The organism is Micromonospora sp. CPCC 205539, assembly GCF_036906815.1.
Lineage (GTDB): Bacteria > Actinomycetota > Actinomycetes > Mycobacteriales > Micromonosporaceae > Micromonospora.
In genome coordinates, this window is sequence record NZ_JBAKHW010000014.1 from 1 (window position 1) to 57,671 (window position 57,671).

The window sequence follows — 57,671 nt, forward strand, 5'->3', positions numbered from 1 at the left end:
TCACCCGCACCCCGCACCCCGCACCACGCCCGCCCGGCTCACCCGCACCCCGCACCCCGCATCCCGCACCCCGCACCCCGCACCCCGCACCCCGCACCCACGATCGACGCGAAGCCGCACCCGCATCTGAGGCGAAGCCGCCCGTGCGACCCCTCGCGCCGCGCAGGACCCCGCGCACGCATCGCGAGACGTGCCTCCTCGCCGTGCGCCGGAACTGCGCAACCACCCCGCTGGTGCCGCGCCCCGCGAGGCGCGCGCCCAGGAGGCTCGACGCCCACGAGGATCGCGCCCACGAGGCTCGACGCCCACGAGGATCGCGCCCACGAGGCTCGACGCCCACGAGGATCGCGCCCACGAGGATCGCGCCCGATCCAGGATCGAGCGGCCTCGCACTCGCCGCGAGACCACTACATCCAGGATCGAGCGGCCTCGCACTCGCCGCGAGACCACTACATCCAGGATCGAGCCGCCTCGCACTCGCCGCGAGACCACTACATCCAGGACTGCGCGCGATCTGACCCCGGAACCGTTATTACTACGTCCCGTCGTAGACTGGTCTACGACGGGACGTAGTAGAATACATGTAGCGAGACTACGTGTAGGGTGGCTACGACAAGGCAGCCAACGCTAACGGAGAGCCGGCCATGGACACCCTGCTCCTCGCCCGCCTGCAATTCGCCACCACCACCTCGATCCATTTCCTGTTCGTGGTCGTCACGCTCGGGCTGGTCACCCTGCTGGTCGGGATGCAGACCGCCTGGGTGCTCACCGGCAACCCGAAGTGGGAGCGGCTGACGCGGTTCTGGGGCCAGCTCTATGTGATCAACTACGTGCTCGGCATCGCCACGGGCATCGTGATGGAGTTCCAGTTCGGGCTGAACTGGAGTGGCCTGTCGCGCTACGTCGGCAACGTCTTCGGCGCACCGCTGGCCATCGAGACGCTGGTGGCGTTCTTCCTGGAATCCACCTTCCTCGGAATGTGGATCTTCGGCTGGCACCGGCTCCGCAAGGGCGTTCACCTGGCGCTGCTCTGGGGTGTGGCGCTCACCGCGTACGCCTCGGCGTTCTGGATCATGGTGGCCAACTCCTGGCTGCAGAACCCGGTCGGGTACGAGGTACGCGACGGGATCGCCCACCTCACCGACTTCGGCGCGCTGCTCACCAATCCCAGCCTCGGCATGGCGTTCGGGCACGTGGTCGGCGCCGGGCTGCTGGTCGGCGGGGTGCTGATGGCGGCCGTCAGCGCCTGGCACCTGATCCGGCGGACGCCCGACTTCGCGCTCTTCCGCACCTCGTTGCGGATCGGCCTGGTCACCGCGGCCCTGGCGATCAGCCTGGTGCAGGGCTTCGGTTTCGCTCAATTCCCGAAGGTCGGGCAGGTGCAGCCGACCAAGTTCGGCGGCGAGGGGCCCGAGGCCCAGGCGCTGATCGCCGAGTGGACCACCCGGTTCGGCCCCGGCGACTACACCCCGCCGGTGCTGGCCAGCGTCGGGCTCGGCTTCATGATCCTGATCGGCTTCACCCTCGGGTGCGTCTGGTTTCTCCTCCCGCTGCTCTTCCGGGACTGGATCATCCGGCTGCGCTTCCCGCTCTGGCTGATCCTGCTCGCCCTGCCGCTGCCCTTCGTCGGGGTGATCCTCGGCTGGATCGCCCGGGAGGTCGGCCGACAACCCTGGGTGGCGTACGGGCTGCTCCCCACCGAACAGGCGGTCTCACCGGTCGGCGCCCCGGTGATGCTCGCCAGCCTGATCGGCTTCAGCCTGCTGCTGGGCACCCTCGCCGTCACCAACTGGGTGCTGCTCGCCCGGCACGCCGCCCGTGGCGCGGCCGATCCCGCCCTCGGCCGCCCGCCGGCACCGCCGAACGAACCGACCCACCCCGAACCCGCCTTCGCCTGAGGGAGATCACCGTGGACCTCGCCTGGTACGCCCTACTCGGCCTCTTCTTCAGCGGCTACCTGGTGCTCGCCGGCTACGACTACGGAGTCGGGCTCCTGCTCGCCCGCAGCGGTGGGCCGGGCGGGCGGCGGGCCGCACTCACCGCGCTCGGCCCGTTCTTCCTCGGCAACGAGGTCTGGCTGGTGGCCGCCATGGGCATCCTCTTCGGCGCCTTTCCGGTGCTCGAGGGCGAGTTGCTCTCCGGCTGCTACCCGGCGGTCGCCGGCGCGCTGGCCGGGGTGGTCCTGGTCACCGCCGGGGTACAACTGCGCAGCCGACCGACCGACGCGCGGACGCGGGCCCGCTGGGACCGCGTCGTGGTGGTCGGCAGCGCGCTCGCCGCAGTGGGCTGGGGCGTCCTGCTGGCCGCGCTACTACAGGGCGTGCCCCGGCAGGCCGACGGGCATGTCGCCGGGGTGTCGCACCTGGCCACCCCGTTCGCGGCCGCCGCCGGGCTGGCCATGGTCGCCCTGGTCGCGGTGCACGGTGCGACCTTCCTCACCCTCCGACTGCCCGCTGGCGACGCCGCCGCGGTCGACCGGGCGGCCCGCAGGCTCGTGCCGGTGGCGCTCACCGCGGTCGCCCTGGCCACCGTCGTGGGCCTGCTCTCCGAGCGGGTACGCGACGCGGTCCAGCGGCCGGCGATGGCCGTACTCCTGCCGGTGTTGCTGGCGGCGGCGCTGCTGGCGGCCCGCGCGGCGCTGGCCCGGCGACGGCCGGGGTGGGCTCTGCTCGGCACCGGCGCGGCGCTGGCGCTGCCGGTGGTGCTGGTCGGCGCGGCCCTCTGGCCCTACGTGCTGGTGTCCACGACCGAGCCGGGCGCCTCGCTGACGGTGGCTGATGCCGCCGCGAGCGCACCGACGCTGCGGCTCCTGGGCTGGGTGGCGCTGCCCCTTCTGCCGGTCCTACTAGGCTTTCAGGCGATGTGCTGGTGGGTTTTCCGAGGACGGACCGACGGCAGGGCACCGGTGTACTGGTGAGACGCCGTCCGTTCGACCCGCGTCTGCTGCGCCGGGTCCCTGCGGCCCGGCGCGATCTCGCCGTGCTCGCCCTGCTCGGCGTGCTCGCCGCTGTCCTGATCGTGGCGCAGGCCACCGCGCTGGCGGCGCTGCTGGCCACCGCCGTCGACGGCCGGCTGGACCGACCGGCGCTGGCCGGGTTCGTCGTCGCGGTCGCCGCCCGTTCCGCACTGGTCTGGGCGCAGGGCACGGTCTCGGCGCGGGTCGCCGCCACGGTCAAGGCCGCTCTGCGGGCCGACCTTCTCGGCGCGGTGGGCCGGCACGGGCCGGGCTGGGTGGCCGGGCAGCGGGCCGGTCAGCTCGCCACCCTCACCGGGCGCGGGCTGGACGCGCTGGACGCGTACTTCACCGGGTATCTGCCGCAGTTGGTGCTCAGCGTGACGGTGCCCCTGGCGGTGCTGGCCCGGATCGTGCTCGCCGACTGGAGTTCGGCGGTGATCATCGCGGTGACCCTGCCGCTGATCCCGATCTTCGGCGCGCTGCTCGGCTGGCAGGCGCAGGCCGCCACCGAACGGCAGTGGCGTCGGCTCTCCATGCTGGGTGGGCACTTCCTGGACATGGTCGCCGGGCTGCCCACGCTGCGCGCGTTCGGCCGGGCCCGGGCACAGACCGAGGTGGTCCGTCGAATGGCCGACGGGCACCGGGTCGCCACCATGAAGACGCTGCGGATCGCGTTCCTCTCCGCGCTGGTGCTGGAGCTGGTCGCCACCCTTTCGGTGGCGCTCGTCGCGGTGCCGGTCGGCCTTCGGCTGCTCGGCGGTGGCCTGGCCCTGCAGACCGCGCTGCTGGTGCTACTGCTCACCCCGGAGGCGTACCTGCCGCTGCGGACCGCCGGCAGCCGCTTCCACGCCAGCCAGGAGGGCCTCACCGCACTGGACGAGGCACTCACCGTCTCCGCCGCGCCCGCCACACCCCGGGCCGCCGAGGGTGCGGCCACCCCGGACGGGCGCGGTGAGATCCGCTTCGAGTCGGTGACCGTGGCCTACGAGCGGACCACCGCGCTGCGCGACGTGACCCTGACCGTGCGGCCCGGCGAGCGGATCGCGATCATCGGGCCCAGCGGCGCGGGCAAGAGCACCCTGCTCGGCCTGCTGCTCGGCTTCGTGACCCCGACCAGCGGCCGGGTCACCGTGGACGGCGTCGACCTCGCCGCCGCCGACCCGGACGCCTGGCGCCGGCAGGTCGCCTGGGTGCCACAACGGGCGCACCTCTTCGCCGCCTCGCTGGCCGACAACATCCGGCTCGGCGCGCCGGACACCCCGGCGCACGCGCTCGCCGCCGCGGTACGCGCCGCCGCCCTGGACGACGTGGTGGCCGGGCTGCCCGACGGCCTCGAGACGATGCTCGGTGAGCGCGGCCACGGGCTGTCCAGCGGTCAGCGGCAACGGGTGGCGCTGGCCCGGGCGTTCCTCCGGGACGCCCCGGTGGTGCTGCTCGACGAGCCCACCGCCCGGCTCGACACCGCCGCCGAGACGGTGGTGCTCGACGCTACCCGCCGGTTGGTCGCCGGCCGGACCGCGCTGCTGGTCGCGCACCGGCCGGCGCTGCTCACCGACGCGGACCGGATCCTGCGGGTCGAGGACGGCCGGGTCACCGAGCTGACGCCCGAGCCGACCGGAAAGGCGGCCCGATGAGTACGACACCGGAGCCACTGGCCGACGGGGCGGGTCCGCTGGGCACGGCACCGGGTCCGCCGGCCGCCGGTGTGGGCCCGCTGGGCACGGCACCGGAGTCGGTGACCGGGCGGACGGCTGCCGAGCGGGCCGTGTTGCGGCTGGCTCGGCCGTACCTGGGCCGGCTGGTCGGTGCGGGGTTGCTCACCGCCGCCACCGAGTTCGCCGGGCTCGCCCTGATGGCCACCGCGACCTGGCTGCTGATGAGCGCCGCCGGCCGGCCGCCGTTGGACCGGCTCACCGTGGCGATCGTCGCGGTACGGGCCCTCGCGATCAGCCGGGGTGTGTTCCGCTACACCGAACGGCTCGCCGGCCACGACGCGGTGCTCCGCATGATCACCGACGTCCGGGCCCGGGTCTTCGCCACCCTCGCCGCCCGCCGCAGCGCCGGGCACCGCTCGGGGGACGTGCTGAGCCGGCTGGTCTCCGACGTCGAGGCCGTCCAGGACCTGCTGCTGCGGGTGCTGGTGCCGGGCTCGGCGGCGGCCCTGGTCGGTGTGCTGGCGGTGGCGGGGGCCGCGCTGATCGCACCGCCGGCCGCCGGCGCTCTCGCCCTCGGTCTCCTGGTCGCCGGGGTGGCCCTGCCCGCGCTGGCCGTCACGGTCACCCGGCGCAGCGCGGCCGAGGTGGCCCCGCTGCGTGGCGCGCTGGCCACCGACGCGGTCGACCTCACCCACGGCGCCGCCGACCTGGCCGCGTTCGGTGCCACCGACGCCGCGCTGCGCGCCGCCGAGCAACGGGCCCGCGCGCTGGCTCGCCTGGAACGCCGACTCGCCGCCACCGGCTTCGCGGTGGACGCGGCCGGGGTGCTGGTGGCCGGGCTGACCGCCGGCGCGGTGACGTTGGCCGCGCTGGCCGCGGACGTGCCGGGGGTGCTGGTCGGAGTGCTGGCGGTCGGCACGCTGGCCGCCGTCGAGGTAGCGCTGGCCCTGGTCGCGGCGGCCCGCCAGTGGACCCAGCTGCGGCCCGGCCTGGCCCGGGTGGCCGACCTGCTCGACACCGACCCGACGACACCCCCGGTGACCGCCGCAGCGCCCGCAGCGGGCCCCTACGACCTGCGCTTCGTCGACGTGACCGTGCGATACCGCGCTGGCGCGGCACCCGCCTTGGACCGGGTGAGCATCGACCTGCCCGCCGGGCGGCGGATCGCGGTGGTCGGCCCCAGCGGCGCCGGCAAGAGCACCCTGGCCGCCGTCCTGACCGGCGCGGTCCAACCCGTCTCCGGCCGGGTCACCCTCAACGACCACGACCTGTCGGCGTACGCCGAGCAGGAGTTGCCCGGGATCGTCGGTGGGCTGCTCGCCGAGGCGTACGTGTTCCACGCCAGCGTGCGGGAGAACCTGCTGCTCGGCCGGGCCGGGGCGGGCGAGGAGGAGCTGGCCGCGGCCACCGCCGCGGCGGGCCTGCTCGACTGGGTACGCGACCAGCCGTCCGGCTGGGAGACGCTGGTCGGCGAGGAGGGCGGTCAGCTCTCCGGCGGCCAGCGACAGCGGCTCGCGCTGGCCCGGGCCCTGCTCGCCGCACCGGCGGTGCTGGTGCTCGACGAGCCCACCGAGGGTCTGGACCCGGCCGCCGCGGACGCGGTGCTCGCCTCCGCCCTCGCCGCCACCCCGGCCGGGCACTCGGTGTTGCTGATCAGCCACCGGCTCAGCGGTCTGGCCGAGTTGGACGAGGTCGTCGTGCTCGACGGCGGCCGGGTGATCCAGCGCGGTCGGCACGCCGAGTTGGTGCAGACACCCGGCTGGTACCGGGACCAGTGGCTACTCCAGGCAGCGGCCGAACGCGGGTACCTGGCACTCGCTCCCTGACCGGTCTCCGGGTCGGACCAGGGTTCTCCCGGACGTCGGCACGTCGGCCGCCGTGGCAATGTGGTGCCATGCCGCGCTGTGAGGACGTCTTGGTGGAGGAGCACCTGCGGGAGCTGGCCGCCCGCTTGCAGGGGCCGGCACGGCTCAAGTCCGACCTGCTGACCGAGGCCCGGCACGGGCTGCTGGACGCCGTCGAGGCGTACCGCGAGGGTGGCGCACCGCCCACGGAGGCGCAGCGGCGGGCGGTGGCCGAGTTCGGCTCTCCGGCGCAGCTGCTCCCGTCCTGGCAGGCCGAGATGGCGGTGGGCGCGCTGCGGGGTCTTTCGCTGCGGATGCTGGCGGTGGCCGGGGTGCTGGTGGTGGCCGGTGACCTGACCTGGCGCGGAGCCAGCTGGAGCGCCGGCCCTCCGCCGCCGGCCGCCTACATGTTGCTCTCCTCCTCGGTCGACTGGATCTGGATCGGCGCGCTGGTGCTCGCGGTGGCCGGCCTGCTGCTGGTGGCGGTGGGAAATCGCTCACCACGCCCCGGCCTGGCCGCCCTGCAACGTGCGGTGGGCACCGGCCTGACCGGCATGCTGGTTCTCGGCATGATGGCCGGCGGAGCCCTCTTCGCCTGGTCGCTCGGTATCTGGGACGCGGCGTTGAGCTGGCCACCGATGATCATCGGGGCAGTGGTGGTGGGTGCCGCCTACTTCTCGCTGGCCCGCGCGGCGCGCGGCTGGCTGCTGGCTACCGCCCACTGAGTCACCGACCGTGGCCACGGCGGGCGGGCGGCCTGAGGCCAGCCGGCCGCGGCTCAGGCCGGGGTGGCGGGTGAGCTGCCGGGGTCGAGAAAACGCCCGACCGTGGTGCGAAACTCCTGCCAGCCGGCGCGTTCGCCGGCCAGCGCTCCCCGGCCGGCGTCGGTGAGCTGGTACGTCCGTCGTTCGCGACCGCTGACCGTGCTCCAGGTGCTCGCCACGTACCCGGCCCGTTCCAGCCGGCGCAGTGCCGGATAGATGGTGCCGGTGGGCAGGTCGAGGCCACCGTCGCTGCGCGCTCGCAGCGCCTCGATGATGGCGTAGCCGTGCAGCGCGCCCTGCTCGAGCACGGCGAGCAACAGGGCGTCGAGATGGCCGTGCAGCGCCTGGGCCTTCATGCGTAGCTACGCTACTTGTCGGACGGCCGGTTCGCCACTGGCAGACACGGGCAGGTAGACCCCGGTGCACCGCCACGCCACCGGGGTGCGGGCACCGACCGTCCAGGACCGCCGACTAGGGTATGTGCCCAGAGTCACCCGCCGGTAGGAGACGCTGGCGGGTGGGCAACCCGAAGCACACGGAGGTCAGCGTGGCCCGCCAGTCGCCCCAACGGCCCGACGCCGACGAGCCTGAGCTCGACGACACCACCGGCGCGGCCGAGCCAGATGAGGCAGACGAGACCGACCGCGTGTCGGCGTCGGTCGACCGCTCACTCTGGGACGAGGTGCGGATCGATCCGGTGGAGATCGCCCTGCCCGCCGGCACCGGCTTCACGCTGCGGGCCTACCGGGCGGCGGGGGAATTGACCCCGACCGACGTGACCGAGCGCGACCAGGACGACCCGTTCCTCGCCCGCCGTCAGGTGATCGAGGAGGACGAGGACGACGAGACCGTCGTCATCCTCGACGAGGAGTTGGCCGAGGAGTTCGCCGACAGCGACGAGAAGCCCTCCTCCTCCTCCCGCCGCCGCGACGGCGACGCGGACGCGACCGACGACGAGGCCGCGACCGACGAAGAGGCCGCCGAGGACGAGGCGGACGACGAGGAGGTGCCGGTCTTCCTCAGCCATCGGGGCAAGCTGCTGCTGTTCAAGACCCCCGAGTCGTTGGTCAGTTTCATCCGCTCCGGCGCGCCAAATGATCTGTCCCAACTGGACAGTTGGAATGAATTGTCCGAACGGGTGGAGATGGCCGACATCGCGCCGCTCGACGAGGACACGTACGAGCTCGACCTGGTCGTGGAGAACCTGCGCGGCGGGCACGACACCTGGGATTCGACGCTGCTGATCGAGGCTGGCGAGGTCGCCCGCGACCTGTCGTACGCGTTGCGGCTGCCTGCGGTTCTGGACATGCTCTCCTCGGGCTCCAGCCTCGACGACCTGGACGAGGCGCTGCGGGCCACGGTCAACGGCGGGATCGGCGGTTTCATGGGACGACGACGGCTGAAGAAAATCGGGGCACAAACCGCAAGTTTGGGTTGGCGCACCATTGTCGGCAAGATCTCTGCGGTCGTGGACTGGCGCGACTGACCCGTACCGGGGAGCATCAGTTGCTGGCAGAGGAAAGACCTGTCCCGGGAGGAGGACGACGCCTTGGCGCTCGTTCGCGTTTACTGCGGTCTCGCCTCGGCGGATTCGGCTGACCGACCGGCCTCGGCCGGTTCGACGCTGACGTCCGCTGTGGTCGACGACGCAGGCCGTCTACTGCATGTCTGCGAGATCGGTGACGACGCGGCCGGCTACGCCCAGCTCGTCGCGCTGCTCGTGGAGCGGTCGGGCGGGCCGAGCGGTGCTGCTATCGCCGCCGACAGCGACGACCACACGGTCACCTCGCTGTTGAGCGCGGCGGGTCGACCTCTGGCGATCGCCGACGACGACTCGGTGGACGACTTCGCCGAGCGGTTCGCCGACGACGACTCCCTGGAGGAGATGCAGTCGCCGCCGGCCGAGCGGCGTGCCGTCGGCCTGGCCCGCGCCCTGCAGGCCGGCGCGCTCTCCGCGGTCACCCTGCCGGCACCCCGGGACCTCGCCGGCTACAAGCAGGTGCTCTCCGCGCACGCCGCGCTCGCCAGCGGTCGGCACTCCGCCGCCGTGGCGCTGCGTGAGGTGCTGCGCGAGCTCTACCCGGCGGCGCTGCGTGCCTACCCGGATCCGGCCGAGCCGGTCTCGCTGGCCGTGCTGGACGCCCTGCCCGAGCCCGGCATGCTCGGCGGCACCGTCGCCCGCGGCCGGGAGGTGTCGGTGGCGGCGGATGCCATCGCCGCACATCTCGCCGCGGACGGGGTGGCCGACGCCGATGAGATCAACGAGGCGGTCACCGCGCTGCGGGTCGCCATCTCCGAGACGCCGCGCCGCGCCGCGGTGAACCGGGCGCTCACCTCCGCGGTGGCCGAGACCGTCCGGCAGGCCGTCGCGTCCGTGCGCGCCTGCGACGCCGGTTGTGAGGCACTGGTCAGCGCGCTCAGCGCGCGGGTCGGCGCGCCCGCGCCAACAGTTGGCCGGCGGGCCGCCGCCCGCCGTGGCGAGTCGGTCAGCGAGCTGACCGGTCTGGCCAGCACCGGCACCGGTCTGCGCGCGGTCCGGCCGACTCCGGCCGCCGCCGAGCCCGCTCCCACCGGTCGCCGCAGCCGTCCCGAGCCGGTCCCGGGCAGCGCACCGCTTGCTGCGCCCCGCCCCCTCGGGCCGCCGCCGGTCGCCCCGGCACCGGTCACCCCGCCGCCGGTGGCACCCGCGCCGATCGCGCCGGCCGCGGTGGCCGGCCCGCCGGTGTCCGCCCCGCCCGGGCGTGTCGAGCCCATGCCGAGCCGGATCGACGGCCCGACCAACCGGCCGGTCTCCGCGCCGCCGCCACCGCCGCCCGGGATCACCCCGATCGCACCGGCGCAGCGCGGCACGGTGCCGCCGGCCGAGGCGGGCGAACCCTTCCGGCCGACGTTGACCACCGCCGCGATCAACAACGCGCGGGCTGAGCGGCAACGCACCGTCATCCCACCCCGCCCGAAGACCAACGGTGAGACGCGGCCCTACATGCAGCGCCCGGTCGACGAGGCGTCCACCGGCGGATTCAGCGCCACCACGCCCACCGGCGGGTTCAGCGCCACCGACCTGAGCATCCCGGTGCCCACTCCCCGACCGGGCCAGGAGTCGGCCCCGCCCGGCTCTCGGGCCAACTGGCCCCTGGTCAACAACCCGGAGGACCCGGCCGACAGTTCGGCGAACAACCCGGTCGCGTACTCCTATGGCGGCCGGGGCGTCGACGCCCCGACCGAGCCGCCGCGCGGCGACGGCCGGGTCACCCCGCCCTGGCTGGCGGACGACCTGCCGCAGGAGCCACCCATGCTGCGGCTGGTCGAGCCACCGCCGCTGGCTGACCGGGCGCTGCGCGAAGGGCTCAGCCAGCCCAGCGACCCGCAGCTGGAGACGCCGCCGCTGCGGCTGGTCGACCGCGAGCAGGCCGGTCGTAACGGCCGTCCCGCGGCCCGCGCCGAGCGCGCTGCCGAGCACCGCCCGTCGCCCGCCGTCGAGCACCGGCCGCCACCGCTCGAGCACCGGCCGCCACCGCTCGAGCAGCGACCGCCGCTGGCAGAGCGCCGGCCACTGCCGGTCGAGCACCGGCCGCCGCCGGTGGCGGACGAAGGCGACGGCGATCTGCTGATCTTCGCGCAGGCGAAGTCGGCCTGGTTCGTCGGGCAGCCCGAGGAGTCCGACCTGGACTGGTCGACCACGGCCGACACCGGTTGGCAGGCCGCCGAGCAGGCCGCCCGCCCCTCGGTGGGCGCCGAAACCACGGCCGGGCTTCCGAAGCGGGTGCCGCAGGCCAACCTCGTCCCGGGCTCCCCGCTGCGCGAGGAGCGTCCGTTGCGGATAGTGCGTGACGCAGCGAGCCTCGCCGAGAACACCACCGGTTACTTCCGGGGCTGGCGCCGTGGGCAAGAGATCGGCGGATTCGCCGTGGGCGGCCGTCCGGGTCGCGAGGCCGCTGGCGGCTGGGATTTCAGCCGCGACCACGGGGATCGTGACGACGACCGGGAGTACGAGTACCGCTCCGCCGGCTATCACTCCTGACCCTCGGCACGACCGCCCGCGAACGGGCAGCAGCGTAGACCGGTAGGTGCATCCGGCGACATCCGTCGCCGGATGCACCGCTTCCCGGGACCCGCCCCGCACCGCGAGACACGCCGCGAGACCGCTTGAGCGCCCCTCAGAGACGACAGAGGGCGGCACTGCCGGTTACAGGGCCACCCAAAAAAATCTTGGAAGAGATCCGCCCCTGGAGGAGCCGATCACTTCCAAGATTCAATGCCGCAGCCAACGGGCGACGATGGACAGCATTCAACGCCCGGTGGCGACCAGGGCCACCACCGGGCGTGGGCCGTCCCGTCAGGCCGGGGCGACTGCGCGCGTACGACGCATGGTGAGCACGTACTCGACCAGCGAGATCAGCACGTGCTTCGTCGACTCCCGGTTACGGGCGTCGCAGGCCACCACCGGCACGTCGCTCGAGATCGCCAGCGCGTCTCGGACGTCCTGCGGGTCGTGGTACTGCATTCCGTCGAAGCAGTTGATGGCCACCAGGTACGGCAGCCGCCGGTGCTCGAAGAAGTCGATCGCCGCGAAGCAGTCGGCCAACCGGCGGGTGTCCACCAGTACGACAGCACCGATCGCGCCCCGGACCAGTTCATCCCACATGAACCAGAAACGGGTCTGACCCGGCGTACCGAACAGGTACAGGATCAGGTCACGGTCGATCGAGATCCGGCCGAAGTCCATGGCCACCGTGGTCGTCGTCTTACCCGGCACCTGCCGGGTATCGTCGACGCCCACGCCAGCAGAGGTCATGATCGCCTCAGTGGTCAACGGCGTGATCTCCGAGACCGAGCCGACCAGCGTCGTCTTGCCGACGCCGAATCCACCGGCGATAACGATCTTCGCCGACGTCACGCGCCCGCTCGGGGTCGGCGGCCGGTGCGACATGTCAGAGCCTGCGAAGTCCACTCAGCACCCTCTCCAGCAGTTCAGTGCCCACCGCGTCGTCGGAGTCGTCCAAAATGGTCGGCTCGTGGACCGCGACCAGGCCGTCCGTCGCCATATCGGCGATGAGCACCCGGGCCACGCCGAGCGGAAGCTGCATCCGCGCCGCGATCTCGGCGAGCGACTGCACGCGTCCGTCACACAGCGCGGCAATGTACTGGTGTTCACGGCCCTGTCCACTGTTGCCATTGGCAACGGCCCGGCCGCGCACCGTCGTCTCGACGAGCGCCTCCAGCGCGATATCGAGCCGGGGGCGGGTACGACCGCGGGTCACGGCGTATGGACGGACCAACGCACCGGTCGGTTCGTCACGATCAGCCATGTCGCCGCTCACCTCCTTCGCACCCAGCCCCGGCTCCCACCGGTGGAACCCGTCGTTGTTCTCGTTGCAGTAGTGCCGACCTCACGACCGGCGCGACGTCAGCCCAGCATGCCCGCAGCCGCACGCGGCTGCGGGGTCAGAGCGTCGCCGACCCGGTCGACCAGCAGCGCCATCTCGTAGCCGACCTGCCCCACGTCGGAGCTGCGCGCCGCCAGCACGGCGAAGGACGAGCCGTCCGAGATGGACATCAGGAACAGGAAGCCATTGTCCATCTCCACAACGGTCTGCAGCACCGCGCCTCCCTCGAAGCAGCGGGCCGCGCCCTGGGTCAGGCTGACCAGACCGGACGCGATCGCGGCGAGCTGGTCGGCCCGGTCCCGTGGCAGATCCCGTGACGACGCGAGGAGCAGGCCATCCGCCGAGACGGCGACCGCGTGTGCGACACCGGGCACCCGGTCGGCGAAGTTGGCCAGCAGCCAACCAAGATCCTGCGTAGTTGTCATCCTTCTTGCTCCTTCTGCCCGCTCCCGGCCACCGGGCCTGAGCCAGACTGCGAGGATTGCTGCCCTCCCGGAGTCTCCTCCGGGCTGGTCGGGTTATCCGAGGTGATGCGCCCCCGCTGCACGCCCCGGTGGTAGGCGGAGAGCAGGCCACGGACCGCCTCCGGCGTGCGGCGCTGGGCCGAGATGATGGGCTTCTCCACCGCACCGGGCACCAACTGCGCCATTGGCTTGCGCTTCGGCAGACCGGTCGTGGTGGTCTCGCTCACCGGTGCCGCGCTGGCAGCCGCCGAGGCGGCACGCCAACCGTCGTCGGCAGCGGTCTGCCAGCCGTTGGTCTGCGGTTGGGACCGGCGATTGGGCAGGCTCTCGGCGAGGCCGGGGCGGGTGCCCCCATTCGCGGTGGACCCGCTCTCCCGCGGTGCTCCTCCGGCCGTCGGCGCGTCTGCCATCGGTGTGTTACCTGTCGTCCCGGGTGGTGTCTTGTGGACTGCCCGTCCGCTGGCCTCGACCGTAGCGAACTGCTGGGTCGCGGTGCCACCGTTCGCCGCCGGCTGGGCGGGGGCCGCAGCCTCCTCCGAACCCGAACGGCGGGTACGGAACCAGGCCGACTCGAGCTCCCGGAAGATCGGCAGCTCCATGGTCTCGTCCGCGTACCGCTGACGGTTCTGGGCCTGCGGCTGCTGCGGCGCCGGCCGGCTCTGCGCCGGTGGCGTGGGTCGGCGCTGCGCCGGTGGCGCGGACGCCGGTGCCGGCGGTTGGGCCGCAGCGGCCGGCTGCTCACCGGGTCGCGGCACCCGTGGCAGCTCCGTCGTCATGTCCAGTGCGGCGGAGAGCCGCTCGGGCACCGGCGGGGTCGCCTGGTCCCGGTCATTGCCCGGCACCGGCGGCCAGGCCGGCGGTGCGGCGGCGTTGGGTGCCGCAGGCGGAGCGGACCGGGGTGCGAAACCGCTGAACGACGACTGCCCGGAAGCGGGCGGCGCCGAGTACGGCTGCCCGGAGGCCGGAGCGGCCGAGACCGGCGGACCGGTGTACGGCGCGGCCGAGTACGGCTGCCCGGAGTACGGCTGCCCCGAAGCCGGAGCGGCGGACACCGGCGGACCTGCGTACGGCGCACCCGAGTAGGGCTGCCCCGTGTACGGCTGCCCCGAAGCCGGAGCGGCGGACACCGGCGGACCGGAGTAGGGCTGCGAGGAGACCGGCGGCCCCGAGTACGGGTGCGTCTCCGGGCTGCTGGGCAACTGCCGCGGGATGGTCGGCTGGTCGGTGGCCGGCGGCTCGTCGCCACCGGACCGACGCTGCGGCAGCGGGTCGATCGCCGACCCGTTGGACGGCCGCGGGGTGAACCCGTCGCCGCCGTTGATCCCGTTCGTTCCGGCTGCACCCGTCAGGTCCGACCAGGCCGGCATCGAGCGGTAGCCGCCGGTGTTGGCAGGGGTGCCGGAGCCGTTGCGCGACGCCGGGTCGAACGGCCGACCGCCCAGGGTGACCTGGTTGCCGGACTCGCTCGGACGGGGGCCGTTGCCCAACGCGGGCAACGCGCCGAAGGTCGGCATGGGGCCACCCTGCTGCGGCGCGCTGGAGGCGGGCAGCGCCGGCGGCTGCTGCACCCGGCCGGAGAGCGCCCGGGGCACCAGCACCGAGGTCGGCAGCGTCACGTCGGCGACCGTGCCACGGTCACCGCCGGGGCGTAGCTCGACGCGGACTCCGTGCCGGGACGCCAGTCGGGCGACCACGACCAGGCCCATCATCCGGGACACGGCCACGTCCACCTGCGGCGGCGTGGCCAGCCGCTCGTTGAGGTCGTAGAGCTGCTCGGCGCTGATGCCGATGCCGCGGTCCTCGACGTAGAGCGAGGCGCGGTCACCGACGCGACGAGCCTCGACCATGACCTGCGAGTCCGGAGGAGAGAACGCGGTGGCGTTGTCGAACAGCTCGGCGACGAGGTGCACGAGGTCGTTGACCGCGTGCGCGGCGACCTCGATGTCGCGGTCGATGACCCCGAACTCGATGCGGGTGTAGTGCTCGACCTCGGACTGCGCGGCGCGCAGCACGTCGATGAGCGCCGCGGGTTCACGTTGCACACGGGTGGAGTCGGCGCCGGCGAGCACGAGCAGGTTCTCGTCGTTGCGGCGCATTCGGGTGGCCAGGTGGTCGAGCTGGAACAGCTCGGCCAGGCGGTCCGGGTCTTCCTCGCCGCGCTCCAGCCGGTCGAGGTGCCCGATGAGGCGGTCGACCAGGATCTGCGAACGGCGGGCCAGGTTGACGAACATCGTCGCGACGGAGGCACGCAGCGCCGCCTGCTCGGCGGCCGTGCGGACGGCTTCCAGGTGGACCGCGTTGAACGCCTCGGTCACCTGACCGAACTCGTCCTTGCTGCGGACCGGCAGTGGCTCGGCGATCTGGTTGGCCAACTGGATCGGGGTGAGCTGCCCGACCACCTGCGGGTCCCGCAGTCGGGCCACCGCCTGCGGCAGACCGTACTGGGCGACGGAGAGGGCACCCTGGCGCAGTTCACGCAGGGAGCGCGCCATCTCGCGGGCGACCAGGTACGCGAAGAGGATGGACAGCAGCAGCATGCTCAGCAGCAGGCCGGTCTCCAGGAAGACCTGACGCTGCACGTCCGAGCGGAGGCTGTCGGCATCGGCGACCACGTCGTTGTCGAGCTTGGTCTCGACGGAGCGGATCAGCTTGGCGTAGGACGTCATGGCCGAGTCCCACTGGTCCGGACCGAAGATCGCGTTCCGCATGCTGCCAGTGGTGTTGGCGTTCATCCAGCCGATGTAGCGCTCGGCCTCACGACGGTCACCGCCGGCGATCGTCTGGTCGTGGAACGTCGCCTCCTCGGGAGTCGCGACGGCCTTGAAACTCTGCAGCGCCTGGCGCTGACCGGTGCCGCTGGCGATGTAGTCGGTGCGCAGCGTCGGTGTCAGTTCCTTCTGGTCCAGCGCACGGTGCACGACAACCCGCTGCACGGAGAGGAATTCCTTCTCCCGGGCGACCGCCGCGGCGGCCCGCATCTTGTCGCTCAGTTCGTTGCTGCCGGCGAGCTGGGTGGCCGAGTCCCGAATGGAGAGCAGGTTGTTGATCAGGCCCTCGTACCGCTGGGTGGTCTCGGTGAGCTTGAGGCTGCCATTGAACACCTGACTGCGGAGCTCCGGCAGCTCCTTGAGGTCTTCGTCGATCAGGTTGAGCTGACCCTCCAGGCTGCTCGGCAGGTCCTCGGTCTCGGCCCGCTGTTGCAGATAGGGGCCCTTTGCCTGATCCACCCGGGAATTCACCCGGCTGTATGCCTCCTGGTACTGCGCCTTCGGTTGCGTCCCGTCCGCCCCGGCCAGCAGCACGGCGGAGACCCGCTCGTCCTGCAGGGTGTAGACCAGGTCACCCGAGTAGCTCGACAGGTTGGCCAGGTCGCCAGCTCGGTTGGCATTGTTAAGCGTCTCCAGGTGGTCGACAAGACCACTGGTGCCCACTACGACCGTGGCGATGGTCGGCACGATCATGATGAGACCGAGCTTGGACCAGATCGGCATGTCCCGGAGCCGGCTGGCCGGCCGGCGCAGCCGCGACAGGAAGGAGCCCGCCGTCTTTGGCCGTTTGCTCACGTCACCGCCCTCGCGATTACAGCTTCAGCGCGTTGCCCCGGGCAACGCCCAGCGACCGACCCGGCGGGTCGGACCCCCGAGATTCCATCACGCCATCCGGCAAGAAGAAAGCCCAGGTTGTCACCCGCCGATGGTGTGATGGAATGTTGAGACGATTTGATAGCAGTCCGTCTGGCCGGAGTAACTGAAGGTAATGAAACATCCGCACCGCGTTGTCCTGCTAGCCGGACCTTCTGGCTCTGGAAAGTCGTACATAGCGCAGCAAACTGGTCTACCAGTGCTCTGCCTGGACGACTTCTACAAAGAAGGCGATGACCCTACGTTGCCGCGACGAAATGGCCAGGTCGACTGGGAATCACCACAGTCGTGGGATGCTCTGACCGCGGTGGAAACCATTGCCCGACTGGCCCGTGAGGGTCAGGCCGATGTGCCGGTTTATGCGATCGGCGCCGATCGACGGGTGGCCACCCGGCCATTTGATCTCGCCGGATCGCCACTTTTCGTGGCCGAAGGGATTTTCGCCGCCGAGATCGTCGAAGAGTGCCGCCGTCGGGGCCTGCTCGCCGGGGCGTACGCGCTTCGCCGACCGCGCGGTGCGACCTTCCTCCGCCGACTGGCCCGTGATCTGTCCGAGCAGCGCAAAGCGCCCCGGGTGCTGGTCCGACGCGGGGTCGCGCTGCTGCGTTCCGAGCCCGCGGTGCTGCGTCGGCAGACCGGGCTGGGCGCGGAGGCGGCCCGGGCCCGGGAGGTGCTGCGTCGGGTGGCCGGCCTGCTCGCCGGCCACCCGCACGGTTGAGGAGGTCAGGCCAGCAGCTTGGCGTACGCCGGCTTGATGACGTCATCGATGATCCGCAGCCGCTCGTCGAACGGGATGAAGGCGCTCTTCATCGCGTTGATGGTGAACCACTGCAACTCCCGCCAGCCGTAGCCGAACGTCTCCACCAACAGCGCCATCTCGCGCGACATCGAGGTGCCGCTCATCAGGCGGTTGTCGGTGTTGACGGTGACCCGGAAGCGCAGGTCGCGGAGCAGGCCGATCGGGTGGTCCGCGATCGAGTCCACCGCGCCGGTCTGCACGTTCGACGACGGGCACAACTCCAGCGGGATCCGCTTGTCCCGCACGTACGCGGCCAACCGCCCGAGCACCGGCTCCCCACCCGGGGTGATGTCGTCCACAATTCTCACTCCGTGGCCGAGGCGGTCGGCGCCGCACCACTGGATGGCCTGCCAGATCGACGGGAGACCGAACGCCTCGCCAGCGTGGATGGTGAAGTGGAAATTCTCCCGCTGGAGGTACTCGAAGGCGTCCAGGTGCCGGGTGGGCGGGAAGCCCGCCTCCGCGCCGGCGATATCGAAGCCGACCACCCCGGCATCCCGGTGCCGCACGGCCAGCTCGGCGATCTCCTGCGAACGGGCGGCGTGCCGCATCGCGGTGAGCAGCGTCCCCACCCGGATGCTCAGGCCGGCTTCGACGGCCTGGGCGGTGCCCTCGGCGAAACCGGCCAGCACCGACTCGACCACCTCGTCCAGGGTCAGATCCTGTTCCAGGTGCTGCTCGGGGGCGAAGCGCACCTCGGCGTAGACCACCCCGTCCGCGGCCAGGTCCAGCGCACACTCGCGGGCCACCCGACGCAGCGCCGGCGCGGTCTGCATGACCGCCACGGTGTGCGCGAACGTCTCCAGGTAGCGCTCCAGCGAGCCGGAGTCGGCCGCCTCGACGAACCAGCGCCCAAGCGCGTCCGGGTCGGAGGTGGGCAGCTCGTGACCCACCTCCGCGGCCAGCTCGACGATCGTCGCCGGCCGCAGCCCGCCGTCGAGGTGGTCGTGCAGAAGCGCCTTCGGGACCTTGACGATGTCCTCGTACCGGATTGCCATGCTCAGACCCTAGTCAGCGGCGCCCGGATATCGGGACGGGACCGGCCGGCGGTGACCAGCACGCCACGCCCGTACGCACCGGAGCTCCCACAATTTCGGTGACTTGTCACCGACCGCAGGACCCAAATCGGTGACATGTCAACCAACCCGTTAGGCTCGACCCATGGACGCCCCACGCTGGCTCGACGCGCGGGAGGACCGCGCCTGGCGTGGCTACCGCCGGATGCGGCGCCTCCTCGACCTGGAGCTGGCCCGGGAGCTGACCCAGGCCACCGGCCTCTCCGAGCCGGACTACGACGTGCTCTCCGAGGTCTCCGAGACGCCGCAGGGGCGGCTGCGCCTCAGTGAACTGGCCGACCAGATGCGGTGGTCCCGCAGCCGGCTCTCCCACCACCTGACCCGGATGCAGCAGCGCGGCCTGGTGACCCGGGAGGAGTGCGAGACCGACGGCCGTGGCTCGATCGTCGCGCTGACCCCGGCCGGCCGGCAGGCCATCGACTCCGCCGCCCCCGGCCACGTGGCCGCCGTCCGCCGGCATCTCATCGACCTGCTCACCCCTGCGGAGGTCGACGCGCTCGGCGCGTTCACCCACCGGGTGGTCGACCACCTCGCCGGCAGCGATCGCCGGCACAGCCCTCAGCGCGAGCCGGAGGTCTGACGTGGACCCGCGCATCCTCGACCGGCTGCGCTGCCCGGTCTGCGGCGAGCCGCTGGCCGAGGCGACCGCCGGCACCGCCCGGGCGTTGCGCTGCCCGCGCCGGCACAGCTTCGACATCGCCCGCCAGGGGTACGTCAACCTGCTCGCCGGGCGCGCCCCGCACGTCGGCGACAGCGCCGAGATGGTCGCCGCCCGGGCGGACTTCCTCGCCGCGGGGCACTACGACCTCGTGGCGACCGCGCTCGCCACCGCCGCGACGGAGGCCGTCGCCGGGCTCGACGCGTACCCCCTGGTGGTGGATGCCGGCGCCGGCACCGGCCGTTACCTCGGCGCGGTGCTGGCGGCGCTGCCGGACGCCGCCGGTCTGGCCCTCGACGTGTCCAAGCCGGCGCTGCGCCGCGCGGCCCGGGCGCATCCCCGGGCGGCCGCGGCGCTCGCCGACACCTGGCAGCGGCTGCCGCTCGCCGACGCCTCGACCGCCGTACTGCTGAACGTCTTCGCACCGAGGAACGGCCCGGAGTTCCACCGGGTGCTCGACCCGGCCGGGACGCTGCTGGTGGTCACCCCCGCCGCCGACCACCTCGCCGAACTGGTCGACGCACTCGACCTCCTACGGGTGGACCCGACCAAGGCCGACCGCGTCGCCGGCAGCCTGGGCGGGCACTTCATCCCGGTCAGCTCGGCGGAGCACCGCACGGAGCTGACGCTGACCCGGCCGGAGGTCGCCACCCTCGTCGGGATGGGCCCCAGCGCCTGGCACACCGACCCGGCCGCCCTCGCCGCCCGGCTGGCCGCGCTGCCCGAGCCGGTCCAGGTCACCGTGACGGTCCGGCTCGACGCCCACCGCCCCCGCTGACCTCAGGTGGACAGGTCGACCTCTTCCCAGCCGGGCGGCTCGTCGTGGTACGGCCCGCGCAGGATCACCGCCCACTCCAACGCCCAACGCCGCTGCCCGATCGCGTTCGCGTCGATCAGACCCGGCAGCGATCGCCCACCACGCTCAGACTCCAGGTACGCCCAGTCCAGGCAGTAGTGCAGGTCGAGCAGGGCGGCCGCATCGGCGGGATGCTGCGGCGCGGCGAGGATCCGGGAGCGCCAGCGCTGGAAGGTCTCCCCCTCGGCGATGTGCGGCAGCCGCTCGACCAGCCCCTCGTCCACGGCGAGAGTGGGGTCGAGCTGCTTGCTCAGCCCGAGCACCCAGGCCAGCGCGAAGAGCGCGTCGTGGTGCAGCACGAAGGAGCGGTGGTCGCCCTTGCCGCCCATCACGAACTGCCACTCCGGCGGCGTGACCATCTCGACCAGGTGCGAGCCGAGCAGCCAGCTCATCGCGGCTTGCGGCGGCATCCCGAAGCAGCGGGCCAGGATCAGGTGCAGCACCGCGATCCGTGCCTCGATCTCCACCGTGGGACGCAGGTCGATCTGGTCACCCGGCTCCCAGACCAGCGGAAACTGGGCCGGAGGCAGCGGCAGGCCGAGCCGGGAGAGCTCGTCCAGGCTCGCCTCACGGACCTCGCGTGGGTCGGGGGCAGCTACGGTCACGGCGGATCATCCTGTCTGCTCGCGCCGGCTCAAGGCCGGTTGTCCCCCCTTGGGCTGGGAGAATAGCGCTCCCGAGGGGCTAGCACCATGCCGCCCCGACGGCCCGCCGGGGTCAGCCGATCCGCTCGATGACCAGCGGCGTCGCCGTCGGCGCGGTCGACGCGATCCGTACCGCCCGAGCGGCCTCCGCCAACGCCGCCGGGATCCGCGCCGAATCCTCGGCGCGCAGCTCGTAGAGGGGGTCGCCGGCCCGCACCGCGTCGCCCGGCCGCTTGTGCAGGACCACCCCGGCCGGCACGCTGACCGGGTCCTCCTTGCGGGCCCGACCCGCGCCGAGCCGCCAGGCAGCAACACCCATGGCGTACGCGTCGACGGCCGCCACGTACCCGTCCTGCTCGGCCCGGACCACCTCGACCTCTGCCGCGGTCGGCATCGGCGCGTCCGGGTCGCCGCCCTGCGCCCGGATCATCGCCTTCCAGGAATCCATCGCACGACCGTCGCGCAGCGCCGCCGCCGGGTCGGCGTCCGGCAGGCCGGCGGCGTCGAGCATCTCCCGGGCCAGGGCCAGCGTCAGTTCCACCACGTCGGCCGGGCCGCCGCCGGCAAGCACCTCGACCGACTCGGTCACCTCGACCGCGTTGCCGATGGCCAGGCCGAGCGGGGTGGACATCTCGGTGAGCAGGGCGACCGTCCGCACGCCGTGTGCACCACCCAGCTCGACCATGGTCCGGGCCAACTCGCGGGCGTCGTCGACGGACTTCATGAAGGCACCCGAGCCGACCTTGACGTCGAGCACCAGCGCGCCGGTGCCCTCGGCGATCTTCTTGCTCATGATCGAGCTGGCGATCAGCGGGATCGCCTCGACGGTGCCGGTCACGTCGCGCAGCGCGTACAGCTTGCGGTCGGCGGGCGCCAGCCCGGCACCGGCCGCGCAGATCACCGCGCCGACGTCGCCGAGCTGGGCGATGAACTCGTCGTTGCTGACCGTGGCCCGCCATCCGGGGACCGACTCCAGCTTGTCCAACGTGCCGCCGGTGTGCCCGAGGCCGCGCCCGCTGAGCTGCGGTACGGCCGCGCCACACGCCGCCACCAGCGGGGTGAGCGGCAGAGTGATCTTGTCGCCGACGCCGCCGGTGGAGTGCTTGTCGACGGTCGGCCGACGGACCGCCGAGAGGTCCAGCCGCTCACCGCTGGCGATCATCGCGGCGGTCCACCGGGCGATCTCCGCTCCGGTCATGCCGTTCAGCAGAATCGCCATGGCCAGCGCGGACATCTGCTCGTCGGCGACCACACCCCGGGTGTACGCGTCCACCACCCAGTCGATCTGGGCGTCCGACAACACACCCCCGTCCCGCTTGACCCGAATGACATCAACAGCAGCAAACCCAGCACTCATCAGATAGATCTCTCTAGTCGAGTCGATGAAACCGTGTCCGACGGACGGCCGATGACCACGACGGGGCCGGGGCCGACCGTGCCCGGCGGAGGGATCAAGCCTGACCGCCCGGAGCCGGGCGCGGTCGGCCCCGGCCCTGGACCGCAACGAAAGATCAGGACCAGCGAACCGGAATCTCAGCCGGCGGCTCACCCTCACCAGCCCAGAAGATGGTGCCGGTGGCGTCGACCACCACGACCCGGGGCGTCCGTGCCAGCCCCCAGGTGATCGCCTCCGCGGGCTCGTCCCAGCTCGGGGCCTCCTCCAGCACCCCGGTCTCGGCGCCCGCGTCGTCGCCGGCAGACCGCTCCCAGTACGCCGTCCAGATCTGCTGACCGGCCGACATGTCCGGGTGCACGAAGACGGTGCCACGCCCACGCCAGGCGGCCAACCGCTCCGGGACGACCGGCACCGGCGTCTCGCCGGTCACCGCCTCCAGGTCCTCCACGCCGAAGGCGTGCGGCAGCAACTCGGTCATCCGCAGCGGGCGGCCCTTGGTCTCGATCAGGCACTCCGGCCCGCCGTTCTCCCAGAGCAGCTGCCGGCAGCGGCCACACGGCATCAGTGGCTCACCGGTGGCGTCGACGCAGGAGAGCGCCACGATCTTGCCGCCGCCGGTGGCGTGCAAGCTGGAGACCACTCCGCACTCGGCGCAGAGCGTCACCCCGTACGCGGCGTTCTCCACGTTGCAGCCGACCACCACCCGGCCGTCGTCGACCAAGGCGGCCGCGCCGACCGGGAACGTCGAGTACGGCGCGTACGCGTGCCGCATCGCGTCGATGGCGGCGGCGCGCAAGCGCGCCCAGTCGATCTCGGGCATGACACCATTCTGCCGAAGTAACCCAGGTCAGAAGCCGGCAGGGTGCCGTTACCCCGACGCGCCACCACAACTCCCCATACCAACCCGCCCCTCCGCGCGCCAAGCCCCCTCCCACGCGTTGCCCCCGCGCGCGCCCCCGCGTGCGTCGCCCCCCGCGCGTCGCCCCCCGCGCGCGTCGTCCCCCGCGCGTCGCCCCCCGCGCGTCGCCCCCCGCGCGTCGATCTAGGGCGTATCACGGTCAGTTGATCTCCGGCCACAGCGATTCGCCCTAGATCGGCGGGGGCGGGATGGACGGGGGCGGGTGGACGGGGGCGGGATGGGTGTCGGCGGGGCACGTCCGGTCGCGCTGTTCGACCAGACGGGACTGCGGGAACCCTGGACTCGGCCAACCCTGTCGATCAAGGAGTTGTGGCGGGTGACAGAACGGCCGTTATGACGCCAAACGGGCACCACAACCCCATGATCGACAAGGCCTGGGCCGGCCGGGCCGGACCTCCTGCGCGATCTTGCACTTGGTGTCTGGACCTAGGGGGCATTTCGTCGCATCTTGGCGACCGATACTGCAAGATCGCAGAGGGGCAGGAGGCAGATTGCCGAGGGGCAGGGGGCAGGGGGCAGAGGGGCAGGGGGCGGGAGGTAGGGCAGGGGGCGGGGTGGCTCGACAGTCAGCCCTTGACGTACGGCTTGCCGTCGGCGGCCGGCGCCCGGACCTTACCGACCAGCCCGGCCACCGCCAGGATCGTCGCCAGGTAGGGCAGCATGGCCAGGAACTGGCTGGGGATCGAGCTGTTGATCGCGCTCAGGTAGGTGGCGAGCTGGTCGGCGAAGCCGAAGAACAGCGCGGCGAGCAGCGCTCCCGTCGGGTTCCACCGGCCGAAGATCAGCGCGGCCAGCGCGATGAAGCCCTTGCCACCGATCATGTTCTTGGTGAACGAGTAGAGCGCCAGCGTGTAGGACGCGCCGCCGACACCGGCGACCAGACCAGCCAGCAGCACGTTGCGGTAACGCACCCGCAGCACCTTGACGCCCAGCGTGTCCGCGGCGGTCGGGTGCTCACCGACCGAGCGGGTACGCAGACCCCAGCGGGTCCGGAACAGCCCGATGTGGATCACCAGCACCAGCAGCAGGCCGAGGTACAGGAAGATGTTGCCGCGGAACAGCGCCGGGCCGAGCACCGGGATGTCCCTGAGCAGTGGGATCTCCCAGTTGCTGAAGCGGGGCGCGCTGTTGTACTTCTCCGCGTTGGTCTGCATCAGCCGCTCGTAGAGGAAGCCGGTGACGCCGACCGCGAACAGGTTGAGCACGATGCCGATGACCACCTGGTCGACCAGGTAGCGGATGGCGAAGACGGCCAGCAACAGCGAGATGAACGCGCCACCGATCGCGGCGGCGACCAGACCCACCCAGACGTTTCCGGTGAGGCTGCCGAACAGCGCGCCGCTGAACGCGCCCATCAGCAACTGCCCCTCGATGGCCACGTTGACCACGCCGGACCGCTCGCAGAGCACCCCGGCGAGGGCGCCGAAGATCAGCGGCAGGGCGAGGATGAACGTGCCCCGGATGATGTTGACCAGCGGCATGAAATTTTGCCCGGTCGGCGCGGCGGAGACCTGCCAACAGAGGAAGGAGAGCACGAAGCCGACCATCCCGACGCCGAGCACGGAGAGGAACCACCGCTTCGGCACCCCGGCGAGCAGCGCCGCGCCGGCGGCGATCGTGATGATCCCGAACAGGACCGCCCCGATCATGCCGTTGATCTCCAACGCGGCACCGGCCGCGTCGTCGCTGAGCGTGAAGCGGGCCTGCTGGTCGGTGGCCAGCGCACCGAAGAGCACGGCCGCCAGCAGGCCGAGCACCAGCAGCATGAGCCCGACCTTGCGGTTGCGGGTCCAGAACCCCTCGTCGACGGCGGCGACCGCGACGTCAGGGACAGCCATGGTGGACATGAGTTACCAGCCCTTCGCCAGGCTCGTCTGCAAACGGGCTGCACGTGCGGCCCGGAGCTGGAAGATTGCTTTTACCAGGGCCGGTGCGGCGATGAAGATGACGATCAGCGCCTGGAGCACGGTGACCAACTCCAGTGAGATCCCCGAGTACGACTGCATCCGGTTGCCGCCGGCCTGAAGCGCGCCGAACAGCAGCGCGGCCAGCAGCACCCCCCAGGGCCGTACCCGCCCGAGCAGCGCCACCAGGATGCCGTCGAAGCCGATCTGCGCCACCACCAGCGGGGTCAACGCGCTGGCGGTGGAGCCGAGCACCATGTTCGAGCCGCCGAGGCCGGCCAGGATCCCGGAGAACACCATGATCAGGGTGTACGTGCGGGTGACGCTGATGCCGGCCGTACGGGCCGCGTCCGGGTTGGCGCCGACCGCGCGCAGCTCGAAGCCGAGCGTGGAGCGGTTGAGCAGCCAGGCGCACGCCCAGGTGGCCAGCACGGCGAGCAGGATGCCGGCGTGCACCCGCAGGTTGTCACCGAGCAGGCGGGGCAGTTGGGCTGAGCTGTCCACCGCCTTGCTGATCGCGTCGGTGCGATTCGGGTCCTGCACCCCGTTCTGCACGATCAGCCAGGTCAGGAAGTACGTGGCGACGTAGTTGAGCATGATCGTGTTGATCACCTCGTGGGCACCGGCCCGGGCCTTGAGGATGCCCGGGATGAAGCCCCAGATCGCCCCGCCCAGGGCACCGGCCAACACCGCCACCAGCAGGTGCAGGCCGGGCGGCAGCGGCAGCAGGAAGCCGGCCAGCGCGGCCAGGATCACGCCGATCGTGGCCTGCCCCTGTGCGCCGATGTTGAACAGCCCGCCCCGGAAGGCCAGCGCCACCGCCAGACCGGTGAAGACCAGCGGCGCGGCGTACGTCAGCGTCTCGGAGATCGGCGCGAGCACCGCCTCCCAGCCGTTGCTGCCGTGCACCCAGCCGGAGAACGCCTCCGGGTCGAAGATCGCGCCCTTGAACAGGTTCGCGTACGCCTCGCTCACGAGCGTCCAGCTGGCGCTGAGCGCGTCGGCCGGGCGGGCGGTGATGTAGGAGTACGTGTGCAGCACGTCCGGATCAGAGATGATCATCAGGATCGCGCCGACCACGATCGCCAGCACCAGCGACAGCAGGGTCACCGTAAAGGTGTTCGCCGCCCAGAGGTTGTCCAGGAACATTCGGCCCAGGGAGGGCTTCTGCTCCGGCGCCGACCGGCTCGAGCCGGTAGCCGGCTCGGCCCGTTCGGTGTTGCCGAGCGCCGTCTGCGCGGCCTGCGCCTCGCTCGCCGGCTCCTTGTCCGGCGAACCGGACTGGGGGTTGGGGTCGGTCATGCCGTCACTCCGCTTCGCTGCGTGACGCCATGAGGCACCATCGCCCTGCCACGATGATTCGCTCGCTGACGCTCGCTCATGCCGTCACTCCGCTTCGCTGCGTGACGCCATGAGGCACCATCGCCCTGCCACGATGATTCGCTCGCTGACGCTCGCTCATGCCGTCACTCCGCTTCGCTGCGTGACGCCATGAGGCACCATCGCCCTGCCACGATGATTCGCTCGCTGACGCTCGCTCATGCCGTCACTCCGCTTCGCTGCGTGACGCCATGAGGCACCATCGCCCTGCCACGATGATTCGCTCGCTGACGCTCGCTCATGCCTCGTCCTCGCTCGCGGGGCGTCCGGCACCCGCCGGGCCCCCGTCGGTGACCGTTCCGTCGGCCGGCACTCCGGGCTCGCTGGCAGCGGGCTCGTCGGCCGCCGGGGACGCGCCGGCTTCCGGCGCCGTGTCCGGGCTGATGCCGGCCATCAGGAGGCCGATCTCCTCGCGCGGGGTGTCCGGGCCGACGATTCCGATGATCCGGCCGCGGTACATCACCGCGATCCGGTCGGCCAGCCCGATCACCTCGTCGAGTTCGCTGGAGACCACCAGGACGGCGGTGCCGATGTCCCGCTCGTGGATGACCCGGCTGTGGATGAACTCGATCGACCCGACGTCGACGCCGCGGGTCGGCTGCGCGGCGATGAAGAGCTTCAGCGGCCGGGACAGCTCCCGGGCCACGATCACCTTCTGCTGGTTGCCGCCGGAGAGCGTGCCGACCGGCGCGTCGGCCGACGACGTACGGACATCGAACTGCTCGATCCGCTCCTTGGCCGACGACGCGATCGCGTCCGGCTTGAGCGCGAGCCCGGCACCGAACGGCGGCCGATCGTAGATGTCCAGCACCAGGTTCTCCGCGACGCTGAACTCCTTGACCACGCCGTCCACGCTGCGGTCCTCGGGGACGTAGCCGACGCCCGCGCGGAGCACCTTCTTGGTCGTCCAGCCGTCGATCCGGTCGCCGGCCAGGCTGACCGTTCCGGCGAGCACCGGACGCAGACCCATGATCGCCTCGATCAGCTCGGTCTGGCCGTTGCCCTGGACGCCTGCGACGCCGAGCACCTCGCCGGCCCGTACGGTCAGGTCGATGCCGTCAACGGCCCGGATCTGCCGGTCGTCGTCGACGACCAGCCCGGCCACCTCCAGCACCGGCTCGCCCGGAGTCGCCGGCGACTTGTCCACGGTGAGCCGGACGTTGCGCCCGACCATCAGCGCGGCCAGCTCGTCCCGGCTGGCGGACGGCGAGGCCGTGCCGACGGTCTTGCCGCGCCGGATCACGGTGATCCGGTCGGCGATCGCCTTGACCTCGCCAAGCTTGTGGGTGATGAAGACGATCGACTTGCCGGCTGCCTTGAGCGACCGCATGACGGTCAACAGCTCTTCGGTCTCCTGCGGGGTGAGCACAGCGGTCGGCTCGTCCAGGATCAGCAGGTCGACGTCACGGGTGAGCGCCTTGACGATCTCGACGCGCTGCTGGATGCCGACCGGCAGGTCCTCGATCACCGCGTCCGGGTCGACCCGCAGGTTGTACCGCTCGGAGACCTCGGCGACCTCGCGCCGGGCCCGCCGCCGGTCCAGGAAGCCGGCGATGCCGCCCCGGACCTGCTCGGCGCCGAGCATGATGTTCTCCGTCACGGTGAAGACGGGCACCAGCATGAAGTGCTGGTGCACCATGCCGATCCCGGCCCCGATCGCGTCGGACGGGCCCTTCAGCTTCAGCGGCTTGCCGTCGACCAGGATCTCGCCCTCGTCGGGCTGGTAGAGCCCGTAGAGCACGTTCATCAGGGTCGACTTGCCCGCGCCGTTCTCGCCGAGCAGGGCGTGAATCTCTCCAGGCTCCACCGTCAGGTCGATGTGGTCGTTGGCGACCAGATCACCGAATCGCTTGGTGATGCCGCGCAGTTCGAGTCTCAGCGCAACCTCCTGGAGTGCGAGCGATGGTGCAGCGTAGCTGCCGGTCAACCGGACCGGACGGTACCGGTCACCGTGGCGCACGATCGGCCGCTCCGACTCCGCGGGCTCTCACCCGCGGCGCCGGAGCGGCCGGATCGGTCGTACCTGTCCCCCGCCGACCTTCCCGATGATCTCACCGGAGCGGCCGGCCGGTCGTCACTTGGTCGGCTGAGCCTTCGAGGTGACGGTGATGGTGCCGGCGGCGATGTCCGCCTTGATCTTGTCGATCTCGGTCTTCAGCTCGGCCGGAACCTTGCTGTCGAAGTCGTGGTACGGGGCGAGCGAGACACCGTTGTTGGCCAGGGTGCCGATGAAGCCGGGCTTCGCCGGCAGCTTGTCGCCAGCGGCGGCCTTGGTCACGGCCTCCTTGACGGCGTCCGGGATGTTCTTGACCACGGTGGTCACGATCGCCGCGCAGTCGGGGGTGCTCTCGCAGCCGTCGACGTCCACCCAGATCGTCTCGTACTTACCGCCCGAGGCCTTCGCCGCGGCGGTGGTGCCGAGGCCGGAGCCGCCGGCGACCGGCATGATGATGTCCGCGCCCTGGGCGACCAGCGCGTCGGAGACCTTCTTGCCCTCGTCCTGCTTGGCGAAGTCGTTGGTGAAGGAGCCCTTCTGGGTCTCCTTGTTCCAACCCAGCGCCTGGACGTTCTTCTTCTTGGTGGTGTTGTAGTACGCCACGCCGTCGACGAAGCCGTCCATGAAGATGGTGACCGGCGGGATCGGCAGGGCGCCGTAGGTGGCGACCTTGCCGCTCTTGCTCAGCCCGGCGGCCAGGTAGCCCGCCTGGAACGCGGCCTGGGCGGTGTCGAACTGCATCGGGTAGATGTTGTCCAGACCCGGGTTGGCGTCGACGATGCCGAACTCCTGGTTGGGGTTCGCCGCCGCGATCTTCTTGGTGGCGTCGGACATCAGGCCACCGACCGCCAGGATGAAGTTGCACTTCTGGTTGACGTACTGCGTCAGGTTCGGCTCGTAGTCGGCCTCGGACTTCGACGCGACGTACTTGATGTCGATGTTGTCGTTGGCTGCCTTGGCGTTCTGCAGGCCCTTCCAGGCCGAGGCGTTGAACGACTTGTCGTCGATGCCGCCGACGTCCGTCACCATGCAGGCGCTGAACTTCTTGGCGCCGCTGCCGGCGTTCTTGTCATCATCGGGGGCCTCGCCACACGCGGCGGCGCTGAGCACGAGCCCACCCACCGCGAACATCGAGGCGATCCGCATCCCACGCACCGAGCGCAAGACGTCTCCTTCCCATTGCACACCGCGCCTAGTGCGGTGGCAGCCCATCAGCCGACCTGCGGTGTGCCGCCGGCTGTCCCACGTTACGGACGGGAGCGTACGCCCGCGCCCACCCACCGGCCGACAATCGTGCACGACTGTTGAGCGCCTGTTACCCGGGTGTAACCCTTGCGTGGGGCAAGTCACTCTTTGTGCTGCTAACCGAGCGCCGAGGCGTCACTAACGTCCGGTTTTCGGGGGTGGTTCCCCCTCCCGGACGTTACCGCCAAAAGACCGCCACCGCCGCGTTGACCAGGGTCAGACCGACGATCGCGAGGAAGTGACCCCGGTTGACGACCTCCCTCTTCCTCGAAAAGAAGACCATGACGAAGATCAGCAGCGCGATCACCAGCTTCGTCACAATTTTCGCGGGCGCCGGCTCGTCGCCGTCGCGTAGCGGGGCGGAGAGGCCGAGCCCGGTCAGCAACTGGATCACCGACCCCCAGAGCATGGCCGGGTTGATCCGCAGCCGGCCGCTGAGGTACTGGGCGATCGAGCCGCCGAGCAGCAGGGCGAAACCGATCAGGTGGACATAGAGGAGTACGAGTCTGAGTGCTTCCACGTCGCCATACTTCCCTATTCACGACGGATCGTAGTAGCCGGAACCGCCGACGGGAGCCGATCAGTCCGCCCGCCGCAGCGGGCCGACTCATCCCTTGACGGCTCCCGAGGTGAGGCCGGAGACGATGTAGCGCTGGAGGAGTTGGAAGACCAGCACGGTGGGAATCGCGGTGAGCAGGGTGCCGGCCGCGAAGATGCCGAAGTTGTTGTTGCGCTCGTTGCCCTCCAACATGCCGAACATGCCGACCGCCAGGGTCTTGCGCCCGGTGTCGGTGAGGAACACGTTGGCCATCAGGAACTCGTTGATCGTGCCGATGAACGCCAGCAAAGCGGTCACGGCCAGGATCGGCGCCACCAGCGGCAGCATGATCCGGAAGAAGACCTGCGAGTGCGAGGCGCCATCGATGGTGGCCGACTCGTCCAGTTCCCGGGGCAGCGTGTCGAAGAAGCCCTTCATCAGCCACGTGTTCACCCCGAGCGCGCCACCCAGGTAGAGCAGCACCAACCCCCACGGCGTGTTGAGACCGATCGTCGGCCACAGGTCGGTGATCGTGCCGAAGATCAGGTAGATCGCCACGATCGCCAGGAACTGCGGAAACATCTGGATCAACAGCAGCGCGAGCAGGCCGACCCGACGGCCGCTGAACCGCATCCGCGAGAAGGCGTACGCGGCCAGTGCGGACAGGAACACCGACACGAACGAGGCCACCCCGGCGATCAGCAACGAGTTGAGGAACCAGCGCTCGAAGTCGGTGCGCGCGAACAGCTCACCGAAGTTGCCGAACGACACCCCGGCGGTCGGCACCAGCTCGGTGGAGGAGAGGGTGCCGAGCGGGTTGAGCGCCGCGGAGAGCACGAACACGATCGGGAAGAGGCTGAACAGCACCCCGAGTACGGCGGCCAGGTGCCGCCAGCCGACCTGGGCGAACCAGCGGTTGCGTCGCCGGCCGGCGACGGTGCGCGTGGTCACGAGTACACCTCCTCCTGCTTGCGGGTCCGTCGGAAGCTGACCGCCGAGACCACCGCGACGATGGCGAAGATGAACAGCGAGATCGCGGCGGCGAAGCCGAACTCCGCCCCCTGCCCACCGAAGGCCAACCGATAGGTGTACGTGATCAGCAGGTCGGTCGCGCCGTTGCTCGGGTTGTCGGCCGGGAAGGGCGCGCCGTCGGTGGTCAGGTAGATCGCGTTGAAGTTGTTGAAGTTGAACGCGAACGACGCGATCAGCAACGGGCTGAGCGCGACCAGCAGCAGCGGCAGGGTGACCGCCCGGAACGACTGCCAGGGCGACGCCCCGTCGACCGAGGTCGCTTCGGTCAGCTCCGCAGGAATGGCCTGCAACGCGCCGGTGGCCACCAGGAACATGTACGGGTACCCCAGCCAGAGCTGCACCAGGATCACCGCGAAGCGGGCCGTCCACGGCTGGCCGAACCAGTCGACGCTCAGCCCGAACATGTTGTTGATGAGGCCGAAGTCGGCGTTGAACATGTCCCGCCAGACCAGCAGCATCGCGAACGACGGCATGGCGTACGGCAGGATCAGCAGCACCCGGTAGACGTTGGTGCCCCGCATCCGGGGCGAGTGCAGCGCGAGCGCGATCAGCAGGCCGAGCACGAACGTCCCGCCGGTGGAGCCGATGGCGAAGGCGAAGTTCCAGAGCAGGGTGCCGAGGAAGGGTCCGGAGATGTTCTCGTCGGTGAGCACCCGGGTGAAGTTGCTCAGCCCGACGTTGACCTTCCAGCCCTGGGCCAACCGCTCACCATCGGCCGCGACGAAGGTGCCCGTCTCCTCGTCCGCCGTCCAGGTCTGGCCGGTCTCGGTGTCCCGCACGCAGTCACAGTCGGCCGCGTACGCCCGCACCGCCTTGCCCTCGTAGGCGCGGGTCAGACCGCTGGCGCGCACCGCGCCGCCGGCGGTGGGCACCACCAGGTCGGTGATCTCCTTGCTGCGGGCGCTGGCCTGGCCGATGTTGAGCACCGTGTAGCCGTCGGCCGCGGTGACCCGACCGTTCGGGGCGACCGTGACGTCGGCGGCGTCCAGTTGGCGTAGCCCGTCGACGTCGCCGACGGACACCGCACGAGTGCCCGGGTCGGCGACCAGGAAGACCAGCGCGCCGGTGGCCGGGTCGCCCGTGGTCGCGATGGAGAGGACGTACTGCGCGGCGTCGGGCACCTGCGTCACCGAGGCGGTCTGGATCGCGACGATCGCGTCGTCCTTGCTGCCCCGGTGTCCGTCGCCGTAGTTGGTGAAGGAGGTGCTGGCGGTGTAGAGCACCGGGAAGACCTGGAAGGCGACCAGGAACAGCGTTCCGGGGACCAGGTACTTGGCCGGGATGTGCCGGCGGGTGAGGTACAGGTAGAACAGTGCGGCGGTGGTCGCCGCCAGCAGGGCCAGGCCGACCCACTTCCCGCCGTCGATGAGCGGGAAGGCCGCCCAGACCGCGATCCCGGCGGTCAGGCCGAGCAGGAGCACCTTGCCGGCGATGCCGGTCAGGGTGATCGGCGCGTGGTCACGCGTGGCACGGGAGGGTGGGAGCCCGGAGTCGACGGACCCCCGGCCCGGGGCCTGCGTGGCAGACCCCGGGCCGGAGAGCGGCGGTCTCATTACTTGATCTGGCCGGAGATGGTCTTGCCGGCCGCGGTGATGGTGCTGGTCGGGTCGGCGCCGCCGATGACCGCGGCCTCGGCCTTGCCGAACGGGTCCCAGATCGCGGCCATCGCCGGGATGGCCGGGAGCACCTGGCCGTTCTTGCCGGCCTCCTGGAACTTGGCCAGGTCCGGGTCGCTCCCCTTGACCTGGTCGAGGGCGGCGGTCAGCGCCGGCGGCCGGGGCTCGGCGTTGTACAGCGCGACGGCCAGCTCGGGAGTGGTGGTGTAGTTGGCCACGAACTCCTGGGCCAGGGCCTTGTTCTTGCCCTTCGCGGCGACGTAGAACGCCTGCACGCCCACGAACGGCTGGGCCTCCTTGCCGCCGGCGAAGCCGGGGATGGCGGAGATGTCGTACGCGATGCCGGCCTTCTTGACGTCGGCCACCGCCCACGGGCCGGAGACGAGGTAGGCGCACTTCTTGCCGGTGAAGGTGGCGGTCGCGTTGGTGTCCGCGATGGAGCGCTTCAACACGCCCTCGCCCTTCTCACCCAGCGCGCCGATCTTCTTGAACGCCTCGATCGAGGCGGGCTTGCCCACGCCCAGGTCCTTCGGGTCGTAGTCGCCGCTGGCGCTGGTGCCGAAGAGATAGCCGCCGGCCGAGGTGTACAGCGGGTAGATGTGGTACGCGTCGCCCTTCTGACCGACCTGGAGGCAGAGCGTCTCGGTGACCTTCTTCGCCGCCTTGAGCTGCTTGCCGGTGGCGACCAGGTCCTCGATGGTCTTCGGCGCCTCGGGGGCCAACGCGGTGTTGCGGATCAGCGCGATGTTCTCCTGCGCGTACGGCACCGCGTAGAGCTGACCGTTGAAGGTGACCGCCTTGATGGCGGTCTCGTTGAACGCGCTCTTCTGCTCCGCGGCGAGCTGGACGGGGTCGATGGCGCCGTTCTGCACGAGGTTGCCGATCCAGTCGTGCGCGCCGACCACCACGTCGGGGCCGCTGCTCTGCTGCGAGGCGGTGACGAAGTTGGTCTGCAGGTCCTTGCTGACGGCCTGGACCTCGACGGTGACGCCGTTCTCCTGGCCGAACTTTTCGGCGAACGGCTTCAGGGCGACGGTTCGCTTGTCGTCCGCCCAGATCACCAACTTGCCGCCGGCCGCCTTGGGGGACTCCTTCGCGGCCGGATCGTCGCTGTCGCCACAGCCGGAGGCGGCGAGCGCCAGGGCGAAGAGGGCGACCACACCCGCGGTACGGATGCGCATCGGTACTCCTGTCGTCATGGCGGGTCCGCCGGGGGAAGGACGGCCCGCCAGTGGGAACTCTGGAAGTTCTTGCCAACCGACGCATCGATGCTGCGCCGCTGCTGTCGCATGCTGCGGGGACGTTAGCAAGACGTTGCAGTCAATGGAAGGGCTTGCAGAGACACCCGCAAGAACTTGCCGGTGAGCTACAGTGCCGCCATGCGCGCTCGACTGTCCGACATCGCCCAGCAGGCCGAAGTCAGCGAGGCCACGGTGTCGCGGGTGCTCAACGACCGCCCCGGCGTGGCCACCGAAACCCGCCAGGCCGTCCTCACCGCTCTCGACGTGCTCGGCTACGAGCGCCCGGCCCGCCTGCGCAAGCGCAGCGCGGGGCTGGTCGGCCTGGTGGTGCCGGAGTTGGACAACCCGATCTTCCCGGCCTTCGCCCAGGTCATCGAGTCGACGCTGGCGCAGAGCGGGTTCACCCCGGTGCTCTGCACCCAGACCGCCGGCGGCGTCACCGAGGACGAGTACGTGGAGATGCTGCTGGACCGGCAGGTCTCCGGGATCGCCTTCGTCTCCGGCCTGCACGCCGACACCGCCGCGAACCACGATCGCTACCGTGCCCTGATCGCCCGGCCACTGCCCGTCGTGATGATCAACGGGTACGTGCCCGGCATCGGCGCGCCCTTCGTCTCCTGCGACGACCGGGAGGCCGCCGAGTTGGCCGTGGCGCACCTCGTCGCGCTCGGGCACCGACGGATCGGCCTGATCACCGGCCCGGACCGGTTCGTTCCGGTGCAGCGTAAGGTGGCCGGCTGGCGTTCGGCGATGACCCGGTTGGCCGGCGTCGCCCAGTCCGACCTGGCCGAGCTGGCCGAGCTGTCGCTGTTCGGTGTGGAGGGTGGCGAGGCGGCGGCCGGCCGACTACTGGACCGTGGTGTCACCGGTGTGGTGTGCGGCTCCGACCTGATGGCGCTCGGCGCGGTCCGGGCGGCCCGGCAGCGCGGCCTGAGCGTCCCCGGCGACCTCTCCGTGGTCGGTTACGACGACTCGCCGCTGATGGCCTTCACCGAGCCGCCGCTGACCACCATGCGGCAGCCGGTCACCTCGATGGCGGTGGCCGCGGTCCGGGCTCTGGTGGACGAGATCAACGGGCACGGCGCCCCCCACTCGGAGTACCTGTTCCGCCCGGAGTTGGTGGTGCGCGGTTCCACTGCGGTCGCCCCGGCCAACGGGCGCGGATCGGCCCGGCACCGGCCCGGCTCGTCGGCTCTGGCCGTCTCCGCCTGAGCGGTCGCCGCGCCTCTTCCTTGCGCAAGAACTGCTTGACTCTTGCAGTTCCTGACCGGCATATTGCTCAGATGATCAGCGCCGCCGCACCGCCCCGCACCGCCGACGACGACTGGTGGCGCGCTGCGGTCGTCTACCAGGTCTACGTGCGCAGCTTCGCCGACAGCGACGGTGACGGCACCGGTGACCTCCAGGGCATCCGACAGCGCCTGCCGTACCTGCGCGACCTCGGGGTGGACGCGCTCTGGCTGACCCCCTTCTACACGTCCCCCATGGTCGACGGCGGGTACGACGTCGCCGACTACCGGGACGTCGACCCGATGTTCGGCACCCTCACCGACTTCGACGCGATGATCAGCGACGCGCACGCCCTCGGGCTGCGGATCATCGTCGACCTGGTGCCCAATCACACCTCCAGCGCGCATCCCTGGTTCGCGGCCGCCCTCGCCGCCGGCCCCGGCTCACCGGAGCGGGCCCGCTACCTCTTCGCCGCCGGCCAGGGCGCGCACGGCGAGTTGCCCCCGAACGACTGGGAGAGCATCTTCGGCGGCCCGGCCTGGACCCGGGTCGCGGACGGCGAGTGGTACCTGCACCTGTTCGACCCGACCCAGCCGGACCTGAACTGGCGCCACCGGGAGGTCCGCGCCGAGTTCGAGGACGTGCTGCGGTTCTGGCTGGACCGCGGTGTGGACGGCTTCCGGATCGACGTGGCGCACGGCATGATCAAGGCCGAAGGGCTGCCGGACGTCGGCTTCAGCACCTTGACCACCGGTCAACGCCAGGTCGAACTGCTCGGCAAGGGCCGACTGCCCTACTTCGACCAGGACGAGGTGCACGAGATCTACCGCGCCTGGCGGCCCATCCTGGACAGCTACCCGGGCGGCCGGATGGCGGTCGCCGAGGCGTGGGCCGAGACCCCGCAACGGCTGGCGCGCTACATCGGCCCGGACGAGCTGCACCAGGCGTTCAGCTTCGACTTCCTCGACGCCACCTGGTCGGCCGAGTCGTTCCGCAAGGTGATCGACACCGCGCTGGCCGAGTCGACCGTCGTCGGCGCGCCCACCACCTGGGTGCTGTCCAACCACGACAAGCAGCGGCACGTCACCCGCTACGGCGACGGCACCCAGGGGTTGCGCCGGGCCCGCGCCGCCAGCCTGCTGATGCTCGCCCTGCCCGGCTGCGCCTACCTCTACCAGGGCGAGGAGCTGGGCCTGCCCGAGGTGCTCGACCTCCCCGACGAGCTGCGCCAGGACCCGGCGTTCCTGCGCACCGGCGAGAGCCGGGACGGCTGCCGGGTGCCCATCCCGTGGAGCGGCGAGCTGGCCCCGTACGGCTTCGGGCCGGCCGGCAGCGACCTGAGCTGGCTGCCCGCGCCGGCGACCTGGCGGGCCCTGTCGGTCGCCGCGCAGACCGGCGTGCCCGACTCGACGCTGGAGCTGTACCGGGCCGCGCTGCGCATCCGGCACGAGCACCCGGCGCTGGCCGGCGACGCTGGCGACGTGACCTGGCTGGAGAGCGGACCGGGCGTGCTGGCCTTCTCCCGCAGCGCCGGCACGACCGTGCTGACCTGCGTGCTGAACCTCAGCGGCGCACCGGCCCTCATCGACGGGTACGGCGAGCCCCTCGTCGCCAGTGCGGCGCTCACCGGCCATCTGCTGCCGGTCGACGCGGCGGCCTGGTTGGAACGGCGCTGAACGGGTAACCCCTCATCGACCTGGTCGTCCGTCGTGCCCCGCGCCGACGGGCGACTGGGGTACCGGCCCCTTGTGGTGGGGGGTGAGGTGACACCGGCGCCACGCGGAGTTCGCTCCGCGCGGCGCCGGTGTTCGTCCGCGTCAAGGTGGGTACCGCACGGGACATCATCCGGTGGAGGTGACCCATGGTGGCACGGATCGCGCAGTGCACGATCGACGTCGAGGACCTGGATCTCATGGTCGCGTTCTGGTCGGCCGCGCTCGGCTATGAGATCGCGCAGGGCGACGATGGCAGCGCCAAGCTCTGGCCGCCGTCCGGCCCGGCACCCACCGTCTGGTTGCAGGGCTCTGGGACGGCCAAACGAGGCAAGAACCGGTTACACCTCGACCTGGTCGCCGACGGCGACCCGCAGACCGAGGTGCACCGGCTGGTCGGGCTCGGCGCTCGGCGGGTTGACGTCGGGCAGACCGGGACCGAGGGGTTCACCGTGCTCGCCGACCCCGAAGGCAACGAGTTCTGTGTGCTGGACGGCCCCCCGACCCGCTGACCGCGGCGTTGCCGGCCCGGCGCGGGTCACTTGGCGGTGAGCAGTGCCGCGATCCGGGCGAGGCCGGCACGGACCTCCATCTCGTTCGGCGGCTCGACGGGCTCGCCGTGGCCCGCCTCGTCGGCGGCGGCGTCCAACTCCTCGTCGATCACGTCCTCGAAGTCGCCGTACAGGTCGGCGCCCTCGACCCGGCTGGCGTCGTCCTCGGCGGCGACCTGCGCGGCGGCGATCTCGCTGCGGATCTCGTCGGCCGACAACGCCGGCAGCAGCGGCTCCACCACGGCCATCAACTGCTCCTCGGCCACCACCGCCTCGGCCAGCGCCAACGCGTGCGGCCGCTCGTACGGCCCGCAGACGACTGGCTCCCAGTCGTCGAGGTCACCGAGCGGGCCGAAGGTGATGATCCACGGCAGGCCGAGCATCGGCGAGTCGTCCGGCAGGTCCAGTGTCATGAGTGCGCCCACCGGCTCATCATGGTCCGTGAACGCGAGCGCCGACGGTGTTCTTCTCAGTTACCGCCCGTCCGGAGCGCGACCACCGGCCGGTCAGCCGGGGCGCGCGGCGTCCAGGGCGGCGCGGACCAGCGCGAGCGCGGTGGCCCCCGGCACGCCGAGTCGGGCCGCCTCGGTCGCGTAGTCGGCCGCCGCCCGCTGCAACCGGTCCACGGCGTCGTCGCGGCCGGGTGCGACGAAGGTGCCGTTGCGCCCCCGGGTCTCCAGCAGGCCAGCCGCCTCCAACTCCCGGTACGCGCGGGCCACCGTGTTCGCGGCCAGCCGCAGGTCGGCGGCGAGCTGCCGCACGGTGGGCAGCCGACTGCCCACCGGCAACCGGCCGTCGCCGACGAGCTCGGCGAGCTGCCCGCGTACCTGCTCGTAGGGGGGCACCGACGAGTCCGGGTCGACCGAGATCAGCACCTGCGCACCTTCCGTCGTCAGCCGGCACCGCCCGGCGTACCGGGATCGGTGTCCTCGTCGAGCGCCGCTGGCGGGGCGCCCTCGGCCAGGTCCACCACCCGCCCGCGCGAGCTGGTCGCGAGGATCGCCGCCCCGAACAGCACCAACTGGTTGAGCAGGTAGAGGTAGAGCAGCAGCCCGACCGCGCCGGCCACCACGGTGTACGCCGGATTGCGCTCGGTGCGCACCACGTAGTACCGCCCCAGCGTGTTCAGCAGCGTGATGCCGATCGCGACCAGCACCACCACCGGACGCAGCCGGGATCGACTCACCCGCAGCCGGGGTACGGCAACGAGCATCGCGGTGGCGAGCACCGCGTTGACCACCACGCTGAGCACGGCGCTGATCGTGGTCAGACCGACCGAGCCGGTGCTGCGCAGCAGGAAGCGCAGCAGCGACTCCAGTGCGTCCACCGCCGCCACCGAGACGCCGAGCAGCACGAAGATGCCGATCATCACGCCCAGGTCGACCAGCCGCCGGACCACGAGGTTGCCCGGCTGCTGGTTGAGCCCGTACATCAACCGCTGCGAGGAGCGGATCGCCTCCACCCAGCCGATCCCGGTGAAGAAGAGAATGATCAGGCCGACCACGCCGACCGTGCCACTGGAGTTGGCGATCTGCTGCGCGTCCAGGAAGGGCAGATTGTCCCGCAGGAAGCCCGCCGCCGCGGTGCTGACCTCGTCGTTGTCCTCGAGGATCGCGCCGAAGATGGCGTACGCGACCAGGGCGAGGGCGAACACCGCGAAGAAGCCGTAGTAGGCGATCGCCGCGGCCAGCCGGCCGGCCAGCACGTCGGCGTAGAGCACACCGGCGCGCCACACGTGATCGAAGAGGCCCGACCGGTGGCGCGCGGCACTCACCCAGCGGTCGATGCCCGCCTCGATCCGGCCCATGACGTTCACGCGGTCATCCTCGCCGATCTCGCGCCGCCGTGGTGAAAAGAGGCTCCCGTGCTTGCCGACCGGCGCGTCAGCAAGGTCAACCGCCGAGGCGGAAGTCCCGTCGCGGTTGCCACCGGGCCTGCCCGCTGTGCGAGAACAGGGTGAACGCGTCGACCTCGAACATCGCCGAGAAGTCGGCCAGATCCTCGTACGCCTTGTCCAGCGCCTCCGGCGCCACGTCCTGCGCGACGGTGACGTGCGGGTGGTACGGGAAGCGGGTTTCGCGGTGCAGCTCCGGTGCCCCGGCGATGGCGGCGGCCAGCAGCTCGCACTCGCTGATGCCGGCAGCCACCGCGACGAAGACGACCTGGGTCACCGGGCGGAACGTGCCGGTGCCCCGCAGGTGCAGCGCGAACGGCAGGTGCGCTGCGGCGACGGCGGCCAGGTGCCCCTCGACCGCCGGCAGCGTGGCCACCGGGATCTCGGTCGGCCCGAGCAGCGTCACGTGCGCGGGCACCGCCAGCGGGTCACCGGCCTCGATCCGGCGCCGGGTGAGCTGGGCCCCCCACGGCTCCGGGATGTCCACCGCGATGCCGACCTGAACGGTGTCGCCGGCCAGCGGCACCCCACCACTGCGATCCACGCTGCGCGCCGCCCCTCCGGCCACCGGTCCGCCCACCCGCCCCGCGACGCTATTCGCCGCGCACCGGCGGGAAGAAGCCAACCCGCTCGTACGCGGACCGCAGGGTCGCATCGGCCACCGCCCGGGCCTTCTCCGCGCCGGTGGCGAGCATCTTGTCCAGTTGCGCCGGGTCGTCCAGGTAGGCACGGGTGCGCTGCTGGATGGGGCCGACGAACTCCGCCACCACCTCGGCCAGGTCCTTCTTCAGGTCGCCGTACCCGCGGCCGGCGTACGCGGCCACCAGCTCGTCGATGCTGCGACCGCTGAGCGCCGAGTGGATGGTCAGCAGGTTGGACACGCCCGGCTTGCTCTCGGCGTCAAAGACGATCTCGCGGCCGGTGTCGGTCACCGCGGAGCGGATCTTCTTCGCCGATCGCGCCGGATCCTCCAGCAGGTCGATGATGCCGGCGGGCGAGGACGACGACTTGGACATCTTCGAGGTCGGGTCCTGAAGATCGGTGATCTTCGCCGTGTCCTTGACGATGTGCGGCTCGGGCACCGTGAACGTCGGCCCGAACAGCGAGTTGAACCGCTGAGCCAGGTCCCGGGAGAGCTCGAGGTGCTGGCGCTGGTCCTCGCCGACCGGGACGGCGTTGGCCTGGTAGAGCAGGATGTCGGCGGCCTGCAGGACCGGATAGGTGAACAGACCTACGCTGGCCCGCTCGTTGCCCTGTTTCTGCGACTTGTCCTTGAACTGGGTCATCCGGCTGGCCTCGCCGAACCCGGTGATGCAGCCGAGCACCCAGGCCAGTTGCGGGTGCTCGGGCACCTGCGACTGCACGAACAGGGTGCTGCGCTCGGGGTCGAGGCCGACCGCGAAGAGCTGGGCGGCGGCCACCCTGGTGCGCTGGCGCAGCACCGCCGGGTCGTGCCCCGCGGTGATGGCGTGCAGGTCCACCACGCAGTAGAAGGCGTCGTGGGTCTCCTGCAGGGCCACCCAGTGCCGCACCGCGCCGAGGTAGTTGCCGAGGTGGAACGAGTCGGCCGTCGGCTGGATGCCGGAGAAGACGCGGGGGCGGGCGGGAACGTCGGACATGGCGATAATTCTGTCAGCAAGCACCGGGGTCCGTCATGACGGGCCGGCGGGTCGCCTGCGGCCCGCCGATGTGGGGGTGTTGACCTCGGGTGGCTCCCCCGCACCGACCCGGTGAGTCGGCCCGATCCCGCCTCCGCGCTGCGGCCCGGCACCGCCCTTCCGCGACTGCCCGGCGCCACGGTCCCGGCGCTGCTCGGGGACTCGCAGCGCGGAGACCGCGAGCCGGGCGACCCGGCGTCCCTCCAGCGCCAACACCCGCAGGAGCCAGCCGCCCGGCGGATCGGGCTCGCCGACCTCGACCGGTTCACCGGGCACCGGCACCTCGTCGCCGGTCACCGGCAGCCGGCCCAGCGCGGCCATCACGAACCCGCCGACCGTCTCGTACGGCCCGGCCGGCAGACCCACCCCGGTCCGCTCGGCGAAGTCGGCCAGGTTGAGTCGGCCGTCGACCACCGCGGGCAGGCCGTCGTGCACCGGGTCGGGTGCGGTGTCGTACTCGTCGTGGATCTCGCCGATCAGCTCCTCGATGAGGTCTTCCAGCGTGACGATGCCGGCGGTGCCGCCGTACTCGTCGACCACCACCGCCAGGTGCTGGCCCTCCCGGCGCATCTCGGTCAGCGCGGCCAGGACCCGCTTGCTGCCGGGCAGCCGCTTCACCTCCCGGCACAGCTCGCCCACGGTGGCGCAGTGGTCCGCATCCGGACGCAGCAGCACGTCGCGCAGGTGCACGAAACCGACCACGTCGTCGTGCGTGCCGTCGGTGACCGGATAGCGGGTGTGCGTCTCGGCCCGGACCAGTCGCGCCGCCTCGGCGATGGTCAGCCGGGTGGGCAGGAAGACCACCTCGGTGCGGGGCATCATCACCTCACGGACCAGGCTGGCACCGGCCACCAGGACCTCGTCGATGATGCGCCGCTCGTCCGGGTCGAGCACGGTGTTCACCGCGACCAGGTCCCGCAGCTCGGCCTCGGAGATCCGCTCCCGGCCGGCCGCCGGGCCGGCACCGAGCAGGTGGGTGACGAGGCGGGTGGCACCGTCGGCGGCGCGGACCACGACCTGGGCGACGGCTCGGGCAAGCGGGCCGGGGTCGCGGCGGGGCCGCTCCCGCGTGCGTCGCCGGAGCCCGGTACGGGCCGCTTCCCGCATGACAGAGATGGTAGACACCCTCGGCCCGCCGTACCGGGGACCACGGGCAGTGAACCAGCGCATGTTCGGCTCTGTTTAATCGTGAGAGATTATGATGGAATGTGGATGCGGCGCGACCGGCCGGCGTACCAGCCGCCGCCGTAGGGTGATCACCGGAGGGCCACGTCCCGGGCGGGCCAGGCAGGGAGGCAACAACGTGAAACTGCTCCTCACCGGGGGTGCCGGCTTCATCGGCAGCGTGGTGACCCGGATGCTGCTCGACGCGGGCCACGAGGTGGTGGTCCTGGACGACCTGCGCACCGGCCACCGCGCGGCGCTCGCGCCGGACGCGACCCACGTCGAGGCGTCCATCCACGAGGCCGCCCAGGTCATCACCCCCGACGCCGGCTTCGACGGGGTGCTGCACTTCGCCGCGCTGATCGCCGCGGGCGAGTCGATGGTCAAGCCGGAGCTCTACTGGCAGACCAACACCGTCGGCACTCTCGCCCTGATCGACGCGGTCCGGGCCGCCGGAGTGCCCCGGATGGTCTTCTCCTCCACCGCCGCGGTCTACGGCAATCCCACCGAGCTGCCCATCGGCGAGACCGCGGTCAAGGCACCCACCAACACGTACGGCGCCACCAAGCTCGCCGTCGACATGGCGCTCACGTCCGAGGCGATCGCCCACGGGCTGGCGGCCGTGTCGCTGCGCTACTTCAACGTGGCCGGCGCGCACCTCGACGGTGACGTCGCGCTCGGCGAGCGGCACGACCCGGAGACGCACCTGATCCCTATCGCGCTGGACGTGGCCGCCGGCCGGCGGGAGAAGCTCCAACTCTTCGGCGACGACTACCCCACGGTGGACGGCACCTGCGTCCGCGACTACATCCACGTCGCCGACCTGGCCCGGGCTCACCTGCTGGCGCTGGACGCGGCCACCGCCGGCCAGCACCGGATCTACAACCTGGGCAACGGCAACGGCTTCACCAATCGCCAGGTGGTCGACGTGGTCCGCGAGGTCACCGGGCAGGCACTGCCGGTCGAGGTGGCGCCGCGCCGCGAGGGTGACCCGGCCGAGCTGGTCGCCTCATCCGCGCTGGCCCGCGAGGAGCTGGGTTGGGTGCCGCAGAAGCCGACCCTGCACGACATGGTCGGCGACGCCTGGGCCTTCTACCGCGCGCACATCCTGGAGCAGGCATGACCAACCCCACCGGTGACGTCGCCGAGCGGGCCGCCGCCGGCTTCACCACGCAGTACGGCGACCGCGCCGCCGGCCGCTGGGCGGCTCCCGGTCGGGTCAACCTGATCGGCGAGCACACCGACTACAACGACGGGTTCGTGCTGCCGTTCGCGTTGCCGCTGCGTACCGTTGTGGCCGCCGACCGGCAGGACGGCGAGCGCTGGACGGTCTGGTCCGAACTCTCCGGCGAGACGATCACTTTCGGCGCGGCCGACATCGCCGAGCCGGGCCGGGTCACCGGCTGGGGCGCGTACGTGGCCGGGGTGGTCTGGGCGCTGCGCGAGGCCGGCCACCCGGTGCCCGGCGCCCGGCTGGCGATCGCCTCCGACGTGCCACTGGGCTCCGGGCTCTCCTCCTCGGCGGCGCTCGAGTCGGCCGTCCTCGCCGCACTGCTGGATCTGGGCGGGTTGGAGCTGGCCGCCGAGCGGCAGCCCCGACTGGCCCAGCGGGCAGAGAACGTCTACGTCGGCGCGCCGACCGGGATCATGGACCAGTCCGCAGTGATCCGCTGCCGCGCCGGGCACGCCCTCTTCCTGGACTGCCGCGACGAGTCGGTCGAGCACATCCCGTTCGACCTGGACGCCGCCGGTCTGGCGGTGCTGGTCATCGACAGCCGGGCGCCGCACCGGCACGCCGACGGCGAGTACGCCGCCCGCCGCCGGTCCTGCGAGGCGGGGGCCAAGGCGCTCGGCGTCCCCGCGCTGCGCGACGTGGCCGTCGACCAGCTCGACACCGCGCTGGCCCGGCTCGACGACGAGGAGACCCGACGGCGGGTCCGGCACGTGGTCACCGAGGACCAGCGCGTGTTGGACACGGTGGCGCTGCTGCGTTCCGGTCGGGTCCGGGACATCGGCCCGCTGCTCACCGCCTCGCACGTCTCGATGCGGGACGACTTCGAGATCACCGTTCCGGAGATCGACACTGCGGTCGAGGCGGCGCTCGCCGCCGGCGCGCTGGGGGCCCGGATGACCGGTGGCGGCTTCGGCGGTTGCGTCCTCGCCCTGGTCGAGTCCGACCGTGCCGACGCGGTAGCCGCCGCCGTGACCGACGCGTACGCGGAGCGAGGTTTCACCGCCCCCGGCACCGTGACGGTCCTCCCCTCCCCCGGCGCCACCCGCCTGCCCTAGCCCCCAGCCTTCCCACCCCCCGCCCCACCCACCGCGGCCGGTGATCAAGAGGTTTGCGTCATCTCGAGCCCGAATCCTGACGCAAACCTCTTGATCACCAAGCGGAGGCAGGGGCGGGCGGGTGGGGGTTAGCTGGCTTCGACGATCATGGCGGCGCCTACCGTGCGGTTGGTGGCCTCGTCGATGATGACGAAGCCGCCGGTGGTCCGGTTGCGGCGGTATTCGTCGGCCAGCAGCGGCACCGTGGTGCGCAACCGCACCCGGCCGATTTCGTTGAGCCGCAGCTCATCGGCCGACTCGTCGCGGTGCAGCGAGTTGATGTCCAGCCGGTAGTGCAGCCCGCGCACGATCGCGCGCGCCGAGCGGGTGGTGTGCTTGATGGCGTACCGGCCGCCGACCCGCAGCGGGCGGGTCTCGTCCATCCAGCAGACCATCGCCTCGATGTCCTGGGCGACCGCCGGCGCGTTGTTCGGCCGGCAGATCAGGTCACCCCGGGAGATGTCGATCTCGTCGGCCAGCCGTACCGTCACCGACATCGGCGGAAACGCCTCCGCGACCGGCCCGTCGGCGGTCTCCACGGCGGCGATCCGGCTGGTGAAGCCGGACGGCAGCACCATCACCTCGTCGCCCGGCTTGAGCACCCCGGAGGCGACCTGACCGGCGTAGCCGCGGTAGTCGGTGACCGTGGTGGACTGGGGCCGGATCACGTACTGCACCGGGAATCGGACGTCGACCAGGTTGCGGTCGCTGGCGATGTGCACCCGCTCCAGATGGTGCAGCAGAGACGGCCCCTCGAACCAGGGCATGTTCTCCGAACGGGTGACGATGTTGTCGCCGCGCAGCGCGGAGACCGGCACCACGGTCAGGTCCGGTACGTCGAGCTTCGCGGCGAACGCGGTGAACTCGTCGGCGATCCGCTCGTAGACCTCCTGCGACCAGTCGACCAGATCCATCTTGTTGACACAGAGGACCAGGTGCGGCACGCGCAGCAGCGAGCAGAGGAACGCGTGCCGGCGGGACTGCTCGACCAGGCCCTTGCGCGCGTCCACCAGGATCAGCGCCAGGTCGGCGGTGGACGCTCCGGTGACCATGTTCCGGGTGTACTGGATGTGCCCGGGGGTGTCGGCGATGATGAACTTGCGCCGGGGCGTGGCGAAGTACCGGTACGCCACGTCGATGGTGATGCCCTGCTCCCGCTCGGCGCGCAGGCCGTCGGTGAGCAGCGCCAGGTTGGTGTATTCGTCGCCGCGGGCCGCGCTGACCGCCTCGACCGCGGCCAACTGGTCGGTGAAGAGCGACTTCGTGTCGTAGAGCAGCCGGCCGATCAGGGTCGACTTGCCGTCGTCCACGCTGCCGGCGGTGGCGAAGCGCAGCAGGTCCATCGGCCGGGCTTCCGTCGGGGTCACGGGGGCCGCGATCTCGGTGCTCATCAGAAGTAGCCCTCCCGCTTGCGGTCCTCCATGGCGGCCTCGCTGACCCGGTCGTCACCACGGGTCGCGCCGCGCTCGGTGATCCGGGTGGCCGCCACCTCCTCGATGACCTTCTCCACGGTGTCCGCGTCGGAGCGGACCGCCGCGGTGCAGGAGGCGTCGCCCACGGTGCGGTAGCGCACCTGCGCCTTGAACCGTTCCTCGCCCGCCCGGGGCCGGAAGAACTCGTTCACGGCGTAGAACATGCCGTCCCGCTCGATCACCTCGCGCTCGTGCGCGTAGTAGATCGACGGCAGCGGGATCCGTTCCCGGGCGACGTAGTGCCAGACGTCCAGCTCGGTCCAGTTGGACAGCGGGAAGACCCGGATCGACTCGCCGGGGTGGTGCCGGCCGTTGTACAGCGACCACAGCTCCGGCCGTTGGTTCTTCGGGTCCCACTGGCCGAACTCGTCGCGGAAGCTGAACACCCGCTCCTTGGCCCGGGCCTTCTCCTCGTCCCGGCGGGCGCCACCGAACAGCGCGTCGAAGCGGTGCTTCTCGACCGCGTCCAGCAGCACCGGCGTCTGGATCCGGTTGCGCATCCCGTCGCCGGACTCGCGGACAAGCCCACTGGTCAGGGCCTCCGGCACGCTCGCCACGACCAGCTGCAACCCCAGCTCGGCGACCCGCTGATCGCGGTATTCCAGGACCTCGGGGAAGTTGTGCCCGGTGTCGACGTGCATGACCGGGAAGGGGATGTTGGCCGGGGCGAACGCCTTCTGCGCCAGCCGCAGCATGACGATCGAGTCCTTGCCGCCGGAGAAGAGCAGCACCGGGCGTTCCATCTCGGCGACCACCTCGCGCATCACGAAGATGCTCTCCGCCTCCAGGGCGTCCAGGTGGGAGACCTGGTACGCGGCGGGGGCGGTCATGACACCGGCTCGATTCGCTCGATCATCCGATTTCCAGACCTTTCCGGTCGGACATGTCAAGAAGTGCGGTCAGGCTACCCGGAATGCCTCTGCAGCGCTGCAAGCAACCGGCTGGCGAGATCCCTGCGGCAGACCAGCAGGTCCGGCAGGCGTGGATCCGCCTCGTTGTATTTCAGCGCAGAACCATCGATCCGGGAAGCGTGGAGTCCGGTGGCCGTCGCCACAGCCACCGGTGCCGCCGAATCCCACTCGTACTGCCCACCGGCATGGATGTAGGCATCCACCTCACCGGTGATCACCGCGGCGATCTTCGCCCCGGCCGAACCCATCGGCACGAGGTGCGCACCCACGTCCTCGGCCAGATCGGTGAGGAACACCGGCGGCCGGCTCCGACTCGCCGCCAGCCGGATCACCCGCGCGCCGGCCGTCGCGGCCTCCAGCGTCATCGGCGGGTACGCGGGCGGGTAGTCCGTGCCCAGCACCCGGTGCTGCGCGGGCAGCCCCACCGCCCCGGCGACGAGGCCGTGCGGGCTCGGCGCGGTGCGCGCCCAGAGCGCGACGTGCACCGCCCAGTCCGAGCGCCCCTCCTCGGAGAACTCACGGGTGCCGTCCAGCGGGTCGATGATCCACACCCGATCGGCGGTCAACCGGGACACGGCGCCGGCGTTCACCTCAGCGGCCCAGGCCAGCCGCGAGCCCTCGTCCTCCTCGGAGAGCACCGCGTCCCCCGGCCGCCACTTCGCCAACTCCGTGCGGATCAGGTCGTGCGACACCTTGTCCCCGGCCGACTTCAGCGCGCCATTGTCCGCGAAGCCCATCTCCGCGCGCAGGCCGAGCAGCGCCTGACCGGCTCGGGCCGCCAACCACCGGGCGAAGGCGCCGTCGATCATCGGAGGACTGCTCATCTGCCCGCTCCCGTCGCCACAGCGCGACCCGTGTCCGCACGGCCCGCTCGGCCAGGCCCACGTCGTCGCCGGGCGCGGCACGCCCAAAGGCGCAGACTACCGGTCAACCAGCATCGATCCGGTACGCCTCGCCCGTCAGCCCGCGTGGTAGACGTTCTGCGTCGGCTCCACGCCCTTGGCGATCACCGACTCCACCACGTCAGCGGCCCTGTCCACCAGAAAATCCAGCTCCTTGCGCTCCGCCGCGCCGAAATCCGACAGCACGTAGTCGGCCGGATCCTGCCGCCCCGGCGGCCGACCGATACCGAACCGCACCCGGACGTAGTCCTTGGTGCCCAGCGACTTCGACATCGAGCGCAGGCCGTTGTGCCCACCCTCGCCGCCACCGAACTTGACCCGCAGCTGGCCGTAGTCGATGTCCAGTTCGTCGTGCACCGCGATCACCTGCGCCGGCGGCACCTTGTAGAACTGCGCCAGCGCCGCCACCGGCCCGCCGGAGAGATTCATGTAGGTCAGCGGCTTCACCAGCACCAGCTTCGGCCCGCCGAAGCCCAGCCGCCCCTCGGTCACCTCGGCCACCGCCCGCTTGTGCCGACCGAACCGCGCGCTCACCCGCCCGGCCAGCAGTTCGGCCACCAGGAACCCGACGTTGTGCCGGTTCCCGGCGTACTCCCGGCCCGGGTTGCCCAGGCCGACCACCAGCCACGGCCCCGCCTCGTCCGTCACGACCCGCCCCTCCCGCCGTCGTCCGTCGCACCGACTCCCGATACGCCGACAGGCGCCCCCGAACGCTCGGGGACGCCTGTCGCACAATTCGAACCGATCAGGCCTCGGTGCGCGCCTCGTCGCCCTCGGCGGCCGGGGCGTCCGCGCCCTCGGAGCCCTCGGTGACCTCGCCGGTCTCGGCCTCAGCCTCGTCGGTGGCCGTCTCGATCTCGGGCAGCGTCGCCTCGAGCTGCTCGGCGGTCGGCGCGGCGGTCACCGACGCGACGGTCAGCTCCGCGTCGGCCACCAGCTCGACACCGGACGGCAGCGTCACGTCGCCGGCGGTCACCTGGGAGCCCGCCTCCAGGCCCTCGATCGAGGCCTCCAGGTGGTCCGGAACCTTGGTGGCGTCGGCGGTCACCGAGAGGGTGTCGTGGTCGTGCACGATCAGGGTGTCCCGTGCGGCCTCGCCGGTCAGCTGGACCGGGACCTCGACGGTGACCTTCTCGCCCCGGCGGACCAGGATCAGGTCCACGTGCTCGAAGCTGTCCTTGATCGGGTCGCGCTGGATCGCCTTCGGCAGCGCCAGCACCTGGGTGCCGTCGGTGATGTCGATCGCGAACAGCTGGTTGGCGCCACCCTTGCGGATCGCCGCGGCGAACTCCCGGGACGGCAGCGCGATGTGCTTGGGCTTCTCGCCGTGGCCGTACAGCACGGCGGGCACCTTGCCGGCCCGGCGGGTACGACGGGCACCACCCTTGCCGAACTCGGTACGGGGCTCGGCGCTGATCTTTACCTCGGACACGGGGAAACTCCTGATACTTTCGCTGCGGCGGCTTGTCGTCTGGCGGTGCTGGGGCGAGGGGCTCGCTGGGGCTCTGCGTCTTGAACGACTGCCCGGAGCACCGCGTCGATGACGGTGCCTCCGTGCGGCGCTTTTCAGCGGCCCGCCGGGCACCCTCGCCGTGGCAACCGCACTAGTCTACCCGAGCTGATTCCAGGGTCGCCGGCAGTCCCCGATCACGGCTCCAGGCTGGCGCACCAGTGGCCTTCCCACCAGCGCGACAGCCCCGTTTCCACCAGTTTGCCAGCCGCGCACCCACCGGCGCGCCGCATGGCGAAAACGGGGCTCACCGCAGCACGAGGCTCAGCTCAGGCCGCCGAAGAGGGTGGTCACCGAGCCGTCGTCGAAGACCTCTCGGATCGCCCGCGCCAGCAGCGGTGCGATCGACAGGACGGTCAGCTTGTCCAGCTGCTTCTCCGGCGGCAGGGGCAGCGTGTTGGTCACCACGACCTCGCTGATCGGGCTGTTCTTCAGCCGCTCGGTCGCCGGGTCGGACAGCAGCGCGTGGGTGGACGCGACCACGATCTCCGCGGCGCCGGACTCCTTGAGGATGTCGGCGGCCTTGGTGATCGTGCCACCGGTGTCGATCATGTCGTCGACGATCAGGCAGACCCGGCCCTCCACCTCACCGACCACCCGGTTCGCCACCACCTGGTTCGGCTTCATCGGGTCGCGGGTCTTGTGGATGAACGCCAGCGGGCAGCCGCCCAGCCGGTCGGTCCAGCGCTCGGCGACCCGTACCCGGCCCGAATCCGGCGCGACCACGGTCATCGGACGGCCCGCGTACTTGTGCTCCACGTACTCGGCCAGCACGTCCATCGCGAAGAGGTGGTCCACCGGGCCGTCGAAGAAGCCCTGGATCTGCGCGGTGTGCAGGTCGACGGTGAGGATCCGGTTCGCGCCGGCCGTCTTCAACAGGTCGGCCACCAGCCGGGCCGAGATCGGCTCCCGACCCCGGTGCTTCTTGTCCTGCCGCGCGTACGGGTAGAACGGCAGCACCACGGTGATCCGCTTGGCCGACCCCCGCTTCAGCGCGTCCACCATGATCAGGGTCTCCATGACCCACGTGTTGACCCCGTGCGTGACGGACTGCACCACGAAGGCGTCCGAACCACGCACCGAGTCCCTGAACCGTACGAAGATCTCGCCGTTGGCGAACTCGTACGCGTCGGCCGGTGTCGGCGCCACGCCGAGCACCTCGCCGATCTCCTTGGCCAACTCCGGAAAGGCACGTCCGGTAAAGAGCATCAGACTCTTGCGGTTTTCAGCGACGATGCTGCCCATGGGCCCGTCTGCTCCCGTTTGTCGGTGGTACGCGACCCGGTGGTGGTGGGCCGGGGACTATTCGGTTGCAGTATCTCCCGCGCCAGAGGCACCGCCCACCGTCTCGGCCTGACCGTGGATTGCCTCACTGTCACTTGCGGCCCCGGCCGTACCCGACGCACCCTCGGCAGCCCGCTGCGCCCGCTCGGCCGCCGCCGCGGAGACCGTACCGGGACGCTTGCGCGCCACCCAGCCCTCGATGTTGCGCTGCGGCGCGCGCGTCACCCCGAGCGCACCCGGCGGCACGTCCTGAGCGATCGCGCTGCCCGCCGCCACGTAGGCCCCGGCGCCAACCTCGACCGGCGCGATCAAACTGGTGTCGCAGCCGACGAAGGCACCCTCACCCACGACCGTCCGGTGCTTGTTCACCCCGTCGTAGTTCACGAAGATCGTCGCCGCGCCGATGTTGGCCTTCGCGCCGATCGTCGCGTCACCCACGTACGTCAGGTGCGGCACCTTCGCACCCGGGCCGATCTCCGAGTTCTTCACCTCGACGAACGTGCCGACCTTGGACTTGTCGGCCAACCGCGCGGCCGGCCGCAGGTACGCGTACGGACCGACGCTGGCGCCCGCGCCAACCTCGGCGCCCACCGCGTGGCTGCGCACCACCGACGCGCCGGGGCCGACGACCGTGTCGATCAGCGTGACGTCCGGCCCGATCTGCGCGCCCGAGCCGACCACCGAGCCGCCGCGGAGTTGCGTGTTCTGGTCGATCACCGCGTCGCGGTCCAGTGCCACCGTCACGTCGATCCAGGTGGTCTCCGGGTCGAGCAGGCTCACCCCGGTACGCATCCACGCCTCGTTGACCCGGTCGCGCAGCAGGCGGCGCAGCGCCGCCAGCTCCACCCGGTCGTTGCAGCCCAGCGTCTCAACGTGGTCGACGGCGACGTGCACGGCCACCGGCTCGCCGGCCGAACGGAGCAGCGCGAAGACGTCGGTCAGGTACTCCTCGCCCTGGTCGTTGTCGGTGGAGAGCTTGCCCAGCGCGTCCCGCAGCCGCACCGCGTCGAACGCGTAGATGCCGGCGTTGATCTCCCGGATCGCGCGCTGCGTCGGGTCGGCGTCGCGCTCCTCGACGATCTGCTCGAGCCGGCCGTCGGCGTCCCGGACGATCCGCCCGAGCCCGGTCGGGTCGGGCACCTCGGCGGCCAGCACGGTGGCCGCGGCGGCGGCCTCCTCGTGCGCGGTCACCAGCGCGCCCACCGTCTCGGGTCGCAGCAGCGGCACGTCCCCGTTGATCACCACGACCGTGCCGGCGGCGTCCGCCACGGCGTCCAGCGCGATCCGGACGGCGTGCCCGGTGCCGAGCTGCTCGGCCTGGAGGACCGGCGTGGCGTCCGGGGCGACCTCGCTCAGGTGCGCACGGACCTGGTCGGCGCCGTGGCCCACCACCACGACGGTGCGGTCGGCGGCCAAGGGGGCGGCGGCGCTCAGCACGTGACCGAGGAGCGTCCGACCGAGCAGGGGGTGCAGCACCTTGGGCAGTGTCGACTTCATCCGCTTGCCCTCACCGGCGGCGAGCACGACGACGGTACGGAGGTGGGACTGGGGCACGACGTGGCTCCCGTCGGAACGGCGGACACTCTCGCGGCCATGCTAACTGCGGTGCCCGGCACGGTCCCCTCTTACCCCCACTCGGCCCGAAACGGACTTAGGTGGGCAGCTCGGCCGCCAGGGTTCGAACCTGAAATACGGGTACCAAAGACCCGGGTGTTGCCAATTACACCACGGCCGATCAGCGGCGCAGACGAATGCGCCGCAGCAGGGATGGGGCATCCCGCCGCTACACCTTAGCGCCCCGCCGGCTGGGTGCCATCGCTCATTCCGCCGTCGCCGGGCCGCCGGCTCCCACCGCGCCCGCACCGGGCCGTCCGCCCGGAGGCCGATCCAGTGACCTCCGACGACCCGCGCGACCCCTACATCCACGATCGAGCGTGACCTTCGCGGCGCTGCGTCGGCCTCGCCCGCCGCAACGGGCCGCCTCGCCGAATCGGCGCCCTGACCTGCATCTTCGTACGGCCTGCGCCGGCTTTCGGAAACTTCCTCGTGCGATCTACGGTGCCGTAAGTTACGGTGACGTAGGCGTAACTTCGTGATCGTTGCCACCCCCTCTGCGAGGTCTCATGTCGACTGCTCTGCTGGAACCCAACACCGCCACCCCCGGCCCGAAACCACTCACCGACGGCGCTCAGTCCTCCGGGATCCTGGCCGCCCTCTGGGCCTTCGTCGTGATCCCCTTCGTGGCGCTGCTGGTCGCCGTGCCGGTGGCCTGGGGTGGCTGGCTGGGTTGGACCGACGTGGCCATCGGCCTGGTCTGGTACGTCGTCTCGGGGCTGGGCATCACCGTCGGCTTCCACCGCTACTTCACGCACGGGTCGTTCAAGGCCAAGCGGTGGCTGCGGGTGACCCTGGCGGTCGCGGGTTCGCTGGCGGTGCAGGGCGAGATCATCCAGTGGGTGGCCGACCACCGGCGGCACCACGCCTTCTCCGACCTGGAGGGCGACCCGCACTCCCCGTGGCGCTTCGGCACCAGCCTCTGGGCGCTGACCCGGGGCCTGTTCCACGCACACGTGGGCTGGCTGTTCCGGCGGGAGCTGTCCAACCGGGAGCGGTTCGCCCCGGACCTGATCGCGGATCGCGACATCAACAAGGTGGACCGGCTCTTCCCGGTGCTGGTGGCCGTCTCGCTGCTCGGCCCGGCGCTGATGGGCGGCCTGCTCACCTGGTCCTGGCAGGGCGCGCTCACCGCGTTCTTCTGGGCCGGCCTGGTGCGGATCGGCCTGCTGCACCACGTCACGTGGGCGATCAACTCGGTCTGCCACGTCTACGGCGAGCGCCCGTTCGCGATGCGCCAGGGCGACCGGGCCTCGAACTTCTGGCCGCTGGCGATCCTGTCGTTCGGCGAGAGCTGGCACAACCTGCACCACGCCGACCCGACCAGCGCCCGGCACGGTGTGCTGCGCGGTCAGGTGGACATCTCCGCCCGGGTGATCTGGCTGTTCGAGAAGTTCGGCGCCGCGTCGCAGGTGCGCTGGCCGAAGCCGGAGCGCCTCGCGGCCAAGCTGGTGAAGCCGGTCGCACCCCGGTAAAACCGGGCAGTGCTCCGGGAGGTCGCCTGGCAGGATGGCCGGGTGACCGAGCGCAGCGGGCGGCTCGGCGACGGGGGGAGCCGGGCCCGATCCGGGTACGGTCGGACGGCGCGGCGCGGCGGTCGGACGCCCGCCAGTGAGGCGACGACGTGAACGGGCACAGCGGAGGCACCATCCCACGGCAGGGCGTCACCGAGCGCCAGCGAGGTGACGGCATGGCAGAAGTCAGCGACGGTGGCGGCAGCGGCCGACGGGCAGCGGCCGCACCAGCGCCCAAGCCCGCCTCCCGGGTGCGCATGTCGGCGGCTCAGCGGCGGGAGCAGCTGATCGCGATCGCCCGGCAGATCTTCGCGGAGCGCGGCTTCGACGCCACCTCCATCGAGGAGGTGGCGGCCCGCGCCAAGGTCTCCAAGCCGGTGGTCTACGAGCACTTCGGCGGCAAGGAAGGGCTCTACGCGGTGGTGGTGGACCGGGAGGTCCGGGCCCTACTGGACCGGATCACCACGGCGTTGACCGCCGGCCACCCGCGCGAGCTGCTGGAGCAGGCGGCGTTGGCTCTGCTGGGTTACATCGAGGAGGAGACCAGCGGCTTCCGGGTGCTGGTCCGCGAGTCACCGCTGATGTCCGCGACAGCCAACTTCAGCAGCGTGATGAACGACGTGGCGCACCAGGTCGAGCACATCCTGGGCGCCGAGTTCAAGAGCCGGGGGTACGACCCGAAGCTGGCCGAGCTGTACTCCCAGGCGCTGGTCGGCATGGTGGCACTGACCGGCCGCTGGTGGTTGGAGGTGCGCAAGCCACGCAAGGAGACGGTGGCCGCGCACCTGGTCAACCTGGCCTGGAACGGGTTGTCGCACCTCGAGGCGAAGCCCACCCTGATCACCGCCCGCCGCCGCTGAGACGAGTTGCCGCTGAAGCGAGTCAGCGGGTGTGCACGTCGGCCACCGGGTGTTTGCGCTTGCGCAGCTCCTCTTCGGCGTGTTCCGGGGGGCCGACCTTGTCGTACAGGCCGGTGCCGAGCAGGATCAGGCCGAAGAGCATCGACACGATGACCGTGGACATCGAGAAGTTGAGAAAGTTCGCCCCGGTCTGCAGCACGGACATCATCAAGAGACTCGTCACCAGGAACACCACGCCGGCGGTCAGGTTCATGTAGTGCCCGAGGTTGCTACGCCGGGACGCCCCGATGATCAGGACGATCCCGAAGACCACCGAGGCGAGCGAGAAGGCCAGGTTGGTCCGCAGCCCGAGAGCCCAGTGGCTGCCCCGGTTGAAGAGCGAGTCGCCGAACGTCTCCGCGACGCCCCAGACGCCGAAGACCAGGATGTAGACGCCGATCAGCCCGGAGAGGACCCGGTACAGCGGCCGTGCCGGATGGTTCACCGGAAAGTGCGGCATACCCTGACCTCCGTCCGAAATGACCATTCCAGGACGATTGTCACGCAAACCAACGGGCATTGTCCGGGGAACGACGAAGGCGAAAGGGTCCGCCGCAGGCCGGACCAGCACAGGTTTTCGCCGGAGCCCGAGCTGCGCAGGGATCAAGCCTGACCGCCCGGAGCAGCTCGGGCTCCGGCGAAAACCACCAGCGCAACCAGCGAAAACCACCAGCGCAACCGAGAAGAGAAGAGCAGGGAAGCTCAGAGCACGAGGCGAGCCTTGTGGAAGGCCTCCGCCTCCTCCTCCGAGCCGACCTTGCCGTACATCCCGACCATGAGCAGCACCAGGGACACGCCCAGCACCACCATCACGGTGATGATGCTGAAGTTGAAGATGTTCGCGTCGGTCCGGATGAACGCCAGGCCGCCCAGACCGATCACCATCAGGGCGTACGCCAGCCACTGGTTGATCAGCACGTCGATGTTGCGACCGAGGGCGGTGCCGGCCAGCACGAGGACCCCGAGCAGCGCGCTGAGCAGCGAGAAGCCGAGGTTGGTGCCCTGACCGAGGACCTGGGTGTCGTCCTGGGCGAGGACCTCGTTGCCACTGCTCGCGATGATGCCGAGCACGCCGAAGACCAGCAGGTACAGACCGGTCAGCCCGCCGATCGCCCGGTAGATCGGCCGCGCGGGGTGGTTGATGGGGGTGTGGGCCATGTCTGAGTCTCCAACGCCGTGGGGTTGAGGTGTGTCGCGGACGATTGTCCCGCACGTGACGGTGTGACGCCGCACACGGTCTCCGGGCTGGCGCGCCAGCCCGGGTCAGCTCTCGGGCAGGTCCTCGGCGAGGGCCATCCAGGTCTCCTCGATCTGCTCGCGCTCGGCGCGCAGATCCTTGAGTTGGGTGTCCAGCTCGGCGACCCGGGCGTAGTCGGTGGCGTCCGCGGCGAGTTGGTCGAGCAGGGTGACCTCGCGCTGGTCGAGCTTGCCGAGCTGGCGTTCGAGGCGGGTCAGCTCCTTGCGGGCCTGGCGGACCTCGGCGGCGGACATCCCGCCCGTCGTCGGGCCGGCAGGTGCGGCCGCCGAGGTGACGCCGACCCGGGCGGGGCCGGCCCGCTCGGCCGTCCGGGCGAGGTACTCGTCGACGCCGCCGGGCAGGTGCACCAGCCGACCGTCGCCGAACATCGCGTACGCCGAGTCGGTGACCCGTTCGATCAGGTAGCGGTCGTGGCTGGCCACGATGATCGTCCCGGGCCAGGAGTCGAGCAGGTCCTCCAACGCGGCCAGGGTGTCGGTGTCCAGGTCGTTGGTGGGCTCGTCGAAGAGCAGCACGTTGGGCTCACCGGCGAGCAGCCGCAGCATCTGCAAGCGTCGGCGTTCCCCGCCGGAGAGGTCGCTGACCGGGGTCCAGAGCCGCCGGTCGTCGAAGCCGAAGACCTCGGCGAGCTGGGCGGCGGAGACCTCCCGGTCACCGAGCTGGACCCGGCGGGCCACCTCCTCGACGGCTTCGAGCACCCGCAGGTGCCCGGGCAGCTCGGCGAGCTCCTGGGACAGGAACGCCGGCCGCACGGTGGAGCCGGTGCCCAGGCGACCGCCGTCGGGGCGGGTGATCCCCGCGAGCATCCGCAGCAGCGTGGTCTTGCCGGCACCGTTGGCGCCGAGGATGGCGATCCGGTCGCCGGGGCCGACCAGCCAGCTGACGTCGCGCAGGATCTCCTTGGGGCCGGCGTGCAGCTCGACGCGCTCCAGCTCGTACACCTGCTTGCCGAGCCGGGACGTGGCCATCCGCTGCAACGACATGGTGTCGCGCGCCGGCGGCACGTCCGCGATCAGCGCGTTCGCGGCGTCGATGCGGAACTGGGGCTTCGAGGTGCGGGCCGGCGGGCCACGACGCAGCCAGGCGATCTCCTTGCGGAGCAGGTTCTGCCGCCGGGCCTCGGTGGCGGCGGCGACGCGTTCGCGCTCGGCCCGGGCGAGGGTCCAGGCGGCGAAGCCGCCCTCGTACGCGCGGACGGTCTGGTCGCCGACCTCCCAGGTGGTGGTGCAGACCGCGTCCAGGAACCACCGGTCGTGCGTGACCACGACCAGCGCGCCCTTACGGCCTACCAGGTGGCGTGCCAGCCAGTCGACGCCGCCCACGTCGAGGTGGTTGGTGGGCTCGTCGAGGATGAGCAGGTCGGAGTCTCGGACGAGCAGCGCGGCGAGCGCCACCCGGCGTCGTTCGCCACCGGACATCGGCCCGACCGGCTGGTCGAGGCCGAGGTGCGGCATTCCGAGGCCGTCGAGGATGGCGCGCACCCCGGCGTCGCCGGCCCACTCGTGCTCGGCACCCATGCTCTGGTCGAGCCAGGCGGTGCCGAGGACGACGTCCCGGACGGTGGAGTCGGGGGCGAGGGTGAGCTGCTGGGGCAGCCAGAGCACCCGCAGGTCGCGGCGGTGGGTGACCCGGCCGTCGTCGGGGTCCTCCTGCTTGGTGAGCAGCCGCAGCAGGGTGGACTTGCCGGCACCGTTGAGGCCGACCACGCCGATCCGGTCGGCGTCGTCCAGACCGAGCGAGACGTCCGTGAGCAGCGGCC

At 71.4% G+C, this 57,671-nt stretch carries 50 protein-coding genes and 1 tRNA gene (1 of these 51 running past the window's edge); 17 read left to right on the forward strand and 34 right to left on the reverse strand.

Annotated elements, in window-relative coordinates; translation table 11 throughout:
• The first annotated feature begins 644 nt into the window (after positions 1-644).
• The 5 genes from V6V47_RS14470 to V6V47_RS14490 all read left to right on the forward strand — a co-directional run bounded on the left by V6V47_RS14470 (position 645) and on the right by V6V47_RS14490 (position 7,180).
• The gene (locus V6V47_RS14470) at positions 645-1,898 is read left to right on the forward strand and encodes a cytochrome ubiquinol oxidase subunit I (protein WP_334628713.1); all 1,254 of its coding nucleotides are present in this window, start codon (positions 645-647) and stop codon (positions 1,896-1,898) included.
• Between the two features lie 11 nt (positions 1,899-1,909).
• Complete coding sequence (locus V6V47_RS14475) at positions 1,910-2,917, forward strand: cytochrome d ubiquinol oxidase subunit II (protein ID WP_334628714.1); 1,008 nt, start codon at positions 1,910-1,912, stop codon at positions 2,915-2,917.
• Positions 2,914-4,590 (forward strand): thiol reductant ABC exporter subunit CydD, encoded by a 1,677-nt coding sequence (gene cydD / locus V6V47_RS14480; RefSeq protein ID WP_334628715.1) that lies wholly within the window; start codon positions 2,914-2,916, stop codon positions 4,588-4,590. The genes V6V47_RS14475 and cydD overlap by 4 nt, the downstream gene beginning before the upstream one ends.
• Entirely contained in the window at positions 4,587-6,437 is a 1,851-nt protein-coding gene (gene cydC / locus V6V47_RS14485; protein WP_334628716.1) for a thiol reductant ABC exporter subunit CydC, read from the forward strand. The genes cydD and cydC overlap by 4 nt, the downstream gene beginning before the upstream one ends.
• Before the next feature lie 92 nt (positions 6,438-6,529).
• Positions 6,530-7,180: a permease prefix domain 1-containing protein gene (locus V6V47_RS14490; RefSeq protein ID WP_334628717.1), complete on the forward strand. Its 651-nt coding sequence runs from the start codon at positions 6,530-6,532 to the stop codon at positions 7,178-7,180.
• A gap of 53 nt (positions 7,181-7,233) precedes the next feature.
• Here the strand turns inward: V6V47_RS14490 and V6V47_RS14495 are convergent, their stop codons facing one another.
• Complete coding sequence (locus tag V6V47_RS14495) at positions 7,234-7,575, reverse strand: PadR family transcriptional regulator (protein ID WP_334628718.1); 342 nt, start codon at positions 7,573-7,575, stop codon at positions 7,234-7,236.
• 161 nt (positions 7,576-7,736) lie between these two features.
• Here V6V47_RS14495 and V6V47_RS14500 point away from each other — a divergent pair, with 161 nt between their 5' ends.
• Positions 7,737-8,705, forward strand: a complete 969-nt coding sequence (locus tag V6V47_RS14500; RefSeq protein ID WP_334628719.1) for a DNA primase — start codon at positions 7,737-7,739, stop codon at positions 8,703-8,705.
• Positions 8,706-8,744: 39 nt separating this feature from the next.
• A complete protein-coding gene (locus tag V6V47_RS14505; RefSeq protein WP_334628865.1) occupies positions 8,745-11,240 on the forward strand; it encodes a transposase in 2,496 nt (831 codons plus the stop codon).
• Between the two features lie 315 nt (positions 11,241-11,555).
• Here the strand turns inward: V6V47_RS14505 and V6V47_RS14510 are convergent, their stop codons facing one another.
• The 4 genes from V6V47_RS14510 to V6V47_RS14525 all read right to left on the reverse strand — a co-directional run bounded on the left by V6V47_RS14510 (position 11,556) and on the right by V6V47_RS14525 (position 16,633).
• Entirely contained in the window at positions 11,556-12,149 is a 594-nt protein-coding gene (locus V6V47_RS14510; RefSeq protein ID WP_334628720.1) for a GTP-binding protein, read from the reverse strand.
• Between the two features lies 1 nt (position 12,150).
• Positions 12,151-12,528: a DUF742 domain-containing protein gene (locus V6V47_RS14515; RefSeq protein WP_334628721.1), complete on the reverse strand. Its 378-nt coding sequence runs from the start codon at positions 12,526-12,528 to the stop codon at positions 12,151-12,153.
• Positions 12,529-12,626: 98 nt separating this feature from the next.
• Positions 12,627-13,031 carry a roadblock/LC7 domain-containing protein gene (locus tag V6V47_RS14520; protein ID WP_007455462.1) on the reverse strand — a complete coding sequence of 135 codons (405 nt, stop codon included), beginning with the start codon at positions 13,029-13,031 and terminating at the stop codon, positions 12,627-12,629.
• Positions 13,028-16,633 (reverse strand): sensor histidine kinase, encoded by a 3,606-nt coding sequence (locus tag V6V47_RS14525; protein WP_334628722.1) that lies wholly within the window; start codon positions 16,631-16,633, stop codon positions 13,028-13,030. The genes V6V47_RS14520 and V6V47_RS14525 overlap by 4 nt, the downstream gene beginning before the upstream one ends.
• Positions 16,634-17,135: 502 nt before the next feature.
• Here V6V47_RS14525 and V6V47_RS14530 point away from each other — a divergent pair.
• A complete protein-coding gene (locus tag V6V47_RS14530; protein WP_334628723.1) occupies positions 17,136-17,429 on the forward strand; it encodes a hypothetical protein in 294 nt (97 codons plus the stop codon).
• A gap of 5 nt (positions 17,430-17,434) precedes the next feature.
• On the opposite strand, the gene V6V47_RS14535 is transcribed toward V6V47_RS14530, so the two are convergent.
• Positions 17,435-18,514, reverse strand: coding sequence for an adenosine deaminase (locus V6V47_RS14535; RefSeq protein WP_334628866.1), 1,080 nt, complete (start codon positions 18,512-18,514; stop codon positions 17,435-17,437).
• Positions 18,515-18,671: 157 nt separating this feature from the next.
• Here V6V47_RS14535 and V6V47_RS14540 point away from each other — a divergent pair, with 157 nt between their 5' ends.
• Both V6V47_RS14540 and V6V47_RS14545 read left to right on the forward strand, forming a co-directional pair.
• The gene (locus tag V6V47_RS14540) at positions 18,672-19,166 is read left to right on the forward strand and encodes a MarR family winged helix-turn-helix transcriptional regulator (protein ID WP_334628724.1); all 495 of its coding nucleotides are present in this window, start codon (positions 18,672-18,674) and stop codon (positions 19,164-19,166) included.
• A 1-nt stretch (position 19,167) separates the two neighbouring features.
• Complete coding sequence (locus V6V47_RS14545; RefSeq protein WP_334628725.1) at positions 19,168-20,022, forward strand: putative RNA methyltransferase; 855 nt, start codon at positions 19,168-19,170, stop codon at positions 20,020-20,022.
• Between the two features lie 2 nt (positions 20,023-20,024).
• Here the strand turns inward: V6V47_RS14545 and V6V47_RS14550 are convergent, their stop codons facing one another.
• The 11 genes from V6V47_RS14550 to V6V47_RS14600 form a co-directional block, all read right to left on the reverse strand.
• Complete coding sequence (locus V6V47_RS14550; RefSeq protein WP_334628726.1) at positions 20,025-20,705, reverse strand: DUF4272 domain-containing protein; 681 nt, start codon at positions 20,703-20,705, stop codon at positions 20,025-20,027.
• Between the two features lie 112 nt (positions 20,706-20,817).
• Entirely contained in the window at positions 20,818-22,101 is a 1,284-nt protein-coding gene (locus tag V6V47_RS14555) for a thymidine phosphorylase (RefSeq protein WP_334628727.1), read from the reverse strand.
• Positions 22,102-22,255: 154 nt separating this feature from the next.
• Entirely contained in the window at positions 22,256-22,960 is a 705-nt protein-coding gene (locus tag V6V47_RS14560; RefSeq protein WP_334628728.1) for a cytidine deaminase, read from the reverse strand.
• Between the two features lie 665 nt (positions 22,961-23,625).
• Positions 23,626-24,906 carry an ABC transporter permease gene (locus V6V47_RS14565; RefSeq protein ID WP_334628729.1) on the reverse strand — a complete coding sequence of 427 codons (1,281 nt, stop codon included), beginning with the start codon at positions 24,904-24,906 and terminating at the stop codon, positions 23,626-23,628.
• Positions 24,907-24,909: 3 nt separating this feature from the next.
• Entirely contained in the window at positions 24,910-26,265 is a 1,356-nt protein-coding gene (locus V6V47_RS14570; protein WP_334628730.1) for an ABC transporter permease, read from the reverse strand.
• A 316-nt stretch (positions 26,266-26,581) separates the two neighbouring features.
• A complete protein-coding gene (locus V6V47_RS14575; RefSeq protein ID WP_334628731.1) occupies positions 26,582-28,270 on the reverse strand; it encodes an ABC transporter ATP-binding protein in 1,689 nt (562 codons plus the stop codon).
• 147 nt (positions 28,271-28,417) lie between these two features.
• The gene (locus V6V47_RS14580; protein WP_334628867.1) at positions 28,418-29,485 is read right to left on the reverse strand and encodes a BMP family lipoprotein; all 1,068 of its coding nucleotides are present in this window, start codon (positions 29,483-29,485) and stop codon (positions 28,418-28,420) included.
• 277 nt (positions 29,486-29,762) lie between these two features.
• The gene (locus V6V47_RS14585; protein ID WP_334628732.1) at positions 29,763-30,104 is read right to left on the reverse strand and encodes a hypothetical protein; all 342 of its coding nucleotides are present in this window, start codon (positions 30,102-30,104) and stop codon (positions 29,763-29,765) included.
• 87 nt (positions 30,105-30,191) lie between these two features.
• Positions 30,192-31,073 carry a sugar ABC transporter permease gene (locus tag V6V47_RS14590; protein ID WP_334628733.1) on the reverse strand — a complete coding sequence of 294 codons (882 nt, stop codon included), beginning with the start codon at positions 31,071-31,073 and terminating at the stop codon, positions 30,192-30,194.
• Complete coding sequence (locus tag V6V47_RS14595; RefSeq protein ID WP_334628734.1) at positions 31,070-32,707, reverse strand: ABC transporter permease subunit; 1,638 nt, start codon at positions 32,705-32,707, stop codon at positions 31,070-31,072. The genes V6V47_RS14590 and V6V47_RS14595 overlap by 4 nt, the downstream gene beginning before the upstream one ends.
• Positions 32,707-33,951, reverse strand: a complete 1,245-nt coding sequence (locus V6V47_RS14600) for a sugar ABC transporter substrate-binding protein (RefSeq protein ID WP_334628735.1) — start codon at positions 33,949-33,951, stop codon at positions 32,707-32,709. Before V6V47_RS14600 ends, V6V47_RS14595 begins: the two co-directional genes overlap by 1 nt.
• A gap of 180 nt (positions 33,952-34,131) precedes the next feature.
• Between V6V47_RS14600 and V6V47_RS14605 the strand changes: the two genes are divergently transcribed.
• The 3 genes from V6V47_RS14605 to V6V47_RS14615 all read left to right on the forward strand — a co-directional run bounded on the left by V6V47_RS14605 (position 34,132) and on the right by V6V47_RS14615 (position 37,465).
• Entirely contained in the window at positions 34,132-35,223 is a 1,092-nt protein-coding gene (locus tag V6V47_RS14605) for a LacI family DNA-binding transcriptional regulator (protein ID WP_334628736.1), read from the forward strand.
• Positions 35,224-35,294: 71 nt separating this feature from the next.
• Positions 35,295-36,917: a glycoside hydrolase family 13 protein gene (locus tag V6V47_RS14610; RefSeq protein WP_334628737.1), complete on the forward strand. Its 1,623-nt coding sequence runs from the start codon at positions 35,295-35,297 to the stop codon at positions 36,915-36,917.
• Positions 36,918-37,102: 185 nt separating this feature from the next.
• Complete coding sequence (locus V6V47_RS14615; RefSeq protein WP_334628738.1) at positions 37,103-37,465, forward strand: VOC family protein; 363 nt, start codon at positions 37,103-37,105, stop codon at positions 37,463-37,465.
• Positions 37,466-37,491: 26 nt separating this feature from the next.
• On the opposite strand, the gene V6V47_RS14620 is transcribed toward V6V47_RS14615, so the two are convergent.
• The 6 genes from V6V47_RS14620 to V6V47_RS14645 form a co-directional block, all read right to left on the reverse strand.
• A complete protein-coding gene (locus V6V47_RS14620) occupies positions 37,492-37,929 on the reverse strand; it encodes a hypothetical protein (protein WP_334628739.1) in 438 nt (145 codons plus the stop codon).
• Positions 37,930-38,010: 81 nt separating this feature from the next.
• Positions 38,011-38,379, reverse strand: coding sequence for a GntR family transcriptional regulator (locus V6V47_RS14625; RefSeq protein WP_334628740.1), 369 nt, complete (start codon positions 38,377-38,379; stop codon positions 38,011-38,013).
• Positions 38,380-38,396: 17 nt separating this feature from the next.
• Positions 38,397-39,320 (reverse strand): YihY/virulence factor BrkB family protein, encoded by a 924-nt coding sequence (locus V6V47_RS14630; RefSeq protein ID WP_334628741.1) that lies wholly within the window; start codon positions 39,318-39,320, stop codon positions 38,397-38,399.
• A gap of 76 nt (positions 39,321-39,396) precedes the next feature.
• Positions 39,397-39,978, reverse strand: a complete 582-nt coding sequence (locus V6V47_RS14635; protein WP_334628742.1) for a 2'-5' RNA ligase family protein — start codon at positions 39,976-39,978, stop codon at positions 39,397-39,399.
• A 13-nt stretch (positions 39,979-39,991) separates the two neighbouring features.
• Entirely contained in the window at positions 39,992-41,017 is a 1,026-nt protein-coding gene (gene trpS, locus V6V47_RS14640; RefSeq protein WP_334628743.1) for a tryptophan--tRNA ligase, read from the reverse strand.
• Positions 41,018-41,050: 33 nt separating this feature from the next.
• Positions 41,051-42,163 (reverse strand): hemolysin family protein, encoded by a 1,113-nt coding sequence (locus V6V47_RS14645; RefSeq protein ID WP_334628744.1) that lies wholly within the window; start codon positions 42,161-42,163, stop codon positions 41,051-41,053.
• A gap of 196 nt (positions 42,164-42,359) precedes the next feature.
• On the opposite strand from V6V47_RS14645, the gene galE reads away from it, so the two are divergent.
• Positions 42,360-43,343, forward strand: coding sequence for a UDP-glucose 4-epimerase GalE (galE, locus tag V6V47_RS14650; RefSeq protein ID WP_334628745.1), 984 nt, complete (start codon positions 42,360-42,362; stop codon positions 43,341-43,343).
• The gene (gene galK, locus V6V47_RS14655; RefSeq protein WP_334628746.1) at positions 43,340-44,509 is read left to right on the forward strand and encodes a galactokinase; all 1,170 of its coding nucleotides are present in this window, start codon (positions 43,340-43,342) and stop codon (positions 44,507-44,509) included. Before galE ends, galK begins: the two co-directional genes overlap by 4 nt.
• 128 nt (positions 44,510-44,637) lie before the next feature.
• Here the strand turns inward: galK and V6V47_RS14660 are convergent, their stop codons facing one another.
• The 8 genes from V6V47_RS14660 to V6V47_RS14695 all read right to left on the reverse strand — a co-directional run bounded on the left by V6V47_RS14660 (position 44,638) and on the right by V6V47_RS14695 (position 52,362).
• A complete protein-coding gene (locus V6V47_RS14660) occupies positions 44,638-45,939 on the reverse strand; it encodes a sulfate adenylyltransferase subunit 1 (protein ID WP_334628747.1) in 1,302 nt (433 codons plus the stop codon).
• Entirely contained in the window at positions 45,939-46,850 is a 912-nt protein-coding gene (cysD, locus tag V6V47_RS14665) for a sulfate adenylyltransferase subunit CysD (protein WP_334628748.1), read from the reverse strand. The genes V6V47_RS14660 and cysD overlap by 1 nt, the downstream gene beginning before the upstream one ends.
• A 74-nt stretch (positions 46,851-46,924) precedes the next feature.
• A complete protein-coding gene (locus tag V6V47_RS14670) occupies positions 46,925-47,755 on the reverse strand; it encodes an inositol monophosphatase family protein (RefSeq protein ID WP_334628749.1) in 831 nt (276 codons plus the stop codon).
• A gap of 135 nt (positions 47,756-47,890) precedes the next feature.
• Positions 47,891-48,481 (reverse strand): aminoacyl-tRNA hydrolase, encoded by a 591-nt coding sequence (gene pth / locus V6V47_RS14675; RefSeq protein WP_334628750.1) that lies wholly within the window; start codon positions 48,479-48,481, stop codon positions 47,891-47,893.
• 97 nt (positions 48,482-48,578) lie between these two features.
• The gene (locus V6V47_RS14680; RefSeq protein WP_334628751.1) at positions 48,579-49,265 is read right to left on the reverse strand and encodes a 50S ribosomal protein L25/general stress protein Ctc; all 687 of its coding nucleotides are present in this window, start codon (positions 49,263-49,265) and stop codon (positions 48,579-48,581) included.
• Positions 49,266-49,607: 342 nt separating this feature from the next.
• Entirely contained in the window at positions 49,608-50,588 is a 981-nt protein-coding gene (locus V6V47_RS14685; protein WP_334628752.1) for a ribose-phosphate diphosphokinase, read from the reverse strand.
• Positions 50,589-50,645: 57 nt separating this feature from the next.
• Positions 50,646-52,181, reverse strand: coding sequence for a bifunctional UDP-N-acetylglucosamine diphosphorylase/glucosamine-1-phosphate N-acetyltransferase GlmU (glmU, locus tag V6V47_RS14690; RefSeq protein WP_334628753.1), 1,536 nt, complete (start codon positions 52,179-52,181; stop codon positions 50,646-50,648).
• A 109-nt stretch (positions 52,182-52,290) separates the two neighbouring features.
• A tRNA-Gln gene (locus V6V47_RS14695) sits at positions 52,291-52,362 on the reverse strand.
• A gap of 388 nt (positions 52,363-52,750) precedes the next feature.
• Between V6V47_RS14695 and V6V47_RS14700 the strand changes: the two genes are divergently transcribed.
• Both V6V47_RS14700 and V6V47_RS14705 read left to right on the forward strand, forming a co-directional pair.
• Complete coding sequence (locus tag V6V47_RS14700) at positions 52,751-53,716, forward strand: acyl-CoA desaturase (RefSeq protein WP_334628754.1); 966 nt, start codon at positions 52,751-52,753, stop codon at positions 53,714-53,716.
• Between the two features lie 215 nt (positions 53,717-53,931).
• Positions 53,932-54,615 (forward strand): TetR/AcrR family transcriptional regulator, encoded by a 684-nt coding sequence (locus tag V6V47_RS14705; protein ID WP_334628755.1) that lies wholly within the window; start codon positions 53,932-53,934, stop codon positions 54,613-54,615.
• A 22-nt stretch (positions 54,616-54,637) separates the two neighbouring features.
• Here V6V47_RS14705 and V6V47_RS14710 read toward each other — a convergent pair whose 3' ends face one another.
• The 3 genes from V6V47_RS14710 to V6V47_RS14720 all read right to left on the reverse strand — a co-directional run.
• Positions 54,638-55,114 (reverse strand): DUF4383 domain-containing protein, encoded by a 477-nt coding sequence (locus V6V47_RS14710; RefSeq protein ID WP_334628756.1) that lies wholly within the window; start codon positions 55,112-55,114, stop codon positions 54,638-54,640.
• Between the two features lie 242 nt (positions 55,115-55,356).
• Positions 55,357-55,812, reverse strand: coding sequence for a DUF4383 domain-containing protein (locus tag V6V47_RS14715; protein ID WP_334628757.1), 456 nt, complete (start codon positions 55,810-55,812; stop codon positions 55,357-55,359).
• A gap of 105 nt (positions 55,813-55,917) precedes the next feature.
• Positions 55,918-57,671, reverse strand: the 3' portion of a protein-coding gene (locus V6V47_RS14720) for an ABC-F family ATP-binding cassette domain-containing protein (RefSeq protein WP_334628758.1). It continues 52 nt past the right edge of the window; 1,754 of the gene's 1,806 nt are visible here — the last part of the coding sequence; its start codon lies off the right edge, out of view; it ends in the stop codon at positions 55,918-55,920.

Coding starts and splice junctions, on each gene's coding strand:
- V6V47_RS14470 (WP_334628713.1), top strand. CDS start 645: ATGGACACCCTGCTCCTCGCCCGCCTGCAATTCGCCACCACCACCTCG.
- cydC (WP_334628716.1), top strand. CDS start 4,587: ATGAGTACGACACCGGAGCCACTGGCCGACGGGGCGGGTCCGCTGGGC.
- V6V47_RS14495 (WP_334628718.1), bottom strand. CDS start 7,575: ATGAAGGCCCAGGCGCTGCACGGCCATCTCGACGCCCTGTTGCTCGCC.
- V6V47_RS14510 (WP_334628720.1), bottom strand. CDS start 12,149: ATGTCGCACCGGCCGCCGACCCCGAGCGGGCGCGTGACGTCGGCGAAG.
- V6V47_RS14515 (WP_334628721.1), bottom strand. CDS start 12,528: ATGGCTGATCGTGACGAACCGACCGGTGCGTTGGTCCGTCCATACGCC.
- V6V47_RS14520 (WP_007455462.1), bottom strand. CDS start 13,031: ATGACAACTACGCAGGATCTTGGTTGGCTGCTGGCCAACTTCGCCGAC.
- V6V47_RS14540 (WP_334628724.1), top strand. CDS start 18,672: ATGGACGCCCCACGCTGGCTCGACGCGCGGGAGGACCGCGCCTGGCGT.
- V6V47_RS14555 (WP_334628727.1), bottom strand. CDS start 22,101: ATGAGTGCTGGGTTTGCTGCTGTTGATGTCATTCGGGTCAAGCGGGAC.
- V6V47_RS14560 (WP_334628728.1), bottom strand. CDS start 22,960: ATGCCCGAGATCGACTGGGCGCGCTTGCGCGCCGCCGCCATCGACGCG.
- V6V47_RS14565 (WP_334628729.1), bottom strand. CDS start 24,906: ATGTCCACCATGGCTGTCCCTGACGTCGCGGTCGCCGCCGTCGACGAG.
- V6V47_RS14570 (WP_334628730.1), bottom strand. CDS start 26,265: ATGACCGACCCCAACCCCCAGTCCGGTTCGCCGGACAAGGAGCCGGCG.
- V6V47_RS14580 (WP_334628867.1), bottom strand. CDS start 29,485: ATGCGGATCGCCTCGATGTTCGCGGTGGGTGGGCTCGTGCTCAGCGCC.
- V6V47_RS14595 (WP_334628734.1), bottom strand. CDS start 32,707: ATGAGACCGCCGCTCTCCGGCCCGGGGTCTGCCACGCAGGCCCCGGGC.
- V6V47_RS14600 (WP_334628735.1), bottom strand. CDS start 33,951: ATGCGCATCCGTACCGCGGGTGTGGTCGCCCTCTTCGCCCTGGCGCTC.
- V6V47_RS14610 (WP_334628737.1), top strand. CDS start 35,295: ATGATCAGCGCCGCCGCACCGCCCCGCACCGCCGACGACGACTGGTGG.
- V6V47_RS14615 (WP_334628738.1), top strand. CDS start 37,103: ATGGTGGCACGGATCGCGCAGTGCACGATCGACGTCGAGGACCTGGAT.
- trpS (WP_334628743.1), bottom strand. CDS start 41,017: ATGTCCGACGTTCCCGCCCGCCCCCGCGTCTTCTCCGGCATCCAGCCG.
- V6V47_RS14645 (WP_334628744.1), bottom strand. CDS start 42,163: ATGCGGGAAGCGGCCCGTACCGGGCTCCGGCGACGCACGCGGGAGCGG.
- galK (WP_334628746.1), top strand. CDS start 43,340: ATGACCAACCCCACCGGTGACGTCGCCGAGCGGGCCGCCGCCGGCTTC.
- V6V47_RS14660 (WP_334628747.1), bottom strand. CDS start 45,939: ATGAGCACCGAGATCGCGGCCCCCGTGACCCCGACGGAAGCCCGGCCG.
- cysD (WP_334628748.1), bottom strand. CDS start 46,850: ATGACCGCCCCCGCCGCGTACCAGGTCTCCCACCTGGACGCCCTGGAG.
- V6V47_RS14670 (WP_334628749.1), bottom strand. CDS start 47,755: ATGAGCAGTCCTCCGATGATCGACGGCGCCTTCGCCCGGTGGTTGGCG.
- V6V47_RS14685 (WP_334628752.1), bottom strand. CDS start 50,588: ATGGGCAGCATCGTCGCTGAAAACCGCAAGAGTCTGATGCTCTTTACC.
- V6V47_RS14700 (WP_334628754.1), top strand. CDS start 52,751: ATGTCGACTGCTCTGCTGGAACCCAACACCGCCACCCCCGGCCCGAAA.
- V6V47_RS14705 (WP_334628755.1), top strand. CDS start 53,932: ATGGCAGAAGTCAGCGACGGTGGCGGCAGCGGCCGACGGGCAGCGGCC.
- V6V47_RS14710 (WP_334628756.1), bottom strand. CDS start 55,114: ATGCCGCACTTTCCGGTGAACCATCCGGCACGGCCGCTGTACCGGGTC.
- V6V47_RS14715 (WP_334628757.1), bottom strand. CDS start 55,812: ATGGCCCACACCCCCATCAACCACCCCGCGCGGCCGATCTACCGGGCG.